Here is a 54,743-nt window from a genome sequence, read left to right as displayed (position 1 = left end):
GTCCGCGTACGGGGTCGGCGGGTCCGTGCTTGCGCGGCGGGGTGCCGGCCTTGCGGGCGGCCGGATCGGCGGGGGCAGGGGGCGGCGGGTCGCCCCAGGACGCGCCGGCCGCCGGGGCGGCGGGCCGGTCGTGCGACTGCTCCTGCGGCGCGCGGCTCATGCGTGGTCCTGCCTCTCCGGGCCGGCGAACGCGGGCTCGCGCCGGCGCGCCCAGGTGGGGGTGGCCGTCCAGCGGCCGGGGACGTGCGCCTCGGCGGGCCGGCCGAAGGGCACGGGCGCGCCGTCCTCGTCCCGCAGGGGCCCGTCGCGGCCGGGGGCGTGGGCGACGAGGTCGAGGTAGATCTCGCGGAAGGCGGCGATGTTCTGCTCGACGGTGAAGAGCTCCAGGGCGCGTTCGCGGGCCGCCGCGCCGAGCCGCCGGCGCCGTTCGGGGTCGCGGAGCAGGGCGACGCACGCCTCGGCGAGCGCGCGGGGGTTGCGGGGCGGGACGACCAGGCCGGTGCCGCCGATGACCTCGCGGACGGCGCCGACGTCGGTCGAGACGGTGGCCCGGCCGCAGAACATGGCCTCGACGAGGGAGAGCGGAAAGCCCTCCACGATGCTGGAGAGCACCACCACGTCGCCGGCCGCGTAGGCGTCCGCGAGTCCGGGGGTGCCCGGCGCGCCGAGTTCCTCGAAGGTCACCGGGCTCTCGCCGACGGTCACCGCGTTCGCGGCCTCGTCGGGGAAGAGCTGGGCCGCCAGGGCGCGGCAGTGGTGCAGGTAGCCGGGATCGGCGTCGGCGGCCCGGATGATGCGCAGCCGGGCGCCGGGTTCGGCGCGGCGGACCTCGCCGAAGGCGTGCAGCAGGGCGATCAGGTCCTTGCCGGGTTCGATCCGGCCCACCCACACCAGCGCGGGGTCGCCGCCGCCGGTGTCCACGGGGCCGGGCACGGTGCCCTGATAGCCGGGATGGACGGTGCGGACGCGTTCGCGGTCGGCACCGCAGTGCTCCTGCCAGCGCCGGGCGTGGGCGTTGCCGGGGGTGACGAGGGCGGCCTTGCGGTAGGCCTCGCCGGCCAGGCGGCGGTGGAAGGCGGCGAGCAGGGCCCTTACGGGGGCGGGGAGTCCGGCGGCGCGGTGGGCGAGCAGTGTCTCGCGCAGGCGGACGCCGTACTCGGTGATCAGCAGGGGCGTTCCGAAGAACCGTTTGGCCAGAAGGGCGGGCAGCAGCGCGGTACCGCCGGTCACGGCGTGGGCGAGGTCGGCTCCGGCCAGGGCGTCGCCGAACTCGTCGTACCAGGGGGCGCTCAGCGGGCGCAGCGCGCGCTCCAGCTGGTCGGCGACGGCCATCAGGTCGCCCACGCCCGCGTCGGCCACCAGGGGGCGTGCACCGGGTGCGCGGCAGGCGTCCTCCAGGACGCGCAGGGCGAGTTCGGAGCGGAGCAGCGCGGGGACGCCGCCGTCCTCCCGGGCGAGGTCGGCCAGTCCGTAGAGGGCGGAGGCGAAACGGTCCGCCACGCCGTTGGCGCCGACGTCGCCGGCGAGCGTCCCGGCCAGGTCGCGGTAGTGCTCCAGCACCAGGGAGCGGCGTCTGCGCGCCTTCGTCCCGGCCGCCGCCGGCCGGGGGGCGGGGCCCCACAGCGGCAGGGTGCGCACGGCGGTCACCTGCGGCGGCAGCTCCAGCAGCCCGGAGGCGTCGGCGCGTTCGCTGCGGCCGAGCGTGTACACCGCGAACTCGTGGGCGTCGAGCCCGCGCACGAGGCGGTCGACCCAGGCACTCCCCTCGCCCCGCGCATACGGATAACCACCCTCGGTGAGTAATGCGATCCGCACGTCTGCCCCCTCTCGGCACCGGTCTTCTCGGGCGCGATGACCGTATGCCGGTGACGTGCCGACACGACGGACGGTTGTCCGCCGTGCCACCGAAAGGGGTGAAGAGGCGTAACTTTCGCAAGCGTTACGCGTTTTTACCGAGTAGGCGTTCGCCGACGAAGCGGAGTGCGTCGGGCGCGACCCGGCGCCAGTAGCCGTCGTCGTGCGCGCCGTGGTCGAAGGCGGCCACCGCCGGGTGCACGGCGTCCGCGAACTCCCGCGCGGCGTCGTGGAACGGGTCCTCGCGGCCGCACCACACTCCGACGCGGTCGCCCTTGACCTTCAACTGCCCGGTGTGGCGCAGCGGTTCGTCCGCCTCCCAGTCGATCTGCCCGCCGAACACCCCGACCGCCCGGGCGTCGGTCCAGGTGCGGAACAGCGCCGGGCTCAGCACCGCCACGGCGTCGACGGCGCGGGAGCGGGCGTAGCGCAGCGCGCCGAAGCCGCCCATGGATATGCCGAGCACGGCGCGCGGGGCGCGGCCGCCGAGCCATCCGGGCAGTTCCCGCAGCAGCATGCGCTGCGGGTCCGAGCCGCCCGACGCCTGCCAGTACGAGGCCTGGCCCCCGTCGACCGCGACCAGGCGGCAGGGCGGGACGCCGCCCTGGACCGCCTGCGTCAGGAAGCGGGCCATCCCCAGCTCCACCAGGCCGTACGCCGACGAGCCCCGGCCGTGCAGCAGCAGGCAGACCGGCAGCCGGTCCGCCTGCGCGGCCGGGATGCCGTGCGGGTCGACGGTCACCAGCTCAGGGCGGCTGCGGGTGGCCCGCGAGGTCACCCGGCGCCGGGTGACCCGCCCTTCCGGCACGTCGGGGACGACGCCGTCCGGGCCGGTCCAGCCCAATTGCCTGCGGAACGCGGCGCTTTCGGGCAGCGCGTCCTCGGCCACCCCCACCATGCCCCCGCCCAGCGCGGCCGCGGTCGCGACCGCGCCCCCCATCATGAACGCCCGCCGCCGCACTTGTGCGCTCCCCTCGCCCCCGGCCCGCGCACGTCGCGCGGGCCGCGCCCATCCTGCCCCAGGGGCGTGCGGATCACGCCACGCGGGCGCGCTCCGTGCGACGCGCCGCCGCGGCGGCGGGGTCCAGCACCGGCACGGCCGCCAGCAGGCCCCGGGTGTAGTCGTGCTCCGGCGCCTCGTAGACCTGGTCGGCGGGCCCGTGCTCCACGATGCGTCCGGCGCGCATGACGGCGACGCGGTCGCTGACCTGGCGCACGACGGCGAGGTCGTGGGCGACGAAGACCAGCGCGATGCCGAGTTCGCGCTGCAACTCGCCGAGCAGGGCGACGACCTGGGCCTGCGTGGTGACGTCCAGCGCCGAGACGGGCTCGTCGCAGACGATCAGCCGGGGCTCGGGCGCCAGGGCCCGCGCGATGCCGACCCGCTGCCGCTGCCCGCCGCTGAACTCGTGCGGGTAGCGGTGGTACCAGGCGGGGTCGAGCCCGACCCGCTCCAGCAGTTCGCGCACCCGCGCCACCACGGCCGCGTCGTCGAGGACGCCGGCCGTGCGCAGCGGGTCGGCGATGGACTCGCCGATGCTGCGCCGCGGGTTGAGCGAGGAGACGGGGTCCTGGAAGACCATCTGCAGCCCGGTCCGGCCGCCCTCGTGCCGGATCCGGCCGCCGCTGGGCTCCAGCAGGCCGACGAGCATGCGTCCGAGGGTGGTCTTGCCGCTGCCGGACTCGCCGACGACACCGAGGGTCTCCCCCGCGCGCACCGTCAGCGAGACGTCGTCGACGGCCGCGAAGCGGGCGCCGCGCCGGCCGAACTCCCGGCGCAGACCGGTGGCCTCCAGCAGGATCTGCCCGCCGCCCGCGTCCGGCGCGGGCGTCCGGGCGTTCTCCACCCGCGGCACCGCCGCCACCAGGTCGCGGGTGTACGCCTGTTCCGGCGCGCCCAGCACCTCGCCGACCGGGCCGCGTTCCACGGCGCGTCCGTCCTTCATGACCAGCACCTGGTCGACGCTGCCCGCGACGACCCCCAGGTCGTGCGTGACGAGAAGCAGGCCCATGCCGGTCTCGCGGCGCAGTTCGTGCAGGAGGTCGAGGATCTGCGCCTGGACGGTGACGTCGAGGGCGGTCGTGGGCTCGTCGGCGATCAGCAGCCGGGGCTCGCAGGCCAGTGCCATGGCGATGAGCGCGCGCTGCCGCATGCCGCCGCTGAACTCGTGCGGGCGCGAGCGCGCGCGGCGCGGCGCGTCCGGGATGCCCACCCGGTCCAGCACCTCGACCGCGCGCTGCCGGGCCGCCCGGCGGGAGGCCTTGGGGTGGTGCACGCGGTACACCTCGGCGATCTGGTCTCCGATGGCGAAGTAGGGGTCCAGCGAGGACAGCGGGTCCTGGAAGACCATCGCGGCCAGTCCGCCGCGCAGCCGCCGCAACTCGCGTTCCTCCGCGGTCTGCACGTCGACCCCGGCGACCCGCACGGAGCCGCCGATCTCCGCGCCGCTGTCCCGGTGCAGTCCGAGCAGGGCGTAGGCGGTGGCGCTCTTGCCGCTGCCGGACTCGCCGACGACGCCGAGCGCGCCGCCCGCCTCCAGGGTGAAGGAGAGCCCGTCCACGGCGCGGACCGGGCCGGCCCCGGTCGGGAAGTCGATCGTGAGGTCGGCGACCTCGATCAGCGGTGACGTCATGCCAGCACCACCCGTCGGTCGGCCACCGCGTACAGCACGTCCGCGAGGGCGTTGGCGAGTACCACGAAGAAGCCGGTGACCAGCACGAGGCCGACCACCACCGGCAGGTCCTCGGTGCTGACCGAGTCCACCAGGCTCTTGCCGAGCCCCGGGATGCCGAAGAGCGACTCGGTGAGCACCGCGCCGCCGAACATCGTCCCCAGGTCCAGCGCGGACAGCGCGATGACCGAGGGAAGGGCGCCGCGCAGCGCGTGCCGCCCGATGACGGAACGCTCACGGACGCCGTAGGCGCGCAGTGTGCGCACATGGTCCTCGGCGAGCGTCTCCAGCATGGAACTGCGGGTCAGCCGTGCGTACTTGGCGCTCTCCAGGATGGCCAGGGAGAGCCAGGGCAGCAGCAGGTTCCACGCCCACTGCTCGGGGTCCTCGGTGAGCGGGACGTACGACGGGAAGGGCAGCCAGCCCAGCACCGAGACGAACAGCAGCATGAGCAGGATGCCGATGATGAAGACGGGCACGGCGTTGCCCGCCAGCGTCAGCGCGGTGAGCAGCCGCGCGCCGATCCCGCCGTGGCGCAGGGCGGAGAGCAGTCCGCTGCCGACGCCGATGACCAGCCACAGCACCATCGCGCCCAGCGAGAGCGAGGCGGTGGCCGGCAGGCGCTGGGCGAGCAGCGAGGTGACCTGCTCCCCGCTCTGGTAGGAGAAGCCCAGGCACGGAGCGCCGCAGTGCTCGGTCCCGACGCCGGTGCTGACGTCCGTGCCGGCCACCAGGCCGTGCAGGAAGTGCAGGTACTGCGCGTAGGCCGGGGAGTCCAGGCCGAGTTGCGTGCGGACCTGGTCGACCTGGTCGGCGGTGCACTTGGGCCCGCAGGCCAGCCGCGCCGGGTCGCCGGGCAGGAGGTAGAAGAGCGCGTAGACCGCGACGCTCAGGACGAGGAGGACCACCAGCGCCGAAAGCAGCCGCTGGAGCGCGAACCGGGTCATGGCCATCAGGAACCCGCCTTCTTCTTCCGCCGCCGCGACAGGACGCGGACCCGGCCGGCCGCCCGCGGGTCGAGCGCGGTGCGGACCCCGTCGCCGAGCGCGGTGAACGCCAGCACGGTGACGAAGATCAGCCCCGCGGGCAGCAGCACGTACGTCGGATCGGCCTGGTACCAGGTGGTGGCCGAGGAGAGCATCTGGCCCCAGGAGGGCGTGGGCGGCTTCACGCCGATGCCGAGGAAGGACAGGCCGGCCTCCGAGGCGATGTTGCTCGGCACCAGGAGCGCGGCGTACGTCACCACGGGCGCGGCCAGCGAGGGCAGCAGTTCGCGGCGGGCGACGCGCCAGCGGCCCGCCCCGCCGAGCCGAGCGGCGGCCACGTAGTCCAAGGACTTCAGGCTGAGGGTCTGGGCGCGGACGATGCGGGAGGTGCCGCCCCAGCCGAGCAGGCCGAGGACGAGGACGAGCAGCACCGGGCGCGGGAAGTCGGCGGGGACGATCGCCAGCAGCGCGATGGAGAAGACCAGGGTGGGCAGCGCGAGCATGACGTCGGTGGTCCGGCTGAGCAGTCCGTCCAGGAGGCGGTTGCCGAGTCCGGCGGCCAGGCCGACGCCGACGCCGATGACCACCTGCACGAGGGTCGCGCCGATGCCGATGCCGAGCGAGATCCGGGCGCCGTAGGCGAGCCGGGCGAACAGGTCGCGGCCGGTGCCGGGTTCGACACCGAGCCAGTGGTGGGCGTTCACGCCGCCGAAGGAGCCGAGCGGGACGCCGCCGAGGGCGGAGTCGACGGCCGAGGCGTGGTACGCGTCGGGGTCCTGCCCCTCCAGCGCGGCGAGCAGCGGCGCGGCGAGGGCCACCAGGACGAGCAGGGCGATGACGGCGGTACCGGCGAGGGCCGCGCGCTGGGCGCGCAGCCGCCGCCAGACCTGCCGGGCGCCCGGCGCCGCCCCGGATTCCTCCGGGGCGGCGCCGGGCGTCACCAGGACGTCGGTGGTGGTCACTTGACCGCGACCTGCGCCACGTCGAGGACACCGGTCCAGTCGCTGATGACGATGTTCTTGACGTCCTTGCCGTACAGGCGCTTGTACACGGGGTACGCCAGCGGCACGGTCAGCGCCTGCTCGCCGATCTTCTTGTCGAGCGCGCCCCAGCGGGTGGCGGCGGCCTGGAGGTCGGTGAGCTTGTTGATCTCGTCGATCTCCTTGTTCACGGCCGGGTCGTCGAGCTGCGAGGCGTTGTAGTTGTAGCCGTCCTTGACGATCTGCCGGCCGTCGAAGATCGGGGCCAGGAAGGGGCCGCCGGACGGCCAGTCGGCACCCCAGCCGGCGAGGAAGAAGCCCGGCTCGGTCTTCAGGGTGTGGATCTTCTCGCTGTAGGCGCTGGACTCCAGGCCCTGGAGCTCGACGGTGATGCCGGCCTTCTTCAGCGCGTCCTGGAGGGCGGTGGCGACCTCGGGACCCTGCTCGTCGCCGCCGGTGGAGTCGTGGGTGAGGGTGACCGTCAGGCCGCCCGGGTACCCGGCCTCCTTCAGGAGTTCCTTCGCCTTGGCGGCGTTGCCGTTCGCGCCCGCGGGGAACGGGTCGTACGGGGTGTAGCCGAAGGACTTCTGCGCCGGCAGGAAGGTGGTGGCGGGCTCGGCGAGGGAGGAACCGCCCAGGGCGTTGACGACCGTGGTGCGGTCGGTCGCGTAGGCGATGGCCTGGCGCACCTTCGGGTTGTCGAAGGGCTTCACCTTCGGGTTGAAGGCGATGTAGTCGGTGTAGCCGAAGTGGCCGGTGCCGACGCGGCTCGCCAGCTCCTTGTCGCCGGTGATCTTGGCGAGCTCGGCGGCGGTGAGGTTGGTGTCGGTGGTGACGGCGGCCGCGTCCTTGCCGGCGCCGGAGGACAGCCGCTGGTTGATCACGGCGGCGGCCAGGCCGGACGTGACGTCGATCGTGTCCGGGTAGGCCTTGCGCTCCTCGTCGGTCTTCGGGTCCCAGTGGGTGTTGCGCTCCAGGACCAGGTGCTCGCCGTCGTTCTGGTTCGACACGACCTTGTACGGGCCGGACGAGAAGGGGTGGTTCTCGTACTTGGTGCCGGTGTCCTTGGCCTGCGGCACCGGGGCGAAGGAGGTCTGGGTGGCCAGGAACGGGAAGTCGCCCTCGGGCTTGTCCAGGTGGAAGACGATGGTCTTCGCGTCCGGGGTCTCGATGGAGTCCAGGCCGCCCTTGTCCTTGTACGGGCCCTGGTAGTCCTTGCCGCCGGTCAGCCAGTCCCGCAGGTAGGGGGCGCCGCCGGACAGTTCGCCGGCGAAGGACCGCTCGATGCCGTACTTGATGTCGGCGGTGGTGATGGGCGAGCCGTCCTCGTACTTCAGGCCGTCCTTGAGGTGGTACGTCCAGACGGTGGCGTCCGCGTTGGGGGTGCCGGTGTCGGTGGCCAGGTCCGGGACGACCTTGGCGCCCGGGGCGCCGTTCTCGCGGTTGCGCGTGGTCAGCGTGCGGAAGACCAGGCCGGGTATGTTGCCGCCGCCGGAGGTGTAGAGCCGGGCGGGGTCGAAGTCCTCCTGGGGCGACTGGTTGAGGACGTAGAGCGTGCCGCCCTTGGCGGGCTTGCCGCCGCCGGTTGCCTTGGCCCCGTTCTCCTCCGGGCCGCACGCGGCGGCGCCACCGGTGATCGCCAGGACGACGGCGGCCGCGGCGAGGCGGCGGGGTGTGACGGACAACTTGGACATCGAGAAGACCTTTCGCGGCTGCGAGGCAAGGGGGCGGGACGGAAGAAGGCCCGCAGGCAGCGGCGAACGGTCCTGTCAGGAGGACCGATGAAATACGTGCGTCAAGCACTGCGCCCACGGGCGGATGGCTCCGGGGCGGTGAAGGGGAGGATTCCCGTTACGCGTCCGGCACCGTGGAAGGGCGACACGAGATATCGGCCACACTCTGCCCGTCCACGCCGATGAGCGCCAGCTCGATGCTGGCGTCGGCGTCTGTGGCAGGGCGGTGCTGCGGCATGCCAGAAACATTGAACGATGAATCGCCCGATGTCAAAAAACCTATCCCCGGGGGTAGGGCCAGGCGTTCGGCTTGCAGGTCACTCCGTCGGCGGTCAGGAACTTCGTCTGCTGCATCATCACCGGGGCCAGAGCCCCGTTCTTCGGGCACAGCACGTGGTTGTAGCCGAGCCGGTGCCCGACCTCGTGGTTGATCAGCATCTGGCGGTAGGCGAACATCCTCGCCGGGCCGTACGTCTCCGATCCCTGCGCCCACCGAAAAGCATTGATCATGGTGCGTGGAGTCGACGCCGCGTCACATGACACATTGTCAACTGTGGTGTCCAGACCGGATTCCGCGCACACCTTTGCCGTTGTCCCGGGACTTGCCAAAGTAATGACGATGTCCGCACGGCCCGTTGAAACGCGCTCGAAAGTGCGGGCGCCGTCGTGGGCCCAACTCCGTTTGTCGTTGAGCGTCGTGAAGACCGCGTCGGCAAAAAGCCGGCCGTCCAGCGGCAGGCCCTTCTCAACGTCGACCCGCACGCGCAGCAGCGTGCCCCTGCCCGGCGCCTTCTGGTGGCCGCCCACGGTCTGGAAAGCGCCGCCCAGGTGCAGGTCCTTGCCGAGCGGGTACTGCCGGGCCATCGCCTGGTCGTAGGTGAGCGGCGCGACGGCGGCGGACGGCGGGGCCGAGGGGGTGGCCCGGCCCTCGGAACGGGACGCGGAGTCCTCTGCGCCCCGGGAGGGGCCGGTGGCGCCGGCCGTCGCCGGACGCTTCGCGTCGTCGCCGCCGTACAGCTGCCCGGCCACCACGACGGCCAGGACGGTGACCACCGCGGCTGCGGCCGTTCCGGTGAACGCGCGCCCCTTGGCGCTCTTCTTCGGCGCCTCCTCGGCGGGCCCGTCCTCCTCCACCGTCCCGGGGGCCGGCGATGCGACGGCGTCGAAAGCGGCGACGAAGTCCTGCCGCGGGCCGGGTATTCGGCGGTCGGCCGGACGCGGCGCGGTGCGCTGGCGCGGCAGCAGCCCGGCCGCCCGGCGGCCGCCGGTATCGGCGGGGTCGTCGGTGTCGGCGGGATCGTCCGTGTCGGCGGGGCCTCGAAGGTCATCCGGGACCAGCCCCGAGTCGGCGAGATCCGCCGGCCGCGTGCCCCGCGGGGTGCGCGGCGAGGTCCAGGAGCCGGTCCGGCCCCAGGCGGAGTGCTCCCGGTGCTCCGGGTGCCCGTGCCCCGGGCCCTCCTGCCGGTCCCGGGCGGTGTCACCGGGCCGGAAGCCGTCCCAGCCGCCGGGGGCCGGGGTGTTCGGGCCCGCCGGACGCGGCGGGACCGTGGTGGCCGGGCCGCCGCGCCTGCGGCGCCCGTTGCCCGAGCCGCCGGATATGCCGCCGGAGGTGTCGTCGCGGCGGCCGTCGCGGCCGCCCGGTGCGCTGTGCCTGCCCATGCCGTCAGTGATCCGTCCGCGCGTCCGTGTCCGTGGCGTCCAGCAGCTCGCGGAAGGCCCGCGACACCGCGTCCGGGTGCTCCATCATCGCGACGTGCCCGCTGTCGGGGAGCAGCAGCAGCCTCGCGTCCCGGAAGGTACGCGCGGCACGGTACGCCATCCGGGGGGCGACGAGCCTGTCCCGGCCCCCGTACACCAGCAGGGTCGGCGCCAGCACGCGCTCGGCCTGCCGCCACAGATTGTGCTGGCCGCCCAGGGTGTAGGCGTCGATGATGCCGCGCGCGGAACGTGTCAGCGCGTCCCAGAAATAGGGGAGGGCCAGCCGGCGCGCGTACTCCTGCGCGTGCTCGGCGAAGGCCTCCTCGGTCACCTTGCCCGGGTCGCCGTAGCAGAGCGAGAGCAGCTGCTGGGTGCGCCGGTCCACCGTCCAGCCCCGGGTCGCCCGGGTGAAGAGCCCGGCCACGCCGGGCACCCCGAGGATGCCGGTCGGCCAGGCGCTGCGCTGCGGCGGCACCTCGGGCAGGGCGGGCGAGATCAGAGTGAGGGTGCGGACCAGGTCGGGCCGGGCCGCGGCCACCTTGGTGGCGACCGCCCCGCCCAGGGAGTTGCCGAAGAGGTGCACGGGACCGCGCCCGGAGGCCTCCATGAGGCGCACGACCGCGCGCGCGTGCCCCCCGATCGTGTAGTTGCCGTCGTCCGGCGGCGGCGAGTAGCCGAATCCGGGCAGGTCCAGGGCCTCGCCGCGGACCCGGTCGGACACCACGCCCATCAGCATCGACCAGTTGAGGGAGGAGCCGCCCAGGCCGTGCACGAAGAGCGCGGGGGGCAGCCGCTCGTCCTCGTCGGCGCGGGCTCGGACGGTCAGCGTCAGGCCCGGCAGGGACACGACGCGCACGCTCTCCCCGTCCCCTGCTCTGGGCCCCGCAGGCGGCAGAGGCACGGCGGCAAGTGCGGCTTCGCGGGACTCCGTCGAGGACATGGGGCAATGTTACGAGACGATCACGCGTACGCTTGTGTGTTCGCTCTCACACGCGCCGTCGGGTTTTTTTCGTCCCTCCCGTCACTCTGCAGGGGCGGATGACGTCTCCTACGCTCGCAAGAGGGGAACGAGGGAAACGAGGGGAACAAGGACAAACAGACGGACACAGCGCAAGCGGCCGGGCGGTCCCGTGCGAGACCGGGTCCGCCGGTTCCGGACAGGAAGGGAGGTGCCCGTGTCCGACGACATCGAGACATTCGACGGTGACCTCACCGACGTCACCGACCTCGCCGAGCTCACCGACGACCTGGAGGACACCGAGGCCGACATCGAGGCCCCCGAGAACGACATCGCCGAGCAGCACCTGGAGCTGCTCCAGCACCGCGACGTCCCGATCACCGAACGGCCCGACGACGCCGATCCGGCCGACGTCGCCGAGCAGCGACGGGTGGTGGAACTGGACGAGGACGACTACAGGTGAGTTCCACTTGGTGAGAATGTGCGTTCGCACAGCGCATGGCCCCACTACCGAAAAGTACGATGGCACCCGCAGCGCAGAACGACATCACTTGGGAGGCGGCGTGACAGCCATCGAGCAGACTGAGGCGCGCCCTCGCGGGACCCGCCTGCCGCGCCGGGCCCGGCGCAACCAGCTGCTGGGCGCGGCCCAGGAGGTGTTCGTCGCCCAGGGCTACCACGCCGCCGCGATGGACGACATCGCCGAGCGCGCGGGCGTCAGCAAGCCCGTGCTCTACCAGCACTTCCCCGGCAAGCTGGACCTCTATCTGGCCCTGCTGGACCAGCACTGCGAGGCCCTGCTGGACGCGGTCCGCACCGCCCTGGCCTCCACCTCGGACAACAAGCAGCGCGTGGCGGCCACCATGGACGCCTACTTCGCGTACGTGGAGGACGAGGGCGGCGCCTTCCGGCTGGTCTTCGAATCGGACCTGACCAACGAGCCCGCGGTGCGCGAGCGCGTCGACAAGGTCTCCCTCCAGTGCGCCGAGGCGATCAGCGAGGTGATCGCCGAGGACACCGGGCTGGCCACCGAGCAGTCCATGCTGCTGGCCGTCGGCCTCGGCGGCGTCTCCCAGGTCGTGGCCCGCTACTGGCTCTCCAGCGGCAGCTCCATGCCCCGGGACACCGCGGTCCAACTGCTGACCTCACTGGCCTGGCGCGGCATCGCCGGCTTCCCGCTGCACGGCACCGAACACTGACTGTTCGCTGTGGGCGTGCCCGTCGGCCGATCGGCGGGGCGCGGGCGCGGCTAATGTGTCCTGCGTACGGCGCGAATCACCGCGCACACCGCAGACCGTTCGGAGGGACGAAAGCCGTGGAGGTCAAGATCGGCGTGCAGCACGCGCCGCGTGAGATCAGCATCGAGAGCGGGCAGACGGCCGAGGAAGTCGAGAAGGCCGTCGCCGACGCCCTGACGGGCACCGGCAAGCTGCTCAGCCTCACCGACGAGCAGGGCAAGCGCGTGCTCGTCCCCGCCGACCGGCTGGCCTACGTGGAGATCGGCGAGCCCGCCCAGCGCCGCGTGGGCTTCGGCGCCCAGCTCTAGCCGCGACGCGGCTCCGGAACACGACGGCGGGTCACCCTCACGAGGGGGGTGGCCCGCCGTTTCGCGTTCCCCTGCGGAGGGGTAGGACCCCGAGCGACCGTCACCTCAGGGAGGGGCCGCCGCATGCTGTGGGAAACGATCGCGTTCGCCGCCGCCGGGCTCGTCGTCGCCTATGTGGCGACCAGGCTGCTCCCCCGGCGCCGGCTCCCCGCGACACCGCTCGCCCTGATCACCGGCCCCGTGGCCGCCCTCGTCGGCGGCTCCATCGCCCGCACGGTGCTCGGCTCCGCGCTCTTCCCGCTCAACCTCACCCTCTCCGTGGCCGTGGCGGCCGCCCTGCTCTCCGTCCTCGTCCGCCGCCCCCGCCCCGACCACCACCGCCCCGCCCCGCGCCCGGCGTAGGCCCGAAGCGCCCCACTCCCCGCAAGGGAGCGGGGCTCGGCCCATCTCACCGAAGGCGCAGCGCACCCTGAGCAATGGCCCCTGCGTCCGGCGAGTGAGCCGAAGGGGACGCCGACGCGGTCGGGGAACCCGGACTCGCCCCCATACCGCTGGAGGGGCCGAGCACCGCTTCACCGCGCCGAAGTCGCATCGCGCGCCCTGAACCACACGACCAACTGCCCCGGCGAGTGAGCTGAAGGGGAGCGGTCGGTGTCGAAAGAGAGTGGGGGCACCCCCAGCGGTAGCTGGGGGTGCCCCCAACAGCGACTGAGCGACCCGGAGGCGAACCGAGCCCCAAAATTAGGCAGACAGCCCCAGGGCCGCCATGCGCTTGGTGTGGGCCTCGGTGATCCGGGTGAACATGCGCCCGACCTCCGCGAGGTCGAAGCCGTCCGCGACGCCGCCCACGAGCATCGTGGAGAGCGCGTCCCGGTCCGCGACCACCCGCTGCGCCTGCGACAGCGCCTCGCCCATCAGCCGCCGGGCCCACAGCGCGAGCCGGCCGCCGAGGCGCGGGTCGGCCTCGATCGCCGAGCGCACCTTCTCCACGGCGAAGGAGGCGTGGCCGGTGTCGTCGAGCACGGCGAGGACGAGCTCGCGGGTGTCGGTGTCCAGCCGGGCCGCGACCTCGCGGTAGAAGTCGGAGGCGATCGAGTCGCCCACGTAGGCCTTGACCAGGCCCTCCAGCCAGTCCGAGGGTGCGGTCTGGCGGTGGAACTCGTCCAGCGCGGCCGCGAAGGGCTCCATGGCCTGGGTCGGGGCCGCCTCGATCGCCGAGAGCCGGTCGCGCAGCTGCGCGAAGTGGTGGAACTCGGCGGACGCCATCGCGGCGAGCTCCGCCTTGTCCTCCAGGGACGGCGCGAGCTTCGCGTCCTCCGCCAGTCGCTCGAACGCGGCCAGCTCCCCGTAGGCGAGCGCCCCCAGCAGATCCACGACCGCGGCGCGGTACTGCGGATCGGCGGACGCGGCGGCCCAGTCCTGGGCCGCGATGGTGGGAGCGTCGGGGGTCTCGGCGGGGGTCTCAGGCGTCTCCATGGTGCGCACAATAGCCAACCCCACCAGCCCGGCAACCATCCCGTACGACCCCGCCACGCGGAAGTCCCCGGGGGTGTGTCCCGCATCCCGGAAATCGGACCCCCTCGGCTGTGTGATTCCGGGGTACAGTGGTATGAGCCCGCCAGGTGAACCGGCGGGTAATGTGTGAACGAGCACCAATGGATGCCCGGTCGGTGGCCCGATCGGCTCCTACCGACCGCCCTCCCCGCGTCTGGGGAGGGGCCCGCTTCGCGGCGCACGCGAGGGCAGCGGTCCCGCGCACCTCGGCCGCCCATGGCCGTACGACACCCCGCGCGGTCAGCGCAGTTCCCTGCGCTCGACCCTCCCCGCTTCACAGCACGGCGCCGCGCCCAGAAACAGAAGAGGCAGCATCCTGACCACCATTACGACCTTCCGTGACCTGGGGATCCTCCCCGAAACCGCCGAGGCGCTCGAAGCCGTCGGCATCACCACCCCCTTCCCGATCCAGGAGATGACCCTGCCGGTCGCCCTGGCGGGGAACGACGTCATCGGCCAGGCCAAGACCGGCACGGGCAAGACCCTGGGCTTCGGCCTGCCGATCCTGGAGCGCGTCGTCGTCCCGGTCGACGTCGAGGCCGGGCGCGCCCGCCCCGAGGACGTCGTCGACGGCCCGCAGGCGCTGGTGATCGTCCCCACCCGTGAGCTGTGCCAGCAGGTGACCAACGACCTGCTGACCGCCGGCAAGGTGCGCAATGTGCGCGTGCTGGCGATCTACGGCGGCCGCGCGTACGAGCCGCAGGTCGAGGCCCTGAAGAAGGGCGTCGAGGTGGTCGTCGGCACTCCGGGCCGGCTGCTGGACCTGGCCGGGCAGAAGAAGCTCAGCCTCCGCAATGTGCGCGCACTGGTGCTCGACGAGGCCGACGAGATGCTCGACCTCGGCTTCCTGCCCGACGTCGAGAAGATCATCGACATGCTGCCGGTCAAGCGGCAGACCATGCTCTTCTCCGCGACGATGCCCGGAGCCGTGATCGGCCTGGCCCGCCGCTACATGTCGCAGCCCACGCACATCCGCGCCACGTCGCCGGACGACGAGGGCGCGACCGTCGCCAACATCACGCAGCACATCTTCCGCGCGCACTCCCTGGACAAGCCGGAGCTCGTCGCCCGCGTCCTCCAGGCGGACAGCCGCGGCCTGGCGATGATCTTCTGCCGCACCAAGCGCACCGCGGCCGATCTCGCGGAGCAGCTGGAGCAGCGCGGCTTCGCCTCGGGCGCGGTCCACGGCGACCTCGGCCAGGGCGCCCGCGAGCAGGCGCTGCGCGCCTTCCGCAACGGCAAGGTCGACGTCCTGGTCTGCACCGACGTCGCCGCCCGCGGCATCGACGTCGAGGGCGTCACGCACGTGATCAACTACCAGACGCCGGAGGACGAGAAGACCTACCTCCACCGCATCGGCCGCACCGGCCGCGCGGGCGCGTCCGGTACCGCGATCACCCTGGTCGACTGGGACGACATCCCGCGCTGGCAGCTGATCAACAAGGCGCTGGACCTGCCGTTCAACGACCCGGAGGAGACCTACTCCACCTCGTCCCACCTCTACGAGCTGCTGGGCATCCCGCAGGGCACCAAGGGCGTCCTGCCGCGCGCGGAGCGCACTCGCGCCGGGCTCGACGCGGAGGAGATCGAGGACCTGGGCGAGACCGGCGGCCGCGGCCGCGGTCGCGGCGGCCGCAAGGCTGCCGGTGCCGCGGTGGAGACCGAGGAGCGTCCGGCCCGCACCCGTGCCCCGCGCCAGCGCCGCCGCACCCGCGGCGGGAGCCCGGTGACGGAGGCGGCCGAGGGCGCCGAGCAGGCCGCCGAGGCCGCGCTCGACACCGCCGAGGGCGCACCGGCCGCGGAGCGCCCCGCACCGCGCCGCCGGCGCCGCACCCGTTCCGGCGCGGAGTCCGCGGCCGGAACGACGGGCACGGCCACGGCCACCGAGGAGACCGCCGCCGCGGAGGCGCCCGCCGCCCCGCGTCGCCGGCGCACGCGCGCCAGTGCGGCCTCCGCCACCACTCCCGCGCAGTCCGCGCCGACGGCCGGGACCGAGGCCCCGGCCGCGGCGGCTGCCGCCGAGGGCGACGGCGGCGAGGCCAAGGCCCCGCGCCGCCGGCGCCGTACCCGTACGGCCAAGCCCGCGGACACCGAGACGGCGGGCTGACACACCCCGCCCGGCGTATTGCCGGGACGGATACGACGGCGAACGGCCGGACACCCTCAGCGGTGTCCGGCCGTTCGCCGTCGCGCGCGACAGCCGTGGGGGGCGCGTAGCACGACGGAAACCCGCCGCGGATAGCCTCGCCGCATGAGCCGACCGCCGTTTGTGACCCTGCCCGAGAACGTCACCGCACACCCGCTGTCCACCGAACGCGGTCGCTTCGCCGTCCTGGAGGCGGTCCCGCCGGCGGGGACCGCGCGGCGCGGCACGGCACTGCTGGTGCCCGGCTTCACCGGCAGCAAGGAGGACTTCCTCGCGCTGCTGACGCCGCTGGCCGCGGCGGGCTTCCGCGCGGTCGCCGTGGACGGCCGGGGCCAGAACGAGTCGGTGGGCCCGCGGGACGAGTCGGCGTACGCGCAAGGGGAGCTGGCGGCCGACGTCCTCGCGCAGACCGCCGCGCTGGGCCCGGACGCGGGCCCGGTCCATCTGCTGGGGCACTCGATGGGCGGCCTCGTCGTGCGCGCCGCGGCGATCACGGCCGGGGCGGCGCCGGGCAGCGGTGTGCCGTGGGCGTCCCTGACGCTGATGAGCTCCGGGCCCGCCGCGATCGAGGCGGCCCAGCAGGCGCGGACGAAGCTGCTGCTGGAGGCGCTGTCCTCGATGGACATGGAGAGCGTGTGGCGGGCGATGCGCGAGCTGGACGCCCAGGATCTCGAGGGAACGGCGGGCGCGACCGGCGAGGTCGAGGAGTTCCTGCACCAGCGCTGGCTGCGCACCGTGCCCGAGCAGCTGATGGCGACGGGCGGGCAGCTGATCGCGGAGCCGGACCGGGTCGCGGAGCTGGCCGCGGTGCCGCTGCGCATGCTGGTGCTGTCCGGCGCGGTCGACCACGCGTGGCCGGTGCCGTGGATGGACGACATGGCGGAGCGGCTGGGTGCCCGCCGCGTGGTCGTCGAGGGCGCGGAGCACTCGCCCAACACTGAGCGCACCGCGGAGACGGCGGCGGCGCTCGTCGCGTTCTGGAACGGGAACGACGAGGCCTAGAGCCGGGCCTGCAGGTGCTCCCAGAAGCCGTCGCGCAGGACGCGGCGCAGGTCGGCGTGGCCGCGCAGCGAGATGTTGAGCATGCCCTCCGCCTCGACGAGCAGTTCCTGGTCGTAGGCGGGCGGCAGGTAGGGGTGGCCCGGCAGCAGCTCGGCCAGGGAGTCGCGGCCGCGGGTCGCCAGCCACTGGGAGGCGACGCGGGCACCGACGAAGTGCACGTCCTCGCGGGTGGGGATGGGGCCGGTGGGGATGGGCGCGTCGCCGTAGATGGGCGCGGTGCGCCGGGTGATGTACGGCTTGCAGAAGTCCAGGTCGAGCGTGCGCAGGCTGTCGACCTCCCACAGCAGGGGGTCGGCCTGGTTGCGTCCGTCGGCGGCCTCGATGCCCCACAGGTGGACGCGGGCGCCGTAGCCCTGGGCGGCCTCGACGGCCGAGACCAGGTCCTCGTCGCCGCCGATCAGCACGGCGTCGGAGATGGCCCGGTGCCGGGCCAGTGACTCCAGGTCGCTGCGGATCAGCGAGTCGACGCCCTTCTGCTGCCGGCTGGCGTTGAGGTTGCCGAGCCGCACCTTGACGTCGGGCAGCTCGGCGATGCGTTCCTGCTCGGCGCTGTGGATGCGGCGGCGGGCCCCGTCGTACCAGTAGACCCGCAGCAGCCGGCTGTCCGGGAAGAGCTTGCGGGCGCGGTCGATGAAGGCCTCGATGATCCCCTCGGCGTCGAGTTCGAAAGCCCTGCGGTCCTCGGTGCCCGCGACGAGCCGGCCGGCGGCGGCGTACACGTACCCGGCGTCCACGAACACGGCGTGGGTCGCCGGGGTCGTGGCGACCTCGGCGAGGACCCGCTGCAGGAGCTCGTTGGTGCGCTCGATGCCGGCGGCGATGGCGGAAAGGGCTTCGTCTTCCATAGAACTCACATTGTCCGGCGCCCCCGTCCGCACTCACAACCGGGACCTCGGCCGGGGGGCCGCTGCGGGCTGTTGTTACCTGCGGGTAGAAGGCGGCTCGAAAATTTTCCTTAGGACAGGGAAGGTTTTCGGCGCGGCAACAGTTGTCGATACATGAATGACCCACGCAGGTAACGGCTGCGACGCAGCCCCGTACTCCAATGGAGGAGTGCCCGGACGAAGGGAGAAGCCATGAAGACCATGCGCTTCGAGATCATGCGCCTCAACGACCAGGACGGCCGCGCCGTCGACTGCATGGTCGTGGACGCCGCCTCCGTCGATCAGATCGTCCAGCAGGCCGCCGCGATCGGCCAGCGCATCTACATCCGCCCGGTCGAAACGGCCTGACGGACACACAGCGGAAAGGGCCCCGTACGCCGCGGCTGCGGGGCCCTCGTCGTGCCCGCGTGCGGCGGGCGACGGACCGTCAGCCCTCGCCGCGGATGAAGCCGAAGACGCCGTTGGCGATCTGCTGCACGGCGATCGCCGAGAGCAGCATCCCGGACAGCCGGGTGACCAGGACCACACCGCCGTCCTTGATCAGACGGATGATCACCAATGAGTAACGCATCGTCAGCCAGAGCACCACGTGCATGGCGGCGATCGCGCACCACACCGACACCTGTTCCCCGAAGCCGTGTGCGCGCTGCACCGCGAGGATCACCGTCACGATCGCGCCCGGCCCGGCCAGCAGCGGCATGCCGAGCGGCACCAGCGCGACGTTGACGTCCTTGGTCTGCGTCGGCTCGTCCGCCTTGCCGGTGAGCAGGTCGAGCGCGATGAGCAGCAGGAGCAGTCCGCCGGCGATCATCAGGGCGGGCACCGAGACATGCAGGTAGTCCAGGATCTGCTGGCCGCAGATCCCGAAGACGGTGACGACGCCGAGCGCGACCGAGGCGGCCTGCCAGGCCATGCGGCGCTGGACCTTGGCCGCGCGGCCGGAGGTGAGGGCGAGGAAGATCGGCGTGATGCCGGGCGGGTCCATGATCACGAAGAGCGTGACGAAGACGGACCCGAACAGGGTCAGGGAGAAGAGATCCATGGGCCTAGCGGTGTACGGGAGGGGTGAGCGGGGCCGCGCCGGTCGCCCTGCGGACGATCTCGCGGTAGACATCGGGGTCGGTGGTGTACTCGCCGAGCCGGCAGGTCTTGCGCGTGCCGTGGTAGTCGCTGGAGCCCGTGGCGAGCAGCCCCAGTTCGGCGGCGAGGTGGCGAAGCCGGGCGCGGGTGGACTCGTCGTGGTCCATGTGGTCGACCTCGATGCCGTCCAGTCCGGCCGCGGCCAGCTCCTGGATCATGCTCTCCGGAACGACCGCCCCGCGTTTGACGGCGGCGGGGTGCGCGAAGACGACGACTCCGCCGGCGTTCTTGACCAGGCGGATCGCCGCGAAGGGGTCCAGCTCGTGCTTCTCGACGTAGGCGCGGCCACCGGGGCCGATCCACTCGGGGGTGAACGCCTCGGCGATGCTGTCCACCAGGCCCGCGTCGATGAGTGCCTGCGCGATGTGCGGGCGGCCCACGGCACCGTCGCCCGCGATGCGGGCGACCTGGTCCCACGTCACCGGCACGCCGTATTCGCGGAGTTTGGCCACCATGGCCTGCGCACGGGGCGTCCGGTCGTCGCGCACGAGTTCGCGCTCCCGGTGCAGCTCCGGCTCCAGCGGGTCGAAGAGGTAGGCGAGCATGTGCATGCTCACGCCGTCGTGCCGGCAGGAGAGCTCGGCGCCGGTGACCAGGGTCAGGCCGCTCTCACCGCGGGCGTGCAGCTCGTCGAGCGCCTTCCCGGCCTCGGCGTGCCCGCCCACCGTGTCGTGGTCGGTGAGGGCCACCACGTCCAGCCCCGCGGCGGCCGCGGCCCGGACCAGCCCGGCCGGGGTGTCGGTGCCGTCGGACGCCGTGGAGTGGGTGTGCAGGTCGATGCGCACGAACGTCACTCCAGGGCTCTCGGTGCTCGGGGCCGGCCACGGACGGCGGCCCTCCGATTACCAGGATAACTGCCCGGCGAGCCTGTGAATCTCAGGAGAGCAGGCGGGGGGAGAGCGCCCCGCACGGAACGAGGTCGATCTCGGCGCCCGCCTCGCGGAGATCGGTCAGTATCAGCTCGTCGTAGATGAGCAGTCCGGACTCCTCCGGCCAGACGATCGCCCACAGCCACAGGCCGAACGATTCGCCCGCGAAGACGGCCCGGTCCAGCGGGACGCCCGACACGTGCCACAGGGGGGTCGGCCGCCCCGCGGCGACCACCTTGGCGGCCGGCGGCTTGCCGACGCACATCTGCGGCCCCGGATCGGGCCCGGCGATGCCCGCGAACCGCGCGCCGAGGCCCACGCCCAGTTCCTCCGCGACCAGCACCATCTCCCCCGGGCCGCCGAGCGGCCCCGGGCCGGAGCAGGCGACCGCCGTCGCCCGGCCGCCGCTGCGGTCGTCGCCCGCCGAGGAGACACCGCTGAACAGCCAGCCGACCGGCAGCGGCCAGGGCATCCACACCGGGACGCGGGCACGGCTGACGACAACGCCGAGCGCCTCGACACTCGGCGGTACGACGGGCTGCATCGGGTACACGGCGCCGTGCTCGTCGCACTGCCAGGAGTCGGCGAAGAGGCCGGGCGCGCGGACCCGTCCACCGCACTTCGGGCAACTGGGTTCGCCCCTCATACCGCCCCACGGTCCTACCACGGCGTGCCCGCGTCAAGGACGATCACCCGTCCGGGTCGGAGCGGACGACGCGGGCCCCCGGTGCAACGCCCCGGCACGGTGCGGCCGTCAGCCGGAGAGCGGCACCGACGCGCGCAGCGGGTCGCGCAGGTCGGTGCCCGCCTCCAGCCACCGCTCCTGCAGCGGACCCGCACCCCGCACGCGCTTCCAGGCGGCCTCGTTGGCCGTCATGGGCAGCAGCGGGAAGAAGCGGACCGGGTCCATCGGCGGATCGAGGTCGAGGTCCTCGACGAGGCCGCCGGGCTCGGCGACCAGGACGGCGGAGAACGCGGCGCCGGGCCACAGGGGTTCGCCGACGTCCAGCGAGTTGCCGGGGGCCACGACCACCCCCTCGACCTGGGGCGAGGCGGCCAGCACGGCGAGCGGGCGCAGCACCTTGTCGATGTCGGCGCCGCTTCCGGAGCGCAGGGTGAGCACGAGTTCGGCCCGCGGGCCGCGCACGGGGTCGGCGACGGTGACCGACAGGGGCGCCGCGAAGGTCGACGGGGCCGTGCCGGCGGAGGGGCCGGCGGGGTCGTTCATGGGGGCGCGGGACATGCCGAGCGTCGCGTAGCGCACCAGTTCCCCGTGATGGGAGTCGCGGACGTCCCGGAAACGCAGCACCTCGATGCGCTCGGTCCCGAGGAAGGTGACCGCCGCACGCGCGTCCGGTTCCCCGAAGGACATGCGCAGACGCGCCTCGACGAGCCCCAGTACATCGACCATGAGCCGAGCATAGAGCGCGTATGAAATGGGCAAAGGAGCGCTGTGGGGCTTTGGGTGCCTGGTAGGGTGGGCCGTCGGCCACGCCGGTAGAGGCGTGCTCGACTTCCCCCAGCGGGGACAGGCCGGAGGAGGTGGGGCTGCGATGGATCCTAGTCGACCGTGCAGTACCGGCAGCTCTTCCGCCCGGCAACTCTCCTGATCCCCAGCGTTCCGTACCCGGCCACCAGGCCGTGAAACCAAGAAATTCACGGAACCTCAGGGGATTTTCGGAACCCCCCGCGAGCGCTCGCGTGCCCCGCCGCCGCCCCGCTCGCACTCCTGGTCTGCCCGGGCCGCCTGCCGCCTCCGGAAGAGCTCGCTGAACTGCGCAGTGATCAACGGTGATCACCCCTGCCCTGATCCGCATTTCAGTCCGGCCAGTCCGTGAAGGAGCTTGCCATGTCGATGATCCGCGACCTCCGCGCAGTCGTCCGTCCCGCCCTGCGCAAGAGCAGCACTTCGTACGACTACGGCCCGGACCGCTCCCGCACCGCAGGCGTGCCCAGCGCCGTCGTGGACTGCGCCGTCTACCGCGACGGCCGCCGCAGCAGCGACCACATCACCCCGCGCGAGGCGCTGGAGAAGGTGAGCGGCGGCGACGAGGGCTTTGTGTGGATCGGCCTGCACGAGCCGTCCGAGCGCGAGTTCTCCGAGATCGCGGACGTCTTCGGGCTGCACCCGCTGGCCGTGGAGGACGCCGTCCACGCCCACCAGCGGCCCAAACTGGAGCGGTACGACGACACGCTCTTCATGGTCTTCAAGACCATCCGCTACGTCGAGCACGCCGAACTCACCGCCACCAGCGAGGTCGTGGAGAGCGGCGAGGTCATGGTCTTCACCGGCCGGCAGTTCGTCATCACCGTCCGGCACGGCGGGCACGGCTCGCTGCGCGCGCTGCGCCACCGTCTCGAGGACGACCCCGAACTGCTGGCCAAGGGCCCCTCCGCGGTGCTGCACGCCATCGCCGACCAGGTCGTCGACGACTACCTGGCGGTCTCCGAGGCCGTCCAGGACGACATCGACGAGGTGGAGATCGACGTCTTCTCCGCGCAGGGCAAGTCCCCGCGCGCCACGGACGCCGGACGGATCTACCAACTCAAGCGCGAGGTACTGGAGTTCAAGCGCGCGGTCTCCCCGCTGCTGCGGCCGATGCAGATGCTCAGCGAGCGTCCGATGCGCGTGGTGGACCCGGAGATCCAGAAGTACTTCCGGGACGTCGCCGACCACGTCGCCCGTGTCCACGAAATGGTCGTCGGCTTCGACGACCTGCTCAACTCCATCCTCCAGGCCAACCTCGCCCAGGCGGCGGTCGCGCAGAACGAGGACATGCGCAAGATCACCTCCTGGGCGGCCATCATCGCCGTCCCGACCATGATCTGCGGTGTGTACGGCATGAACTTCGAGCACATGCCGGAACTGCACTGGCGCTACGGCTACCCGATGGTGCTGGTCGCCATCGGCGGCATCTGCCTCGCGATCCACCGCATCCTGCGCCGCAACGGCTGGCTGTAGGGCCGGAGCCGGGTCAGCCCTTCCTGCGGTCGGCGAGGACGACCAGGGCCAGCCCGGCCAGGATCACCACCAGCGCCGGGTAGGCGCCCACGGGCGGGGTCTGGCCCAGCCAGAGGGCCGCGACCAGCGCGGCACCCGGCGTCTCCAGCAGGATCGCCGTGGAGGTCGTCGAGGCGCCGAGGCCGCGCACCACGCGGTTGAGGATGGTGTGCCCCAGCAGCTGCGCGGCGACGGTCAGCGCGGCGAGCTTCAGCCAGGTCGTGCCCGAGTAGCCGGCGAGCGCGGAGCCGGAGACCAGGCAGGCCACGAGCAGCGCCACCGCGGTGGTGGTGTAGCAGACGAGGCTGTACGCGGTGGTGCTGACGGTCCGTCGGACCTCCGCGCCCAGCAGGACGTAGCCGGCGGCCGCGATGCCGCCGGCCAGCGCCAGCCCGTCCCCGGCCAGGGCGCGCGGCGACAGCGACAGGTCGACGCCGGTGAGGATCACCACGCCGAGGACGGCGAGGCCGGTGCCCGCCCACACCAGTGCGGGCTGCCGCTGACCGCGCAGCCGCAGCAGCAGCGTGGTCCACACCGGCGTCGTGGTGACCATGGCCGTCGATGACGCCACTGAGGTCATCGACAGGCTGGGCAGCCAGAGCCCGAAGTGCAGGGCCAGCACCACGCCCGCGGCGAGCGACAGCCACAGGGCCCGCCGGCCCATGCCGCGCAGCTCCGCGCGGTGCCGCAGCAGCGCGAACGGGCTGAGCACACCCACCGCCATGGCGTTGCGCCAGAACGCGATGGCGAGCGCGGGCGCGGCCGTGGCGGCGATGAGCGGGGCCGACAGCGACACCCCGGCGATGGCCACCGCCAGCAGCGCGAAGTCCAGCGGCGCCTTGGCGTGCGGGACGGCGTCCGGGGCCTCGGCAGCCTTCGTCAGAGCGGGGCTGCTGCTGGTGGGCGGCGCGGCGGACACGCGGGTTCTCCTCGGGGCGGCGGGACGACGACCCCCATAGCGTAAGGCCCGTACCCCACCCGCGCTCCTGTCGTCTCACGATGCGTGCGACCGACGGCCCCGGGAGGTCAGGCCATAGTCTTGGCGCATGACGGAAACCGTGGAGCAGCCCCTGCTGGACCAGGCACTCATCGAGGAGGCCGCGAAGAAGTCGGGGCTGCTGTGGGCCGACGGTCAGGCGCTGTGGCACGCGTGGGTGGACGGCGCGGTCGTGGTGGTCGGCGGCGGCCCCGGCGAGCAGCCGCTGCCCGGGCTCTCCCCCGGCGGCACGGCGCTGGTCACCCTCCGCAGCAAGGACAAGGGCGGCCGGCTGGTCGCCTTCCCGGCCCGGGTCACGGAACTGCCGCCGCACGAGGAGGCGTGGACCGCCGCCGTCGCGGAACTCAAGGGCAAGCGGCTCAACGCGCCGGACGCCGAGACGATGACCGAGCGCTGGGCGCGCGAATGCCGCGTCCTGCGCCTGGAGCCGGCGGGGGCGCCCACCGAGCGGCCCGGCCGGATGCCGGAGCACAGCGGCGCCGCGACTCCGGTGCCCACCACCGCCACCACCCGCCGCCCGGTCCCGGCCGGTCTGCCCAAGCTGCTGTTCCGGAGGCGCGGCCGCGGGTGAGGAAAGCCGCGGGGTCGCATCGTCCGCGCAGCCCGGGCACGACCCGGCCGGCCTCGGAACGACCGGCAAGCGCACCCGCGCGTACCGGCCGCAGTCCAACGGCGGTGCCGAACGCTTCCACCGCACCCTGCCCCAGGAACGGGCCTGCACCCGGCCCCACCGATGCCGCACCGCACGGCACCCGGAGGCAAGCCGGCCATCAACCATGGGGGCTAGGACGTCACGGACCGGCCGTAGTCGACGACCTCGTCCCTGTCGGGGGCGCGCAGCGCGAAGTCCTTGCCCCAGTCGGCCATGGTCAGCGTGCCCGCGCCGCCGGCCCGCTCGAAGCGCAGCGGGTAGGGCGTGCCCTCCAGGGAGACGTCGATCGTGCCGCCGCTGCCGCCGTCCGCGGTGACCGCGATCGTGCGGGCGGAGCCGACCTTGCGGTGGTCGCCGACCGCGAGGTCGCCGTGCAGCACGAAGAAGTCGTCCAGCAGCACCTTCTTGTCGGTGAAGCCGCTGAACTGGCCGTAGGCGGGATCACCGGTGGGCACCTTGACGTACTTGTCCTTGAGCTTGGCGCCGACCTCGTCGCCGTAGAAGCCCGCGCCCGCCTTCAGGTACAGGTCCTTGCCGACCCTCAGCAGCTCGAAGGTGCTGCCCCGGGTGCTGACCTCGCCGAAGCCGCCTCCCGCGCGCAGCCGCATGTCCAGGGTGTAGGTGCGGCCCTTGCTGACGACCGTGCCGGACAGCCGGACGGTGTCGGCGGCCTCCGCCGCGGCGCGGGCGCGCTGCTCGATGGTGGTGGGCGGCAGCTTGCCGACGCCGTTGGTCCCCGCGTCCGGATCACCCGCGCATCCCGTCAGGAGGGGGAGCGCGAGCAGTGCGCACACGAGTGCGGGGAGCGCGGCTGAACGGCGGCCGGGGATCACGGGGTTCTCTTCCTCCTGCGGTCGTCGCCACCGGACCGAGCGGCGGGGCGGAGCCGAAGCTACCGAAGCGTACCCCCGGCCGGGTGACCGCCTGTGAACACGATGCGAAGCCCCCGTGGAGCATCCCCGCGCGCCCGGCGCGACCTGCGGCGTTAGCCTGACCGCATGGCAGCCGGAACCTCCCGGGTCTTTCTCTCGCACCTGTCGGGAGTGCGGGTCTTCGACCCCAACGGGGACCAGGTCGGCCGGGTCCGGGACGTGATCGTGATGCTGCGGGTCGGCGGCCGCCCGCCGCGCGTGCCCGGCCTGGTGGTCGAGGTGGCGAGCCGGCGCCGGATCTTCCTGCCGATCACGCGGGTGACGGGCGTGGAGTCCGGCCAGGTCATCACGACCGGTGTGGTCAACATGCAGCGCTTCGAGCAGCGCCCCACCGAGACCCTGGTCATCGGCGAGCTGCTGGACCGGCGGGTCACCCTGGTCGAGACAGGCGAGGAGGTGACCGTGCTGGACGTGTCGATGGTGCGGCTGCCCGCCCGCCGCGACTGGGAGATCGACAAGGTCTTCGTCCGCCGCGGCAAGGGGCGCGTCGGGCTTCCGTGGCGGGGCGCCGGCGGACGGCGGGCGGGCGAGACCCTGACCGTGGAATGGTCGGCGGTCACCGGCTTCTCGCTGGACGAGCACGCGCAGGGCGCGGAGGCGCTGCTCGCCACCTTCGACCAGTTGCGCCCGGCGGACCTCGCCGGCGTGCTGCACCATCTGTCGCCCAAGCGCCGTGCCGAGGTGGCGGCCGCGCTCGACGACGACCGGCTGGCCGACGTCCTGGAGGAGCTGCCCGACGACGACCAGGTGGAGATCCTCGGCAAGCTGAAGGAGGAGCGGGCGGCCGACGTCCTGGAGGCGATGGACCCCGACGACGCCGCCGACCTGCTCGCCGAGCTGCCCGAGCGGGTGCAGGAGCGGCTGCTCGATCTGATGGAGCCCCACGAGGCCGCCGACATGCGGCGGTTGATGTCGTACGAGGAGCGCACGGCGGGCGGCCTGATGACGACCGAGCCGATCGTGCTGCGCCCGGACGCCACCGTCGCCGACGCGCTCGCGCGGGTCCGCAACCCCGATCTGTCCGCCGCGCTCGCCGCCCAGGTGTACGTGTGCCGGCCGCCGGACGAGACCCCCACCGGCAAGTACCTGGGCACCGTGCACTTCCAGCGGCTGCTGCGCGACCCGCCGTTCACGCTGGTCAGCTCGCTGCTCGACAGCGACCTGGAGCCGCTGCGCCCCGACACCCCGCTGCCGGCCGTCACCAGCTTCCTGGCGACCTACAACATGGTGGCCGTGCCGGTCGTGGACGAGGGCGGCTCGCTGCTCGGCGCGGTGACCGTCGACGACGTCCTGGACCACCTGCTGCCGGAGGACTGGCGGGAGACCGAACTGCACGGGGCGGCGGGCGATGAGTGACGAGCGCCCCCGCGTCCGGCTGGACCAGCCGCTCGCCCGCCGGATCAGCCTGCTGCCCGCCTACGACCCCGAGGCCTTCGGACGGCTGTCGGAGAAGATCGCCCGCTTCCTGGGGACGGGCCGCTTCATTGTCTGGATGACCGTGGTCATCGTGGCGTGGGTGGCGTGGAACGCGCTCGCGCCGCCCGGCATGCGGTGGGACCCGTACCCGTTCATCTTCCTCACCCTCATGCTGTCCCTCCAGGCCTCCTACGCCGCCCCGCTCATCCTCCTGGCCCAGAACCGGCAGGACGACCGGGACCGGGTCAATCTGGAGCAGGACCGCAAGGCCAACGAGCGGAGCATCGCCGACACCGAGTACCTCACCCGCGAGATCGCCGCGCTGCGCCTGGGACTCGGCGAGGTCGCCACCCGCGACTGGATCCGCTCGGAGCTCCAGGAACTGCTGAAGGAGATGCACGAGCCCAGGCGCGCCGACGCGGACTGAGGGCCCGCGGCCCCGTGTGAACCCGACCACCGCGGGTCATGGGCCGTTCACGGCGACGTACCATCGAGCCATGGCTGACGACACTCCCGCAGGCGCTGTCTCGCTCGACGCGGTGCGCGCCGCCCTCGCGACGGTGAACGATCCCGAGATCCACAAGCCGATCACCGACCTGGGCATGGTCAAGTCCGTCGACATCGCCGACGGCGGAGCGGTGCGGGTCGGCGTGTACCTGACGGTGTCGGGCTGCCCGATGCGGGACACCATCACCAGCCTGGTGACGGCGGCGGTCGCGAAGGTCGCGGGCGTCACCGGGGTCAGCGTCGAACTGGACGTCATGAGCGACGAGCAGCGCCGCGAGCTGGCCTCCTCGCTGCGCGGCGGGCAGGCCGAGCGCGAGATCCCCTTCGCCCAGCCGGGCTCGCTGACCCGTGTGTACGCGGTGGCCTCCGGCAAGGGCGGCGTCGGCAAGTCCTCGGTGACGGTGAACCTCGCCGCCTCGATGGCCGCCGACGGCCTCAAGGTCGGTGTGGTCGACGCCGACATCTACGGCCACAGCGTGCCCCGCATGCTGGGCGCCGACGGCCGCCCCACGCAGGTCGAGAACATGATCATGCCGCCCTCGGCGCACGGCGTGAAGGTCATCTCCATCGGCATGTTCACCCCGGGCAACGCCCCCGTGGTGTGGCGCGGCCCGATGCTGCACCGCGCGCTCCAGCAGTTCCTCGCCGATGTGTACTGGGGCGACCTGGACGTGCTGCTGCTCGACCTGCCGCCCGGCACCGGCGACATCGCCATCTCCGTCGCCCAGTTGGTCCCGAACGCCGAGATCCTCGTCGTGACGACGCCCCAGCAGGCGGCGGCCGAGGTCGCCGAGCGCGCCGGCACCATCGCCGTGCAGACCCACCAGAAGATCGTCGGCGTCATCGAGAACATGTCCGGGCTGCCCTGCCCGCACTGCGGCGAGATGGTCGACGTCTTCGGCAGCGGCGGCGGCGAGCGCGTGGCGGAGGGCCTGACCCGCACGACCGGCGCCAACGTGCCGGTGCTGGGCCAGATCCCGATCGACGTCCGGCTGCGCGAGGGCGGCGACGACGGCCGCCCGGTCGTGCTCACCGACCCGGAGTCCCCCGCGGGCTCCGCGCTCCGCGACATCGCCGGCAAGCTCGGCGGGCGGCAGCGCGGCCTGGCCGGGATGTCCCTGGGCATCACGCCGCGCAACAAGTTCTGAGCGGCACCTGCCGCCGTGTCAGGGGCGTCCTCCGCGCGAGGGCGCCCCTGCCGTGCGTCCGGGGGTCAGCGCCGGTAGGCGTGGATGTCCTTGACCCGTGACAGCCCGAGACCGTAGGCGCTCATGCCGCGCCCGAACGCGCCGAGATGCACCCCGCGCGCCGAACCGGCCATCACCCAGCCGTACTCGGACTCGCGGTAGTGGAAGGGCGTCGGCTCGCCGTCCACCGGCAGGGTCAGCGCCGACCAGCCGGCGCCGTCGAGGTTGTCGGCGAGATCCCAGGCGATGGCCGTCTGCTGGTCCAGCCAGTCCTCGCGCAGATGACGGTCCATCTGGGTGGGCCAGGTGCACGACAGCAGGCCGGAGCCGGCCAGCCACGCCGCGGAGGACACCGAGGTCTCCTCCAGGACGCCCGTGCCGTCCGCGCTGCGCCGTACCGGGCGCTCCGCGACCGTCACGACCACCACGAAACGGCGCTCGTCCGGGGTGGGTTCGACCTTGACGGAGGGCTCGTCGCCGTGGCCCGTCGAGCCGTGCTCCACGGTGCCGTCCGCGCTCCTGCCGACGGGTGCGAGCCAGCGGTGCCCGGTGAAGGCCTCGTCCAGCCCGTACCAGGCGAAGTCGGCCCTGAGATAGCCGTCGATCGTACGATCCGCTGGATCAGCTGTGGTCTCCATACGCGCGGCGCCTCCTCCATAAGGGCAAACAAAGGGAGAATAGCCACTCGCGCGACCTGAACGGGGCAGGGGCCCCGGTTCAGGTGGCGTCGGAGTCGAACGGCGGAGCCTCGCCCGGCTCCAGCCCGTCCCGCTTCTTCAGCCGGTCCGGCGTGCCGGAGGACCCGGAGGAACCGGCGGACGAACCGCTGTCCCGCCCGTGGACCGCGTCGGCGACCGCGGACATCTCCTCCTTGAAGTCGAATCCGTTGCGGATCTCCTTCAGGCCGAGTTCGTCGTTGTCCAGCAGCTGCTTGCGGACGAAGTTGCGCGGGTTGAGGTCCTCGAACTCGAAGTCCTTGAACTCCGGGCCCAGCTCCTTGCGGATGTCGGCCTTGGCGCTGTCGGAGAACTCACGCACCTTGCGGATGAACTGCGTGACGTCCCTGATGACCTTGGGCAGCTTGTCGGGCCCGAACACGAGCACGGCAAGGATCACGAGCGCGACGACCTCCAGCACGCCTATGTCTGAAAACACCGTGCAGCTCCTCGTGGTCCTCGGCCGGCGGACGAAATCCCGCGGATCTCACCGTACCTGCCCGAACCAGGAAGACGGGAGTGGGCCGGGGTCAACAGTAGACCGCGCCGGGGTAAACCCGGGCCCGGGGTCAGCCGGTGGCCGAGCCCAGGACCAGCTGGACGCTGCGCTCCTTGCCGCCCCGCTTCAGGGTGAGGGCCAGCTTGTCGCCGGGACGGTGGCTGCGGATGCGCACGATCAGTTCCTCGCCGCTGTGCACCCGTTTGCCGTCGATGGCGGTGATCACATCGCCGGGCTCGATGCCGGCCTTGGCGCCGGGACCGTTCGGGGTGATGGAGTCCCCGTCGCCCTCGCCCTCGGGGCTCACCTGGGCGCCGTCGCCGTCGTACTGCAGATTGATGCTGACACCGATCACCGGATGGGTGGCCTTGCCGTTGTTGATCAGCTGCTCGGCGACCCGCTTCGCCTGGTTGACGGGGATCGCGAAGCCCAGGCCGATGCTGCCGCCCTGGCTGCCGTTGCCGAAGGGGTCGGAACTGCTGTCGGCCGAGCGGATGGCACTGTTGATGCCGATGACCAGGCCCCGGGAGTCCACCAGCGGGCCGCCGGAGTTGCCCGGGTTGATCGGGGCGTCGGTCTGGATGGCGTCGACGTAGCTGACGTCGCTGCCCTCGGTCTCGCCGCCCGCGGTGATCGGGCGCTGGGTGGCGCTGATGATGCCGGAGGTCACGGTGCCCTCCAGGCCGTACGGGGCGCCGATGGCGACCACCGGGTCGCCCACCTGGGCGGCGTCGGAGTCGCCGAGGGTGACCGGGCGCAGGCCCTTGACGCCGGCGACCTTGATGACCGCCAGGTCGTAGCCGGTGTCGCGGCCGACGATCTTCGCGGTCCGGATCTGGCCGCCGTTGAAGGTCACCGAGATGGTGCCGCTCTTCGCGACGGTCTCCACGACGTGGTTGTTGGTGAGGATGTGGCCCTCGTCGTCCAGCACGAAGCCGGTGCCGGTGCCCTCCCCGCTGTCGCTCTTGACGTGGATGTAGACCACGCCCGGCAGGACCTTGGCGGCGATGCCCGCGACGCTGTCCGGGGCACGTTTCCCGGCCTCCCCGGGTGCGGAGGCCTGGGGCAGGGTCACCCGCTCCGATCCGCCGTCCCGCGCCGCATAGGCGCCCAGGACGCCGCCGAGGCCGCCCGCGGCCAGCGTGAGGGCGATCAGGACGGCCGCCAGCGGGCCGCGGCGGCGCGAGGTCCGGGGGGCGGCGGGCAGCGGCCCAGGGGCCGCCCAGGGGTCGTAGCGGTGCCACTGGCCTACCGGGAGCGGCGGCGGGACCGGTCCCGCGGCCGGGGCCGCGGTGTGCGGCGGCATGGGCGGCACAGGAGGCACGGCGGGCGGCGGGGTGTCCGCCGGACGGGTGACGGGAGGGGCGGGCGCCCAGGGTCCGGGCTCACCGTAGGGCGGGGTGTCGTACGGGTCGGAGCCGTGCCGCGGCACGGCGTCCTCCGGGGCCTGCGGGGAGGGCGTGGCAGGCGCGGCATGCGCCTCCGGCGGAGCCGGTGTCACCGGCTCCGGGCGGCTCCACCACTTCGGCCCGGCGGCCTTCCCCTGGTCCACAGTGCTCCCCTACGACGACCTGTCCTCCCTGGATTGAACCAGGAGTCGGCGCCGCCCGCAGCCGCCCGCTCAGCGGCTGACGGGGAAGGTGCCCAGGAGGGGGGTGACCGTGCCGGCGGGAACAGGCGCGACCGACACGTCCGGCGAGGCGGGCGTCCCGGTGGCGGACGCGGACGGCGGGGGTGCCGCCAGGGAACGCGCGACGGCAGCCGGGTCGACCCGGCCCATGGACGACGGCGAGGTCAGCGCGAAGGGCCGTGCGCCGTTGGTGGGGTGCAGGAGGTCGTCGGTGGGCCTGGCCCACACGTCGGCGGCCGGCCGGGCGGACTGCTGCGAGCTCAGCGGGGTCACCGCGGCGCCCGTCTCGTCCATGCCGGGATCCGGGGCGCCGTCCAGCGGGAGCGCGCCGCCGAGGGCGATGGCCGCCATGGAGAACGCGCCGGCCGCAGCAGCGAAGGCGAACCGCCGCCGGCCGCGGGCCGCGGAGCCCGTCGGGCCCGGCGCACCGGGGGTGGCGGGGCGCGCCGTCTCGTGGATCCGGAAGCCCCGGGACGCGGACGCCGACAGCGGCAGCGCGAACTCCTCGCGGGCCTGGCCGAACAGGTCGCCGTTCAGCCGCTCGCCGCCGAGGCTGGCGGCCTGCATCAAGCCGCCGTCGAAGGGTCCGCCCGTGCCGTCGCCGTCGCCCGCGGGCAGTTCCTGGAGGCGGGCCAGCAGGCCCGCCGAGAGGGCGGGCGGCGCGGAGGCGGCGATCGCGTCCTTCATACGGCGCTGCTCGTCCGCGGCGTCCTTGCACTCGGTGCAGGTCGCCAGGTGCGCCAGCACGCGGTCACGGGCGTCGTCCTGGAGCTCGCCGTCGACGAAGGCGGCGAGATGGTCCCCGAGGTGCTGCTCGGCGCAGTGCAGATGCCGGCTGCGGGTATTGCTCACGTGCCCCCGCCCTCCAGGGCCGCCCGGCCCGTGGTCAGGACGGGTGCCCGGCCCGGACGGGCGGCGGGCGCCCGGTGCTCCAGCGCCTTGCGCAGGTGGGAGCGGCCGCGGTGGATGCGGCTGCGCACGGTGCCGAGCTTGACGCCGAGCGTGGCCGCGATCTCCTCGTACGACAGGCCCTCGATGTCGCAGAGCACGACCGCGGCGCGGAACTCCGGCGCCAGGGTGTCCAGCGCCTGCTGGATGTCGGCGTCGAAGTGCGTGTCCGCGAAGTGCTGCGCGGGGGACGGCTCGCGGCTGGGCAGGCGCTCGGCCGCGTCGTCGCCCAGGGCGTCGAAGCGGATGCGCTGGCGGCGCCGGACCATGTCCAGGAAGAGGTTGGTGGTGATGCGGTGCAGCCAGCCCTCGAAGGTGCCGGGCGTGTACGTCGACAGCGAACGGAAGACCCGGACGAAGACCTCCTGCGTGAGGTCCTCGGCGTCGTGCTGGTTGCCCGTCAGGCGGTAGGCGAGACGGTAGACCCGGGCGCTGTGGGTACTGACGATCTCCTCCCATGAGGGAGGGGTCCACGTCTGAGCACCCCCGTCGGTGGCGAAGGTCGCGTTGGCGGCCACTGTCGAGGACTCGTCGGATCGCGGACGGTCGTCAGCTGTATCGGTCACGGATTTCGGCTCGCCGGCCGACCTGCGAAAGCGCGAAAGCACTCCCCGGTGACCCGCCGCAGCCGCACCTCCCCTGTCGGCTCTGGTGGTGTCCAGTAGAGCCCCTACCATATCCACCTCGCCCGTTAGCTCCGGATAAGTGCCGAGCTCATCGCCGCGGCCCTCGTTCCCCACCATCTGTCGAACCTCCCAACGACTGGTCCCATCTCCGGGTTCCCGACCGCAACGGATACAGTCGCCGGGCGGGCTGCAACCGTCACGCGGACAGGAGAGGGCAATTACCGGGAATCGGCAGGCGAGCTGGGCGTTCGCGGACGCCTTCGTCGCCGAGGACGACGCGCTGATACGGGCCCGCGCGCGAGCCCGCGAGGCAGGAGTGCGCCCGGTCTCCCCGGGCACCGGCGCGACGCTGCGCCTGCTCGCCGCGGCCACCGACGCCAAGGCGGTCGTGGAGATCGGCACCGGCACCGGTGTCTCCGGCATCCACCTGCTGCACGGCATGCGCGCCGACGGGGTGCTGACCACTGTCGACACCGAGCCGGACCGCCAGCAACTGGCCCGCGGCGCCTACCGCGAGGCCGGCTTCGCCACCAACCGCGCCCGCTGCATCTCCGGCCGGGCGCTGGACGTGCTCCCCCGCCTCGCCGACGGCGGCTACGACCTCGTCTTCTGCGACGGGGACCGGCTGGAGTACCCGGACTACCTCGCCGAATCGCTGCGGCTGCTCAGGCCCGGCGGCCTGGTCTGCTTCGAGGGCGCCTTCGCCCAGGGCCGCGCGATGGACGCCGCCCACCAGGAGGCCGAGGTGATCCGGCTGCGCGAGCTGATGCGGACGGTCCGCGACAACCCCGCGCTCGCCCCCGTCCTGCTGCCGACCGACGACGGCCTGCTCTGCGCGGTACGGCGCGGCTGACAATTCCGGCATCCGCCCCCGCCGGTCCGCGTCCGCATTCCCGGGCGCCGTGAAGCGTCCGGCCGTTCCGAAAAGAAAAGCAAGCGGCCCCCGGCGCATGCGTGCTGCCGGGGGCCCAAGGCTTGGATTGGCCGGTTCAGGCGATGGCCTTCTTCAATGCCTCGCCGAGTGCATCCGCCTCGTCCGGGGTCAGCTCGACGACAAGCCGTCCGCCGCCCTCGAGCGGAACGCGCATGATGATGCTCCGCCCCTCCTTGGTCACCTCGAGCGGGCCATCACCCGTCCGCGGCTTCATGGCCGCCATGCTCGTTCCCCTTCCTGAAACCAGCTCTTCGCACACGGTGGCCCAGGCGCCACCGGACTCGAACACATTGGTTCTCGGCCATTATCCCGCATCGGGTGACCCGATGACCAACATCGGTTCCCATCCGTTCGAGAACGCGGTCCCGCAAAACCGTCCATTTCGGTGATCGCCCACTCGCGTGCGTTTGATGGACGTCACATGTTCGTGTGCGGTGATCTCCGGCATGCTGACCCCGAACGCGAGCCGCGACGAAGGGGATCACATGACGGACACCGTGCTGTACGAGGTGAGCGACGGGCTCGCCACCATCACCTTGAACCGCCCCGAAGCGATGAACGCGCTGAACGTCGAGACCAAGGTCGCCCTGCGCGACGCCCTGCAGGCCGCGGGCGCCGACCGGGCCGTGCGGGCGGTGCTGCTGACGGCGACCGGCAAGGCGTTCTGCGTGGGCCAGGACCTCAAGGAGCACATCTCGATCATCGAGGCGGGCGGCGACGGCGGCTCCTCGATGTCCACGGTCCGTGAGCACTACAACCCGATCGTCACGGCCATCACGACGATGCCCAAGCCGGTCGTCGCCGGGATCAACGGCGTCGCGGCGGGCGCGGGGGCGGGCTTCGCCTTCGCCTGCGACTACCGCGTGGCCGCGGACACCGCGGGGTTCAACACCTCCTTCGTCGGCGTCGCGCTGACCGCCGACTCCGGCGCCTCCTGGACGCTGCCCCGGCTCATCGGCCGCAGCCGCGCCGCCGACCTGCTGCTCTTCCCGCGGACGGTGCCCGCGCAGGAGGCGTACCAGCTCGGCATCGTCAACCGGCTCGTCCCGGCGGCCGACCTGCCCGCCGTGGCCGCGGAGGTGGCCCGCGGCCTCGCCGAGGGGCCCACGGTCGCCTACGCCGCGGTCAAGGCGTCCCTGGCGTACGGCGAGGACCACTCGCTGATCGAGAGCCTGGCCAAGGAGGACGAACTGCAGACCCTCGCGGGTGCCTCCGAGGACCACCGGATCGCGGTCGAGGCCTTCCTCAAGAAGGACAAGCCCCACTACCTGGGCCGCTGACGGCCTCCGGCGGCCGGCTGCCGCGGGCCCTCAGCGGCGTGCGAAGCAGCCGGCCAGGTGGTCGTCCACCAGCCCGCAGGCCTGCATCAGCGCGTAGGCGGTGGTGGGGCCGACGAAGCGGAACCCGCGCTTCTTGAGGTCCTTGGCCAGGGCGGTGGACTCCGCCGTGACCGCCGGTACGTCCGCGGAGGTGCGGGGGGCGGGCCGCGCGGCGGGATCGGGGGCGTACGACCACACGAGGGCGTCCAGGCCGCCCTCGTACCCCGCGCGCAGTTCGAGCGTGGCCCGGGCGTTGGAGACGGCCGCGTCGATCTTGGCGCGGTTGCGGATGATGCCGGTGTCGGCCAGCAGCCGCTCGCGGTCCTCGTCGGTGAACACGGCCACGGCGTCGGGCGAGAAGCCCGCGAACGCCTTCCGGAAGCCCTCGCGGCGGCGCAGGATCGTGATCCACGACAGCCCCGACTGGAAGGCCTCCAGGCACACCCGCTCGAACAGCGGGGCCTCGCCGTGCACCGGACGGCCCCACTCGGTGTCGTGGTACTCCCGGTAGTCCGCGAAGGCCGCGGTCTCCAGTCCCCAGGGGCAGCGCGCCTTGCCGTCCGCCCCGACGACCGCACCGCTCATCGCTCGCCCCCGGGCCCGCTGGGCTCGTGGGCGGCGTCCTCCGCGTCCTGGGCGGCGTCCTTGACCAGCGAGGGGCCGCCGAACGCGGTGGCGTGCGCCCCGGCGAGGGCCGCCTCCAGGTCGGCGATGTGCGCGTCGCGCTGGGCGAGTTCCGCGGCCAGCCGGTCCAGCACGTCGTCGACGTCGAGCATGCGGTAGCCGCGCACGGCCACCGGCAGCCGCAGCTGCTCTATGTCGGCGCGCCCCACCGGGCGCTCCTGGGGCAGCCGGTCGTCCAACCGGTCCGGCTCCACGTCGCGAAGCCCCCCGCCGTCGCCGAGCACCGCGAGGGCCACCGCGGCGACCACCGCGACCAGCGCGATGAGCAAGAACCAGAACAAGACCTCTCCCGGAGTCGGCCCGACCTGTACGGCACGATCGTGCCACGCCGCGCCGTGCGCGCGGTGCGCGGTCGGCGACTATCTTCGGTCGGCGGATCACATTTCGAGGAGACGGGCACGACATGCTGAGGCTGGGCACACGGGAATTCGGCGAGCACGAGCCCGTGATCATGGCGATCGTGAACCGGACGCCGGACTCGTTCTACGACCAGGGCGCCACCTTCAGCGACGAGCCCGCCCTGGCGCGCGTGGCGCAGGCCGTGGCCGAGGGCGCCGCGATCATCGACATCGGCGGCGTCAAGGCGGGCCCGGGCGCGGAGGTGTCGGCGCAGGAGGAGATCCGGCGCACGGCCGACTTCGTCGCCGAGGTGCGGCGGCGCCACCCGGACATCGTCATCAGCGTGGACACCTGGCGGCACGAGGTCGGCGAGGCCGTCTGCGCCGCGGGCGCGGACCTGCTGAACGACGCGTGGGGCGGGGTCGACCCCCGGCTCGCCGAGGTCGCGGCCGCGCACGGCGTCGGCCTGGTGTGCACGCACGCGGGCGGCGCGCGGCCCCGCACCCGGCCGCACCGCGTGGGCTACGACGACGTGATGGCCGACATCCTCGAGGTCACCGTGGGGCTCGCGGAACGCGCGGTCGCCCTCGGGGTGCGGCGGGACGCCGTCCTCATCGACCCCGGGCACGACTTCGGCAAGAACACCCGGCACTCCCTGGAGGCGACCCGGCGCCTGCCGGAGATGACGGCGACGGGGTGGCCGGTGCTGGTCTCGCTGTCCAACAAGGACTTCGTCGGCGAGACGCTGGACCGGCCGGTCAAGGAACGGCTGCTGGGCACCCTGGCGACGACGGCGGTGTCGGCGTGGCTGGGCGCGCAGGTGTACCGCGTGCACGAGGTCGCCGAGACCCGGCAGGTGCTCGACATGGTCGCCTCCATCGCGGGCCGCCGCCCGCCGGCGGTCGCCCGGCGCGGACTGGCCTGACGGGGCCGCCCGCGCCGAGCCGTGCCGCGGTGGTCGCCGCACACGCAACGGCCCGCGGTGAGGCTGCTGCCGCGGCCGAGCGGCCGCGGCGGCGGCACCGCGGGGAGGGCCTCCCGCACCGCGGACTCCTCCCCCGGTCCCGGAACGCCGGGGCCGGAGGTCGACACCGGCGCGCGGCAGTCGGTGCGGGGCGTCCCGCTAGTCCCCGCTCTCCTTGGTCACCAGGGCGACGGCCTCGTCCACGTCGTCGGTGAGGTGCAGCAGCTCCAGGTCCACCGGGGACGCCTTGCCCTGGTGGACGACGGTCTCCCGGACCCAGTCGACCAGGCCCCGCCAGTACGCGGTGCCGAACAGGACGATGGGGAACTGCGTGACCTTGCGGGTCTGCACGAGGGTGAGGGCCTCGAAGAGCTCGTCGAGCGTGCCGAAGCCGCCGGGCAGCACGATGAAGCCGGAGGCGTACTTCACGAACATCGTCTTGCGGACGAAGAAGTAGCGGAAGTTCACGCCGATGTCGACGTAGGGGTTGAGCCCCTGCTCGAAGGGCAGCTCGATGCCGAGCCCCACCGAGACGCCGCCGGCCTCGCACGCGCCGCGGTTGGCCGCCTCCATGGCGCCCGGCCCGCCGCCGGTGATGACCGCGAAGCCGGCCTCCGCCAGGGCGCGGCCGATGCGGACGCCGGTCTCGTACTCCGGTGCGCCCTCGGGTGTGCGGGCGGAGCCGAAGACGCTGACGGCACGGCCGAGTTCGGCCAGGGCGCCGAAGCCCTCGACGAACTCGGACTGGATGCGCATCACGCGCCAGGGATCGCCGTGCACCCAGTCCGACGGGCCGCGGGTGTCCAGCAGCCGCTGGTCGGTGGTGGACTTCTGCACCTGGCCCCGGCGGCGCACCACCGGGCCGGTGTGGCGCTCGGGCCAGTCACGGCCCGTGGAGCTGCCCTCCGCCGCCGCCGTCTCGGCTGCCGCCGCCTCCTCCGCGTCACGGTCCATGTCGCGCTCCTTTCGCTGCGTCCCCCCGGTCCGGTCAGGGTACGCACGCGCCCACCGCAGGGATCAAGAACGCGCCGCTTAACAGCTCGTTACACCAGCCAGGCGCGCAGTTTCCGCTCCGCCTCCAGGACGGCGGCGACGGCGACGTGCTCCTCGCGGGTGTGGGCGAGCCGGGGGTCGCCGGGGCCGTAGTTCACGGCGGGGACGCCGAGCGCGGAGAAGCGGGCGACGTCGGTCCAGGCGTCCTTGGGGGCGGGTTCGGTGCCGATGGCCGCCACGAAGGCCGCCGCGGCGGGGTGGGACAGACCGGGCAGGGCGCCGGGGGCGCTGTCGGTGAGCAGCACGTCGAAGCCCTCGAAGACCTCGCGGACGTGGGCGAACGCCTCGGCCTCCGAACGGTCGGGGGCGAAGCGGAAGTTGACGATCACCGCGCAGAAGTCGGGGATGACGTTGCCGGCGTGACCGCCCTCGATCATGACGGCGTTGAGGCCCTCGTGGTACGTCAGTCCGTCGATGACGGCCTGCCGGGGCTCGTACGCGGCGAGCCGGGCCAGGATCGGTGCGGCCTTGTGGATGGCGTTCTCGCCGAGCCAGCTGCGGGCCGAGTGGGCGCGGCGGCCGGTGGTCTCGACGCGGACCCGCAGGGTGCCCTGGCAGCCGCCCTCGACCTTGGCGTCGGTGGGCTCCAGCAGGACCGCGAAGTCGCCCTCGAGCCAGTCGGGGTGATGCTCGGCCAGCCGCCGCAGCCCGTTGCGCTCGGCCTCGATCTCCTCGGCGTCGTAGAAGACGAAGGTGAGGTCGCGGTTGGGCTCGGGGAGGGTGGCGGCGAGGCGCAGCTGCACGGCGACGCCGGACTTCATGTCGGAGGTGCCGCAGCCCCACAGGATGCCGTCGTCGTCCAGCCGGGACGGCACGTTGTCGGCGATGGGCACGGTGTCCAGGTGCCCGGCGAGCACGACCCGCTCGGCGCGCCCCAGACGGGTGCGGGCGACCACGGCGTCGCCGTCGCGGTCGACGGTGAGGTGCGGCAGGGCGCGCAGTGCCGCCTCGACGGCGTCGGCCAGCGGCTTCTCGTGGAGGCTGACGGAGGGGATGTCGACGAGCTGCGCCGTCACCGCGGCGGCGTCCTGACTGAGATCGAGCACGGGCCGTTCCATGGCGCCGACCCTACCGGGGGACGAATACCGGGGGCGGCACAGCCGCCTTCGGTACGGTGTGCGCGTGCCGAAGCCGACGTCCTCGTCCCGTCCCGCCGCGCGCGCCCCCAGGGGGCGCCGGCGGGCCGCGCGCCTGGTCACCTCCTCGCTGGTGCTGCTGGGGGTCGCGGGCTACGCGGCCTACCACTTCGGTCTGATCGGCGGTCCCGGGGCCGTCGAGTGCACGGTGACCGCCGAGGGCGGCACGCTGCGGCTGGAGCCGCAGCAGGCCGCCAACGCCTCCACGATCGCCGCCGTGGCCAGTTCCCGCGGGCTGCCGGAGCGGGCCGTGGCGATAGCGCTGGCGACGTCGATGCAGGAGTCAGCGCTGCGCAACATCAACCACGGCGACCGCGACTCGATGGGCCTGTTCCAGCAGCGTCCCTCGCAGGGCTGGGGCACGGCGGCGCAGATCATGGACCCGGTCTACGCCTCGAACGAGTTCTTCGACGGCCTGGTGAAGATCCAGGGCTATTCGCGGCTGCCGCTCACCGTGGCCGCGCAGCGGGTGCAGAAGAGCGGCTACCCGCAGGCGTACGCCAAGCACGAGGCCGACGCGGCGCTGCTGGCCGCCGCCTTGACGGGCCGTCACGGTGCGGCGCTGACCTGCACGACGGCGGACGGCGGGCGGGCCGCCGCCGGCGGGGCCCCCGCGAAGGTACGGGCCCGCCTGGTGCGGGAGTTCGGCCCGGAGGTGGCGCCGCGGACGCTGGCGGCCCGCGGCGCCGGGGGCGACGCCAAGAACGCCGACACTCCCGAGCGCGCCGGGGCCGCCCCCCAACAGTCCCCGGACCGGCGGACGGTGGCGGTGCCGTCCGCACCGGCCGGCGGCGGGGCGCGGGGCGGCGATGCCCGGCGCGGCTGGGAACTGGCGCAGTGGGCGGTGGCACACGCGGACGAACTGAAGGTCGAGAAAGTGGCGTTCGCGCACCAGGAGTGGTCCGCGGCGGCCTCCCGCAAGGGCTGGACGAAATCGAATAGCGCCGATTCCGGTGCCGCGGCGGAAGACGTGCGCATCACCGTCGCGCAATAGTGCGGGCATTCACCCCCAGGCGGGTCGCTTGTACGCCAAACCCATCAGATGGGAAACCGTCTTGGCGAAGCGTCAAAACTCCTTCTGAGGACGGGCTGTGACGTTTCGTCGGTGCAGCTCACAACGCCCGAATTGCTCCGCTTTACCTGGCGCCGGAACGCGCCGCATTACCAACTCTTTACCTTGGGCGGCCGCAACCTTCGGGGCACCTCACGCGGTAGTCACGACGTCCGCCCCGCGGACATGTCACGCCGTAACTGTCGTCTCTCCGTAAGAGGAGCACCATGTCTCTCCCCCTCACGCGTCGGATCGCCCGGGCCGCCCTGCTGGTCGGCGCGGCCGCGGCTCCCCTCATCGGTGCCGGTGCCGCGTCCGCAGCCGAGCTGCCTCAGGTCGGCGACCTGGGTGGGCTGACCAACGTGGACAAGGCCCCGGAACTCGCCGGCACGGTCACCAACGCCGCCCAGGACTCCGGCGCGGTGAAGGCCGTCCAGCAGACCGTGCCCGCCGCGGCGCGCACCGTCGCCGGGCTCGGCAAGACGGCCCAGCCGGCCGTCAGCGGCGTCGCCACGAAGGCGGCGGGCACCATCGGCGGCGCCGCCGTCGAGGTCGGCAAGCGCGCCGGCAAGACCGGTCTGCCGCTGCAGAGCCTGCCCACCACCGACCAGCTTCCCCTCAAGGGGCTTCCCCTCGGCGGCTGACCCCCACAGCCGCACCGGAAGGGCCCGGAGAGCCCCGGCTCCCCGGGCCCTTCGGGCTGCTCCGGGACGGATCAGGCGGTCAGGCGGCGCACGGCGGCCGCGACCCGCTCGTCGGTGGCCGTGAAGGCGATCCGCACGAACCGCTCGCCGGCCTCACCGTAGAAGTCGCCCGGCGCCACGAGGATGCCGCGCTTGGACAGGTCGGCGACCGTGTCCCAGCCCGACTCGTCGCGCGTGGCCCACAGGTAGAGGCTGGCCTCGCTGTGCTCGATGCGGAAACCGGCCGCCTCGAACGCCGTGCGCAGCGCGGCCCGGCGCCGCGCGTAGCGCTCGCGCTGCCCGGCCACATGCGCGTCGTCGCCGAGGGCCGCGATGGTGGCGGCCTGCACCGGGGCGGACGTCATCATGCCGCCGTGCTTGCGGATCTGCAGCAGCTCACCGAGCACGGCCGGGTCGCCCAGCAGGAAGGCGGACCGGTACCCGGCCAGGTTGGAGCGCTTGGACAGCGAGTGGACGGCGACGATGCCCTCGTACGAGCCGCCGCAGACGTCCGGGTGCAGCACCGAGACCGGGTCGGCCTCCCAGCCCAGTTCGAGGTAGCACTCGTCGCTGAAGACCAGCACGCCGTGCTCGCGCGCCCAGGCCACCGCCCGGCGCAGCTCGTCCTTGCCGAGCACCCGCCCCGTGGGGTTGGAGGGGCTGTTGAGCCACAGCAGCCGCAGGCCCGCCGGGTCGAGCCCGGTCGGCTCGTCGTAGACGACCGGCTCGGCGCCCGCGAGGCGCGCGCCGACCTCGTAGGTCGGGTAGGCCAGCCGCGGGTACGCGACCTTGTCGCCGGCGCCCAGGCCCAACTGCGTCGGCAGCCAGGCGACCAGCTCCTTGGAGCCGACCACCGGCAGGACATGGGTGTCCCCCAGGTCCGCGGCGCCGAGCCGGCGCCCCGCCCAGCCGGTGATGGCGGCCCGCAGCTCGGGGGTGCCCCACACCGTGGGGTAGCCGGGGCTGTCGGAGGCCTCGCTCAGCGCACGGCGGACGATGTGCGGGACCGGGTCGACGGGGGTGCCCACCGACAGGTCGACGATGCCGCCGGCGTGTGCGGCGGCCGTGGCCTTGTACGGCTCCAGCCGGTCCCACGGGAAGACGGGGAGTCTGGACGAGACGGGCTGCGCCACGCTGGTGCTCACTTTCCGTTACCGAACGGCCGGGGGCCGCCAAACACGGCGGCCCCGCACGGCGGTGTGCCGTGCGGGACCGCCCACAACTGTCGGGGTCACTCGCCCTGCGGCGGCAGAGCGGCGATGAAGGGGTGGTCGCGCTCGATCAGCCCGAGCTTGGAGGCACCACCGGGCGAACCGAGCTCGTCGAAGAACTCGACGTTCGCCTTGTAGTAGTCCTTCCACTCCTCCGGGGTGTCATCCTCGTAGAAGATGGCCTCCACCGGGCAGACCGGCTCACAGGCTCCGCAGTCGACGCATTCGTCCGGGTGGATGTACAAGGACCGCTGGCCCTCGTAGATGCAGTCGACCGGGCACTCCTCGATGCACGCCTTGTCCTTGACGTCGACACAAGGCTGCGCGATGACGTAGGTCACGCTGTCGTTCCTCCTCGATAGGGCTGTCTCGCGCGGGAGCGCGGCGTCGTCGATGCCCGCACCTAGTATCTCCGTTCTTGGGCGGCAGACGAACAGGAGGGGCGGTCATGAGCATGGATTTCACCGCCGGAGCCCGGGCTGACGTACGGATAACCCCCTCTGACGTGGGCAAACGCGTGTCAACCCGCCGTATCGCAGAGATCGTCGGCGGACGCCCCGTGTTCACCGACGCGGTAGGGGTTCTCACATCGTGGGACGAGGGCGAACTGGTCGTCACCCGCAGGGACGGCGCGGCCGTCCGCATCGCGGAACGCCTGCTCGTGGCGGCCAAGATCGTGCCCGACACGCCCGCCCGGCGCGGCGCGCGGGCTCCCCGCGCGACGGCCCGCGAACTCCAGGAGAGCGCCGCGCGCTGCTGGCCCGCGCCCGAGACCGCACGGCTCGGCACCTGGACCCTGCGCGCCGCCGGCGGCTTCACCCGGCGGGCCAACTCCGCGCTGCCGCTCGGCGAACCGGGCATGCCCGCCCCGGCCGCCGCCGAGGCGGTGGCCCACTGGTACCGCGAACGCGGCCTGCCCGCGTACATCCAGGTCGGGGACGACGCCCTCGCGGACACCCTCGACGGCCTCGGCTGGACCGCCGAGGGCCACGCCCTGCTGCGCACCGCCCCGCTCGCGCCGCTCGCGGACCTGCCCGGCGCCGAACACGTAACGCTGACCCGCGAACCGGACACCGGATGGCTCGCCCGCTACCACCGCACCGGCGGACTCGGCGACGCGGCCCTCGCCGTGCTCACCGGCGGCCCCTCCGTGTGGCTCGCGAGCGTCCCGGGCACCGCGGGCGGCCCGCCCGCCGCCATCGGGCGGTGCGCGGTCGACGGACGCTGGGCGTCCTTCGCCGCCGTCGAGACCGACCCCGCCCTGCGCCGCACCGGGCTGGCCACGGCCGTCGTCGCGGCCCTGGCCCGCAAGGCGCTGGACGAGGGCGCCTCGGGCGCGTACCTCCAGGTCGAGGCCGACAACGACGGCGCCCGCGCACTCTGGGACCGGCTGGGCTTCGTCACCCACCACGCCTACCACTACCGGCGCGGACCGCGCCCGGCCGACGGTTAGGAGCGACGGCATGGACGACACGGTCAGGCCGCGCTTCACCGAGGCCGCCCGCGACCCGCGCCCGGACCTGGCGACGCTCTGCCTGCTCATCGGCGAGGAGGCCGACCCGGACCTCGGCGAGGCGGGAACGGACGCCGCGCAGATCGAACTCGACCGGCTCGCCGGGCTCCTGCCGTACGGGCTGACCCGCCCCGCCGACTGGGCCGCCGCCACCGCCGCCCTGCTCGGCGGCCGGCTCGGCTTCGGCGGCACGCCCGCGGACTACCAGCGGCTGGACTCCTCCCTGCTGCACGAAGTGCTGCGACGGCGGCGCGGACTGCCCATCCTGCTCTCCGTGGTGTGGATCGAGGTCGCCCGCCGGGCCGGCGCCCCGGTCTACGGTGTCGCCCTGCCCGGCCACTTCGTGGTCGGCTTCGGCGACCCGGCCGGCGCGTTCGTGCTCGCCGACCCCTTCAACGGCGGCCGCCCCCTCGGCGACGAGGACGTCCGCCTCCTCGTGGCCGGCGCCACCGGCTCGGGCCTGTCCCCCGCGATGCTCAGCCCGGCCGACCCGCTCGACATCGTGCTGCGCGTCCTGAACAACATCCGCGCCTGGGCCGACGCCCGCCCCGAGCACCTCGCGGTGCAGCTGTGGGCCGTGGAGCTCGCGCTGCTGCTGCCCCACCATCCGGCGCGGCTGCGCCAGGAGCATGCGCAACTGCTGGTGCGGGCGGGGGAGTTCGCGCGGGGCGCGGCGGAGATGGAGGCGTACGCGGACGCCCTCGACGCGGTGGAGCCTGGCGTGGCTGGGGCGTTGCGTCATCAGGCCCGGGCCGCCCGCGCACGCCTCAACTGAGGTTGTGTGCCTGGGCTTTTCCCCACCCTCCCGCCCGTGTACCCGGCGCGGTAAGTGCGGGCCCTGCGCTGCGTGCGTTGTGGGGTCGGCGCCGCTCCGGAGTCCGTCCTCGGGGCTCGCGGTCTACGCCAACGTGCTGCGCACCGCGGTCGCCGCTCGTCCCCTGCGGGCGGACCCCGGCGCACCCCCTCCCGGGCCGGTTGGGGCGACTGACGGCCGGTGGGGGTTCAGAGAGCACTTGCAGCAACCCCGGACCGCCTCTTCACCCACCCACCGGGGATCAGGCGCGATACGAGACGGAGGGGGCGGGGGAGTTGGGGGCACCTCCCAGCGGTAGCTGGGGGAGGGTGGCGTTCTGGACTGTGGAGCATATTTGGGTGCACAACCCGGAGCGATCAATCCGAGTGCCTGAGGCACCTAAATGTGCTGTCCAGAATGGCAGCCCCGGGGGCCCCGAACCCGGCCCCCCAACAACTTGCGTCGGGGCGCGTGACTTCACAGGGCTGGGGGCACCCCCGGCCGAAGGTTGGGGGAGGGAGGGCGGGCGGGGAGGGAAAGGGTCAGAGCCAGCCGCGCTCGAGGGCGACCCGGACCGCCTCCGCCCGATTCCGCGCCCCCGCCTTCTGCATCGCGGTCGACAAATAATTCCGCACCGTCCCCTCGGAGAGATGCAGCCGTCGCGCGATCTCCGCGTTGACCGAGCCGTCGGCCGCCGCCCGCAGGACGTCGCGCTCGCGGGCGGTGAGGGGGTCGGCGCCCTCGCTGAGGGCGGCCGCGGCGAGGGCGGGGTCGATGACCTTCTCGCCGCGCAGGACGGCGCGCACGGCGTCCGCGAGCCGCGCCGCGGGGGCGTCCTTGACCAGGAAGGCGTCGGCGCCGGCCTCCATGGCGCGCCGCAGGTAGCCGGGGCGGCCGAAGGTGGTGACGATGACGACGCGCACGTGCGGCAGTTCGGCCCGCAGCGCGGCAGCCGCGTCGAGGCCCGTCAGGGTGCCGGGCATCTCGATGTCGAGCAGCGCGACGTCCGGCCGGGCCTCCCGGGCGGCGGCCACGATCCCGTCGCCCGAGGCGACCTGCGCGACGACCTCGATGTCAGCCTCCAGCCCCAGCAGGGCGGCCAGCGCCTCGCGCACCATCGACTGGTCCTCCGCCAGCAGCACCCGGATCATGGGCGGCAGCGTAGCCCGCCGGGACGAAGGCGCGGAGGGTGAAGCCGCGTCCGCCCTCGGTCTCCAGGCGGCCGCCGGCGAGTGCGAGGCGCTCCTCCAGCCCTGTGAGGCCGTTGCCGGGCCCGGCGTCGCCGGGGCCGTGCCCGTCGTCGGAGACGGTCAGGCACACCGTTGCGCCGTCCTCGCCGACGGAGACGGCGCAGTTCCGGGCGCCGCTGTGCCGTACGACGTTGGTGACCGCCTCGCGCAGGGCCCAGGCCAGCGCGCCCTCCGTGTCGGACGTGAGGGAGGCGGTGACCTCGGCGGGCAGGTCGGCGTGGATGCCGGCGGTCCGCAGGGCGCCGCGGGCGGCGATCAGTTCGTCGGCGAGGCTGGGCCGCCGGTAGCCGGTGACGGCCTCGCGGACGTCGACGAGGGCCTGGCGGCTGACCCGCTCGATGTCGGCGACCTGCGCGGCGGCGTCGCCGGGCCGGTCGGGCAGCATCCGTCCGGCGAGTTCGCTCTTGAGGGTGATGAGGGACAGCGAGTGCCCCAGCAGGTCGTGCAGATCGCGGGCGAGCCGCAGCCGTTCCTCGGTGGCGGCCAGTTGCGCGACGGCCTCGCGGGCCTCGCGCAGTTCCCGGGTGGTGCGGACCAGTTGCCGTACGCCGGTCATGGCGAAGCCGCCGAGCATGCACGGCACGAGCAGGGAGACCAGCGTGATGCCGTTCACGCCGACGGGCGCGGCGCACAGGGCGAGCGCGGCGGTGGCCAGGGGGATCGCCCAGCGCGCCTGGCGGACGGGCAGGACGGCGCCGCAGGCCACCGACAGGTAGACGAAGAGCACGAGGAACGCGCTGCCGAGGGTCAGCCCCAGCACGAGGGCGAGCAGACCGAGCAGCCCCAGCACCCCGTACACCCAGCGCGGCTGCCGTTCGGCGTTGGTCCGCCGGAAGACCAGCCCGAGGTAGAGCGTGACGTAGGCGGCGAGCCCGGCCCACCCCAGCAGGGTGCCGGGCAGGGCGTGGCCGCCGTCGGCCAGGTCGCTGACGGGGGAGCCCAGGTAGAGCATCCACATCGCGATCCAGATCAGCTTCACGACCGCCTGCCGGCGGTTCTCCGGCGCCCGGCCGATCGCCGTGTTGTCGTGGTCCGCCACGGCGTCTTCCTCTCCGTCGTTCTTCCCGGTCCCGTCGCGGCGGTCAGGCCTTCGCGGTGTCCTTGCGGTACATCCAAGCGGCTGTGCCCGCGAAGAGCACCAGGTAGACCACGAGCACCGCCACGTCGCGCAGGTGCGGGGCGTGGCCGAGCTCGACGGCCTGGCCGAGCGCGGCGTACGGGCGTGCCGGGAGCACGTCCGCGATGCGCCGCAGCCAGCCCGGGAAGGAGCTGTACGGCATCCACAGGCCGCCGAGCAGTGCCATCCCGAAGTAGGCGATCATGGCGACCGGGCGCGCCACGTCGGCGGTGGCGACGTAGCCGATGGCCACGCCCAGCGCGGCGAAGACGAAGCTGCCGGCCCAGCTGGTCAGCAGCACGCCGCCCCACTGCCAGGCGTCCAGCCGCACGCCCTTGACGGCCGCGCCCGCGATCAGGACCAGGACGATGGAGGGCAGGCTGACGGTGGCGGCCGAGGCGATCTTCGCCAGGACGTAGCCGCGGCCGGGCAGGGCGGTCAGCCGCAGCTGCCGGACCCAGCCCTTGTCGCGTTCGCGGGCGATGCGCTCGGAGTTGCCCATGAGCACGGCGGTCATGGCCCCGAAGGCGCACATCGCGACCATGTAGTACGTCACCAGGGTGCTGTTCTGACCTGCCGTCAGGATCAGGAAGAGCAGCACCGGGTAGAGCACCGAGAAGAACATGAACTTGCGGTTGCGCAGCACGCGCAGGATCTCCAGCGTGACCAGCGTCCTCATCGGGCCGCCACCTCCTCGTCCTCGGACATGTCCGCTGTGGCGGCCGTGATCGCCAGGAAGGCCTGCTCCAGGCCGAGTCCGGCGACCTCCAGGTGCCGGGGGTAGAGCCCGGCGGCGTAGACGGCGTGCACGGTCGCGTCGGCGTCCGTGGAGCGCAGCCGCACGGTGCGGCCGGTCACCTCGGCCGCCGTGACGCCGGGCAGGGCGAGCAGCGCCGCCTCGTCCCACGCGTCGTCGAGGTCGAAGACGATCCGCCGGGCGCCGGCGCGGGCCTTGATCTCCGCGGCGGTGCCGTCGGCCAGCAGCCGGCCGCCCTGGAGGACGAGCACGCGGTCGGCGACCGCGTCGGCCTCCTCCAGGTAGTGGGTGGCGAAGAGCACGGTGCGGCCCTGCCGCACCTGGCCGCGCATGGCGTCCCAGAAGGCCTGGCGCGCGGAGACGTCCATGCCGGTGGTGGGCTCGTCCAGGACCAGCAGGTCGCTCGCCCCGGCGGTCGCCATGGCGAAGCGCACCCGCTGCTCCTGGCCGCCGGAGAGCTTGTTGACCTTGCGGTCGGTGATCGCGTCCAGGCCCGCGCCGGAGAGCACCTCGGCGACGGGACGCGGGCGGGGGTGCAGGTCGCAGGCGAGCCGCACGATCTCCCGGACGGTGACGTCCTCCATGAGGCCGCCGCTCTGCAGCATCGCGCCGACCAGCCCCTCGGAGATCGCCCGGCGCGGGGGGCGGCCGAAGAGCTCGACGGTGCCGGAGTCGGGGGTGCGCAGGCCCAGCAGCAGGTCCAGCGCGGTGGACTTGCCGGCGCCGTTGGGGCCGAGGAGGGCGACGGTCTCGCCCGGGTGGAGGGTCAGGGTCAGGTCGTCGACGGCCCGTACCGGGCCGAAGTTCTTCGTCACGTGCGTGAACGCGATGGCGGTCATGGCAGCAGATTCGCCGGTGCGGGGCCCCGCCCGGCAGTGCCGGGCGTCCCGTTCCGCGCATGACAGATGTCATGGGTGTGGCCCCGGTACGGGTACCGGGGCCACACCCATGGCCTTCGTGACGCGGAGCTCAGCCGGTCAGGAGGTGCCCTCCACGGTGACCGTCTTCTTCTGCGGGTCGTCCGTCCGCAGCGCGGGCAGCATGGCCGAGGCGACGTCCTGCGGGGTCACGGCGGTCTTGCTGCCGTCCCCGCGGGTGACCAGCACGCCGTCGAAGGCGCCGCCGTACAGCTCCTTGAGCACCTTGGTGTCGATGTACGGGCTCAGGTTGCCGTCCTTGTCCGGGACCATGGACAGGATCTCCGAGAGCGAGTGCTCCGGGCTGAACGGGACGGGGGAGCCGTTGCCGGCCTTCACGTACACGTAGCCCGACATGGCGGTCTTGCCGAAGCCGTTGACCGCGTCGTCGAGCGCGGCCTGGGTGACCTTGGGCTCGACGGTGGTGGCCGCCAGGGTGACCAGGCCGGGCTTGCCGCTGGCGAGCTGCGTGGCGTAGGCCGCGGTCAGCTTGTCCACCGAGCCGTCGACGTCGACGGCCTGGTGCGGCTTGCCGGCGACGGCCACGGCCTTGCCGGACACGAACGTCACCTTGCCCTCGGAGCCGGCGCCGCCGAGGCCGGCGGAGAGGTTCTCCAGCTGCGCGCGGAGCTTGTCCTTGTCGGTGTCCACGACCGGGTCGACCTCGCGGCTGCCGCCGAACAGCGAGCCGATCACCGTGACCGGGTTGTAGTCGCGGTGCGCCACGTTGCGGACGGTCGCGTCGGTGTCGAGGACGAGACCGGCGGCCGAGGGCTTGAGCTTCCTGGTCTGGTCGCCGACGGTGACGGTGATCGGCGCGTCCTTGCGGCTGCCGAGCGCCGCGTCGAGCGACGCCATGGCGTCGTCGCTGGACTTGCCGCCGATGTCCACGCCGTAGACGGTGGTGCCGGCCGGGACGTCGGAGTGGTCCATCAGCAGACCCGCCCCGTAGGCGATGCCGAGCAGGACCACCACGGCCGCGCCCGCCAGTATCAGCTTGGAGCGTCCCTTGGGCTTGGGGGCCGGCTCCTCGTCCTTCTGGAAGTGGTACGCGTCGCCCCCGGCCGCCGGGACCGGGCGGGTCACCGAGGGGCCCGCGGGGGGCACGGCCGGAATGCCGCTGACGACCGTGTCACCGGACAGCCGCTCACCCGCGGGCGCGAACGCGGCGGGGAAGGGCGCCGGGGACTGCGCGGCGTGCGGGGCACCGGCCGGGGGGATCCGCATGTCGCCGGTCACGGGGCCCGTGGTGGGGCCGGACGGGGGCTGGAAGCCGCGGAACGGGGTGCCGGGGCCACCGGCGCCGGGACCGGGCGCACCGGGCCCCGACGGCCCGCCGGGGCCCGCCTGGCCGGGGAACGGCCGGGGGCCGGGAGCACCCGGGCCGCCGGGCCCGCCCGGGCCCATGGGGCCGTCGGTGAGGTACGGGATGGGGCCGCCGCCGGACGCGGCGGGGCCGCCCGGACGGCCGGGACCGCGTCCCGGCCCGCCGTTGCGCATCGGCAGGTCGCCGAGCTGCATCGGCTGCGTGGTCTCCGGGGCGGTGAAGTCCTGCGCCGGGGCGAAGTCCTGGGCGGGAGCGAACTCCTGCGCCGGGGCGAAGTCCTGGGCGGGAGCGAAGTCCTGCGCCGGAGCGGGTGCCGGGGCCGGTGCGGGGGCGGGCAGTGCCGCCGCCTCGGGCGCCTGCGGGGCCGGGGTGGCCTTGCGCGGGGCGAACCAGTCGCTGGTCGGCTTGGAGCCGCCCTGCGCCGGGAGCTCCGGCTCGGCGGCCGGTGCCGGCGCGGGGGCGGGCTCGCCCTGCCCGGGGCCGGCGGCGCCGCCCCCGGTCCATCCCATGGGCTGCTGCGCCGCCTCGGCGGCGGGGCCGGCGGCCGGGGAGGCCGGGGCCTCGCCCTCGGCGCCGCCGTCGACGGTCGTACGGACCACGACGGGCGGAATCGGCCGGGACCCGGGGATGTTGATCCGGACCCGGGTGGTCAGCGTCGTCTCGGTCCTCGGCTCTCCCGCGGCTGCGGCGGCCGGGGTCTCCCCTTCGGCGGCCGCCTCGTCCCGCGGGCCCTCCTGCGGATGCAGCGACGGAAACGGGCGGGTCCCGTACGGCGGGGTGCCCGAGGGATACGCGGCTCCGCCCCGGCCCTGGTGGCCGGGGGACGGACGGTCAGTTTCACGACTCAATGCAGGCTCTCCCGGTTCGCTTCGCCACCCGTCACGGCCTTCCGCGGGCGGCCCGGCGGCGCGCACCACCATACTGGGCACCGCCGAGGAGTCGCCTGCCGCCGGGGGGAGACCGCCCGTACCAACGGGACTTATGCGACGTCATCCACCAAATCGGACGACGCGCAGTTCGTGAGCGGTCAACGCGCGCATCGTAACGGACGGAACGTGGCGCCTATCGTGCCTCAAGCGATCCGCCGCCGGGAGGCCCGGGTTGCGCAAGCGTGGCCGACATCACGCCGGCCATCGCACCGCCCAACAAGTAGATGTACGGGCTGAGTCCATTGGCGAACAGGAAGTCGCCCTCCGGACGCGCGGAGCTGAGGAAGATCACGGTGAGCAGCCAGACGGCCGCCGGCACCACCGCCCCCACCCGCCCGCCGGTCAGCCTGCCGCCGCCCCAGAACAGGGCCGCGCTCCCGGCAAGGGCCAGGATCAGCCCGCCGGGGAACCAGGCCGCCTGGACCAGCGCCCCGGCGACGGCGACGGCGGCGCCGAGCACCGCCAGTACGGGGTACGCGAGCCGCCTCATGCCCCCACCACCCCCGCGAACAGGTCGTCCTCACGGCCGTCGGCGACCCCGGGCTCGCCCTGGACCAGCCGGTAGTACTCGGCGCCGAAGAGCGGCTGCCCGAGGTCGTTGGAGAGGGCGAAGAACGGGCCGTCCACCGCGATCTGCGTGATGTGGGCGCGCATCGCCGCCGTCTTCTGCGCGGCATGCCGCCCCTCCAGGTCGACGACCGCGGTCGCCACGGAGTCGTCCACGACGCCCGGCAGGTCGTCGGGGCTCGCGACGCCCTCGAACAGCGCGGACCTGCCGGCCGCGTGCAGCCGCGCGAAGCCCTTCTCGACCTCGGAGCGCGGAATGCAGTTCCAGTAGACCTTGGCGACGGTGTACGGGTCGCCGAGGTCCGGTCTCCAGGACGCGTCCGCGGCCAGCTCCGCGGCACGCATGGCGACGCGGTGCGCCTGGATGTGGTCGGGGTGGCCGTAGCCGCCGTCGGGGTCGTACGTGACGAGCACCTGCGGCAGCGTCTCGCGGATCACCTCCACGAGGTACGAGGCCGCCTCGTCGAGGTCCGCCTGCCAGAAGCAGTCGGGCCGCTCGTTCTGCGGGACGCCCATCATCCCCGAGTCGCGGTACCGGCCGGGGCCGCCGAGGAACCGGTGGTCGGTGACGCCCAGCTCCTTCATGGCGTCGGCCAGTTCGCCGATCCGCTGCGTGCCGAGGGTGTCGTCCCGGTCGGCGGCCAGGTGGGCCAGTTCCGGCGGGATCACCTCGCCCTCCTCGCCCAGGGTGCACGTCACGAGCGTCACAAGGGCCCCCTCGGCGACGTACTTGGCCATGGTGGCGCCGTTGTTGATCGACTCGTCGTCGGGGTGTGCGTGGACGAGGAGCAGCCGGCGGGCGGGCGTAGCGGTCATGGGGAGAGCCTACGGCTCAGAACTTGAAGTCCCCGATCATGCCCGCGACGTTGTTGGTCAGGTCCCTGATCGTCGGGGCGATCGACGAGCTCGCCAGATAGAAGCCGAGCAGTACGCAGACCACCGCATGGCCCGCCTTCAGCCCGGACTTCCGGACGAGCAGGAACACGACGATCAGCAGCAGCAGCACCGCCGAAATCGAGAGTGCCACAGCGGCTCACCTCCAGGGCCTCAGGGTCGCGACAGCAGTTGCCAACCGGTTGTTACCCACTCTTGGCAATGGATCATAACTTTGTGGTGGACCGCACAGCTCGGTGCACGGGAGCACGCGGGGGCGCATGGCCGGTTCTCGCGGGTGCGCGCGCCGGGTCCGGCGACCGGCCCGGTGGGAGGATCGCGGCATGACGCAATCGCTCTCCTTCCCGCGGCAGTACGCCCGCACGCAGCGGTTCTCGCTCGGCGCCCCGCGTGCCTTCTCCGTCTCGCCGGACGGCGGGCGCATCGCCTTCCTGCGCTCCCGGTCCGGAACCGACCGCTCGCACCTGCTGTGGGTGCTGGACCTGCCCGCCGGCGGCGGCACGGCGGCCGAGCGGGTCGCGGCCGACCCCGCGGCGCTGCTCGCCGGCGCGGACGAGGAGCTGTCGCCGCAGGAGCGGGCGCGGCGCGAACGCAGCCGCGAGGGCTCGGCGGGCATCGTGGCGTACGCGACGGACGACGCGGTCGCCCTGGCCGCCTTCGCGCTGTCCGGGCGGCTGTTCGCGGCGGACCTGGCCGCGGGCACCGCCCGGGAGCTCCCGGTGCCGGGCCCGGTGGCGGACCCCCGGCCCTCGCCCGACGGGCGCCGGGTGGCCTATGTGGCGGACGGCGCGCTGCGCGTGGTGGACGCGGACGGCGGCGGTGACCGCGCGCTGGCCGTGCCGGAGGGCCCCGGCGTCACCTACGGATTGGCGGAATTCATCGCCGCCGAGGAGATGTCCCGCAGCCGCGGCCACTGGTGGGCCCCGGACGGCGGCGCGCTGCTCGCCGCGCGGGTGGACGACACCCCGGTGCGGCGCTGGTGGATCGCCGACCCCGCCAACCCCGGGCAGGAGCCCGTCGAGGTCGCCTACCCGGCGGCCGGCACGCCGAACGCCCAGGTCACGCTGGTGCTGCTGGCCCTGGACGGCGCGGCGACGCCCGTGGAGTGGGACCGGGAGCGCTATCCGTACCTGGCCCGGGTGCACTGGTCGGCGGCCGGCCCGCCGCTGCTGCTCGTACAGGCCAGGGACCAGCGCGAGCAGGTGTACCTGGCGGTCGACACGGCCACCGGCGGCACCCGCGAGGTGCACCGCGAGCGCGACGAAATCTGGCTCGATCTTTTCGCTGGAGTGCCGGCCTGGGCGAGCGGTGAGCGCCTGGTGCGGATCACCGACGAGAGCGGCGCGCGGTGCCTGGTCGTGGGTGAACGCGCCTTCACCGGGCCCGAGTTGCACGTGCGTTCGGTGCTCGGGAGCGACGGGGACGCCTTCCTGCTGACCGCCTCGGCGGGTGCCGGCGCCAAGGACCCGGAGACCGGCGAGATCCATGTGTACCGGGCGGACGGCGGGCCCGGCGGCCCGGTCCGGCTGTCCGGCACCCCGGGCGTCCACACCGCGGTGCGCTCCGGCGGCGTCACCGTGCTGACGTCCGCCTCGCTGGAGGAGCCGGCCGCGACCACGCGCGTGCTGCGCGACGGCGCGGAGGCGTCCGTGATCGCCTCGCACGCCGAGACCCCCGTGCTGACCGCCCGCCCCGCGCTCACCACCGCCGGCGGGCGGGACATCCCCGCGGCGGTCCTGCTGCCCTCCGGGTACCGGGACGGCGACGGGCCGCTGCCCGTGCTCATGGACCCCTACGGCGGCCCGCACGGCCAGATGGTGGTGCGCTCCCAGCGCGCCTACCTGCACGCGCAGTGGCTGGCCGACCAGGGCTTCGCGGTCGTCGTCGCGGACGGCCGCGGCACCCCCGGGCACTCCCCCGCGTGGGAGAAGGCGATCGCCGGCGACTTCGCCGGGGTCACCCTCGACGACCAGGTCGACGCGCTGCACGCGCTCGCCGCCCGCTACCCGCTGGACCTCGGCCGGGTCGCCATCCGCGGCTGGTCGTACGGCGGTTACCTCGCCGCACTGGCGGTGCTGCGCCGTCCGGACGTCTTCCACGCGGGCGTGGCCG

At 73.5% G+C, this 54,743-nt stretch carries 57 protein-coding genes and 1 pseudogene (2 of these 58 only partly in view); 21 read left to right on the top strand and 37 right to left on the bottom strand.

What is annotated here, in order from left to right:
• The 9 genes from ACIP9H_RS09970 to ACIP9H_RS09930 all read right to left on the bottom strand — a co-directional run.
• A protein-coding gene (locus ACIP9H_RS09970; protein ID WP_401580614.1) for a hypothetical protein crosses the window boundary here: on the bottom strand, positions 1-160 show its start. Its footprint begins 986 nt before the window's first position; 160 of the gene's 1,146 nt are visible here — the first part of the coding sequence; it begins with the start codon at positions 158-160; the stop codon falls past the left edge of the window.
• A complete protein-coding gene (pelF, locus tag ACIP9H_RS09965; RefSeq protein WP_401580616.1) occupies positions 157-1,815 on the bottom strand; it encodes a GT4 family glycosyltransferase PelF in 1,659 nt (552 codons plus the stop codon). Before pelF ends, ACIP9H_RS09970 begins: the two co-directional genes overlap by 4 nt.
• Positions 1,816-1,939: 124 nt before the next feature.
• Positions 1,940-2,815 (bottom strand): alpha/beta hydrolase, encoded by an 876-nt coding sequence (locus ACIP9H_RS09960; RefSeq protein ID WP_401580618.1) that lies wholly within the window; start codon positions 2,813-2,815, stop codon positions 1,940-1,942.
• 73 nt (positions 2,816-2,888) lie between these two features.
• Positions 2,889-4,487, bottom strand: coding sequence for a dipeptide ABC transporter ATP-binding protein (locus ACIP9H_RS09955; RefSeq protein ID WP_401580620.1), 1,599 nt, complete (start codon positions 4,485-4,487; stop codon positions 2,889-2,891).
• The gene (locus tag ACIP9H_RS09950) at positions 4,484-5,473 is read right to left on the bottom strand and encodes an ABC transporter permease (RefSeq protein ID WP_360907442.1); all 990 of its coding nucleotides are present in this window, start codon (positions 5,471-5,473) and stop codon (positions 4,484-4,486) included. The genes ACIP9H_RS09955 and ACIP9H_RS09950 overlap by 4 nt, the downstream gene beginning before the upstream one ends.
• Positions 5,474-5,478: 5 nt before the next feature.
• Entirely contained in the window at positions 5,479-6,474 is a 996-nt protein-coding gene (locus ACIP9H_RS09945) for an ABC transporter permease (protein ID WP_401580622.1), read from the bottom strand.
• A complete protein-coding gene (locus ACIP9H_RS09940) occupies positions 6,471-8,186 on the bottom strand; it encodes an ABC transporter substrate-binding protein (RefSeq protein ID WP_401580624.1) in 1,716 nt (571 codons plus the stop codon). Before ACIP9H_RS09940 ends, ACIP9H_RS09945 begins: the two co-directional genes overlap by 4 nt.
• A 318-nt stretch (positions 8,187-8,504) precedes the next feature.
• Positions 8,505-9,884, bottom strand: coding sequence for a DUF3152 domain-containing protein (locus ACIP9H_RS09935; RefSeq protein ID WP_401580626.1), 1,380 nt, complete (start codon positions 9,882-9,884; stop codon positions 8,505-8,507).
• Positions 9,885-9,888: 4 nt separating this feature from the next.
• Positions 9,889-10,863 (bottom strand): alpha/beta fold hydrolase, encoded by a 975-nt coding sequence (locus tag ACIP9H_RS09930; RefSeq protein ID WP_401580628.1) that lies wholly within the window; start codon positions 10,861-10,863, stop codon positions 9,889-9,891.
• 235 nt (positions 10,864-11,098) lie between these two features.
• Between ACIP9H_RS09930 and ACIP9H_RS09925 the strand changes: the two genes are divergently transcribed.
• The 4 genes from ACIP9H_RS09925 (at position 11,099) to ACIP9H_RS09910 (ending at position 12,829) form a co-directional block, all read left to right on the top strand.
• Positions 11,099-11,344 (top strand): hypothetical protein, encoded by a 246-nt coding sequence (locus ACIP9H_RS09925; RefSeq protein ID WP_360907328.1) that lies wholly within the window; start codon positions 11,099-11,101, stop codon positions 11,342-11,344.
• Positions 11,345-11,444: 100 nt separating this feature from the next.
• The gene (locus ACIP9H_RS09920; RefSeq protein ID WP_401580630.1) at positions 11,445-12,080 is read left to right on the top strand and encodes a TetR/AcrR family transcriptional regulator; all 636 of its coding nucleotides are present in this window, start codon (positions 11,445-11,447) and stop codon (positions 12,078-12,080) included.
• A 116-nt stretch (positions 12,081-12,196) separates the two neighbouring features.
• Entirely contained in the window at positions 12,197-12,427 is a 231-nt protein-coding gene (locus ACIP9H_RS09915; RefSeq protein WP_401580632.1) for a DUF3107 domain-containing protein, read from the top strand.
• A 123-nt stretch (positions 12,428-12,550) separates the two neighbouring features.
• The gene (locus ACIP9H_RS09910; protein WP_401580633.1) at positions 12,551-12,829 is read left to right on the top strand and encodes a hypothetical protein; all 279 of its coding nucleotides are present in this window, start codon (positions 12,551-12,553) and stop codon (positions 12,827-12,829) included.
• Between the two features lie 339 nt (positions 12,830-13,168).
• On the opposite strand, the gene ACIP9H_RS09905 is transcribed toward ACIP9H_RS09910, so the two are convergent.
• Positions 13,169-13,903 carry a ferritin-like fold-containing protein gene (locus ACIP9H_RS09905; protein WP_319665121.1) on the bottom strand — a complete coding sequence of 245 codons (735 nt, stop codon included), beginning with the start codon at positions 13,901-13,903 and terminating at the stop codon, positions 13,169-13,171.
• 493 nt (positions 13,904-14,396) lie between these two features.
• Here ACIP9H_RS09905 and ACIP9H_RS09900 point away from each other — a divergent pair, with 493 nt between their 5' ends.
• Together ACIP9H_RS09900 and ACIP9H_RS09895 are read left to right on the top strand one after the other, a co-directional pair.
• Positions 14,397-16,088, top strand: coding sequence for a DEAD/DEAH box helicase (locus ACIP9H_RS09900; RefSeq protein ID WP_401580637.1), 1,692 nt, complete (start codon positions 14,397-14,399; stop codon positions 16,086-16,088).
• 144 nt (positions 16,089-16,232) lie between these two features.
• Positions 16,233-17,129 carry an alpha/beta fold hydrolase gene (locus ACIP9H_RS09895; protein WP_401580639.1) on the top strand — a complete coding sequence of 299 codons (897 nt, stop codon included), beginning with the start codon at positions 16,233-16,235 and terminating at the stop codon, positions 17,127-17,129.
• Here ACIP9H_RS09895 and ACIP9H_RS09890 read toward each other — a convergent pair.
• Complete coding sequence (locus ACIP9H_RS09890; protein ID WP_319665574.1) at positions 17,126-18,034, bottom strand: NYN domain-containing protein; 909 nt, start codon at positions 18,032-18,034, stop codon at positions 17,126-17,128. The genes ACIP9H_RS09895 and ACIP9H_RS09890 overlap by 4 nt on opposite strands.
• A 231-nt stretch (positions 18,035-18,265) precedes the next feature.
• Here ACIP9H_RS09890 and ACIP9H_RS09885 point away from each other — a divergent pair, with 231 nt between their 5' ends.
• On the top strand, positions 18,266-18,421 hold the full coding sequence (locus tag ACIP9H_RS09885) for a hypothetical protein (protein WP_360907450.1): 156 nt from the start codon (positions 18,266-18,268) through the stop codon (positions 18,419-18,421).
• 79 nt (positions 18,422-18,500) lie between these two features.
• Here ACIP9H_RS09885 and ACIP9H_RS09880 read toward each other — a convergent pair whose 3' ends face one another.
• The 4 genes from ACIP9H_RS09880 to ACIP9H_RS09865 form a co-directional block, all read right to left on the bottom strand.
• Positions 18,501-19,115 (bottom strand): MarC family protein, encoded by a 615-nt coding sequence (locus ACIP9H_RS09880; RefSeq protein ID WP_401580642.1) that lies wholly within the window; start codon positions 19,113-19,115, stop codon positions 18,501-18,503.
• A gap of 4 nt (positions 19,116-19,119) precedes the next feature.
• A complete protein-coding gene (locus tag ACIP9H_RS09875; RefSeq protein ID WP_401580644.1) occupies positions 19,120-19,998 on the bottom strand; it encodes a PHP domain-containing protein in 879 nt (292 codons plus the stop codon).
• Positions 19,999-20,089: 91 nt separating this feature from the next.
• Entirely contained in the window at positions 20,090-20,728 is a 639-nt protein-coding gene (locus ACIP9H_RS09870; RefSeq protein WP_360907346.1) for a DUF6758 family protein, read from the bottom strand.
• 108 nt (positions 20,729-20,836) lie between these two features.
• Entirely contained in the window at positions 20,837-21,493 is a 657-nt protein-coding gene (locus tag ACIP9H_RS09865; protein WP_401580646.1) for a suppressor of fused domain protein, read from the bottom strand.
• A gap of 438 nt (positions 21,494-21,931) precedes the next feature.
• Here ACIP9H_RS09865 and ACIP9H_RS09860 point away from each other — a divergent pair, with 438 nt between their 5' ends.
• Positions 21,932-23,044 carry a magnesium and cobalt transport protein CorA gene (locus ACIP9H_RS09860; RefSeq protein ID WP_401580647.1) on the top strand — a complete coding sequence of 371 codons (1,113 nt, stop codon included), beginning with the start codon at positions 21,932-21,934 and terminating at the stop codon, positions 23,042-23,044.
• A gap of 13 nt (positions 23,045-23,057) precedes the next feature.
• Here the strand turns inward: ACIP9H_RS09860 and ACIP9H_RS09855 are convergent, their stop codons facing one another.
• A complete protein-coding gene (locus tag ACIP9H_RS09855) occupies positions 23,058-24,002 on the bottom strand; it encodes a DMT family transporter (RefSeq protein ID WP_401580649.1) in 945 nt (314 codons plus the stop codon).
• Positions 24,003-24,129: 127 nt separating this feature from the next.
• On the opposite strand from ACIP9H_RS09855, the gene ACIP9H_RS09850 reads away from it, so the two are divergent.
• Both ACIP9H_RS09850 and ACIP9H_RS09845 read left to right on the top strand, forming a co-directional pair.
• Positions 24,130-24,651 (top strand): hypothetical protein, encoded by a 522-nt coding sequence (locus tag ACIP9H_RS09850; protein WP_401580651.1) that lies wholly within the window; start codon positions 24,130-24,132, stop codon positions 24,649-24,651.
• 55 nt (positions 24,652-24,706) lie between these two features.
• Positions 24,707-24,805: pseudogene (locus ACIP9H_RS09845) on the top strand (IS481 family transposase); the annotation flags it as partial.
• Between the two features lie 58 nt (positions 24,806-24,863).
• Here ACIP9H_RS09845 and ACIP9H_RS09840 read toward each other — a convergent pair.
• Positions 24,864-25,565, bottom strand: a complete 702-nt coding sequence (locus ACIP9H_RS09840; protein WP_401580653.1) for a hypothetical protein — start codon at positions 25,563-25,565, stop codon at positions 24,864-24,866.
• A 165-nt stretch (positions 25,566-25,730) separates the two neighbouring features.
• Here ACIP9H_RS09840 and ACIP9H_RS09835 point away from each other — a divergent pair, with 165 nt between their 5' ends.
• The 3 genes from ACIP9H_RS09835 to ACIP9H_RS09825 all read left to right on the top strand — a co-directional run bounded on the left by ACIP9H_RS09835 (position 25,731) and on the right by ACIP9H_RS09825 (position 28,735).
• Positions 25,731-27,020, top strand: coding sequence for a magnesium transporter MgtE N-terminal domain-containing protein (locus ACIP9H_RS09835; RefSeq protein WP_401958553.1), 1,290 nt, complete (start codon positions 25,731-25,733; stop codon positions 27,018-27,020).
• On the top strand, positions 27,013-27,507 hold the full coding sequence (locus tag ACIP9H_RS09830) for a DUF1003 domain-containing protein (RefSeq protein ID WP_401580657.1): 495 nt from the start codon (positions 27,013-27,015) through the stop codon (positions 27,505-27,507). Before ACIP9H_RS09835 ends, ACIP9H_RS09830 begins: the two co-directional genes overlap by 8 nt.
• Before the next feature lie 70 nt (positions 27,508-27,577).
• Positions 27,578-28,735 carry an Mrp/NBP35 family ATP-binding protein gene (locus ACIP9H_RS09825; protein ID WP_401580659.1) on the top strand — a complete coding sequence of 386 codons (1,158 nt, stop codon included), beginning with the start codon at positions 27,578-27,580 and terminating at the stop codon, positions 28,733-28,735.
• A gap of 65 nt (positions 28,736-28,800) precedes the next feature.
• Here ACIP9H_RS09825 and ACIP9H_RS09820 read toward each other — a convergent pair whose 3' ends face one another.
• From ACIP9H_RS09820 to sigE, 5 genes are all read right to left on the bottom strand, one after another.
• On the bottom strand, positions 28,801-29,412 hold the full coding sequence (locus ACIP9H_RS09820; RefSeq protein WP_360907362.1) for a hypothetical protein: 612 nt from the start codon (positions 29,410-29,412) through the stop codon (positions 28,801-28,803).
• A 79-nt stretch (positions 29,413-29,491) separates the two neighbouring features.
• Positions 29,492-29,929, bottom strand: a complete 438-nt coding sequence (locus tag ACIP9H_RS09815) for a sec-independent translocase (RefSeq protein ID WP_401580660.1) — start codon at positions 29,927-29,929, stop codon at positions 29,492-29,494.
• Between the two features lie 130 nt (positions 29,930-30,059).
• Positions 30,060-31,541 carry a S1C family serine protease gene (locus ACIP9H_RS09810; protein WP_401958550.1) on the bottom strand — a complete coding sequence of 494 codons (1,482 nt, stop codon included), beginning with the start codon at positions 31,539-31,541 and terminating at the stop codon, positions 30,060-30,062.
• A 69-nt stretch (positions 31,542-31,610) separates the two neighbouring features.
• Positions 31,611-32,471 (bottom strand): zf-HC2 domain-containing protein, encoded by an 861-nt coding sequence (locus ACIP9H_RS09805; RefSeq protein ID WP_401580661.1) that lies wholly within the window; start codon positions 32,469-32,471, stop codon positions 31,611-31,613.
• Positions 32,468-33,244, bottom strand: coding sequence for an RNA polymerase sigma factor SigE (gene sigE, locus ACIP9H_RS09800; RefSeq protein WP_360907370.1), 777 nt, complete (start codon positions 33,242-33,244; stop codon positions 32,468-32,470). The genes ACIP9H_RS09805 and sigE overlap by 4 nt, the downstream gene beginning before the upstream one ends.
• A gap of 136 nt (positions 33,245-33,380) precedes the next feature.
• Between sigE and ACIP9H_RS09795 the strand changes: the two genes are divergently transcribed.
• Positions 33,381-34,046, top strand: a complete 666-nt coding sequence (locus ACIP9H_RS09795; RefSeq protein WP_401581138.1) for an O-methyltransferase — start codon at positions 33,381-33,383, stop codon at positions 34,044-34,046.
• 136 nt (positions 34,047-34,182) lie between these two features.
• Here the strand turns inward: ACIP9H_RS09795 and ACIP9H_RS09790 are convergent, their stop codons facing one another.
• Entirely contained in the window at positions 34,183-34,350 is a 168-nt protein-coding gene (locus tag ACIP9H_RS09790; RefSeq protein WP_018561471.1) for a DUF3117 domain-containing protein, read from the bottom strand.
• Between the two features lie 262 nt (positions 34,351-34,612).
• Between ACIP9H_RS09790 and ACIP9H_RS09785 the strand changes: the two genes are divergently transcribed.
• Positions 34,613-35,407 (top strand): enoyl-CoA hydratase/isomerase family protein, encoded by a 795-nt coding sequence (locus ACIP9H_RS09785; RefSeq protein WP_401580663.1) that lies wholly within the window; start codon positions 34,613-34,615, stop codon positions 35,405-35,407.
• Positions 35,408-35,437: 30 nt separating this feature from the next.
• Here ACIP9H_RS09785 and ACIP9H_RS09780 read toward each other — a convergent pair whose 3' ends face one another.
• Positions 35,438-36,031 carry a DNA-3-methyladenine glycosylase I gene (locus tag ACIP9H_RS09780; protein ID WP_401580665.1) on the bottom strand — a complete coding sequence of 198 codons (594 nt, stop codon included), beginning with the start codon at positions 36,029-36,031 and terminating at the stop codon, positions 35,438-35,440.
• Positions 36,028-36,411, bottom strand: coding sequence for a DivIVA domain-containing protein (locus tag ACIP9H_RS09775; protein ID WP_401580666.1), 384 nt, complete (start codon positions 36,409-36,411; stop codon positions 36,028-36,030). Before ACIP9H_RS09775 ends, ACIP9H_RS09780 begins: the two co-directional genes overlap by 4 nt.
• Before the next feature lie 122 nt (positions 36,412-36,533).
• On the opposite strand from ACIP9H_RS09775, the gene folP reads away from it, so the two are divergent.
• Complete coding sequence (gene folP, locus ACIP9H_RS09770; protein WP_401958546.1) at positions 36,534-37,394, top strand: dihydropteroate synthase; 861 nt, start codon at positions 36,534-36,536, stop codon at positions 37,392-37,394.
• Between the two features lie 198 nt (positions 37,395-37,592).
• Here the strand turns inward: folP and ACIP9H_RS09765 are convergent, their stop codons facing one another.
• Together ACIP9H_RS09765 and dapE are read right to left on the bottom strand one after the other, a co-directional pair.
• On the bottom strand, positions 37,593-38,387 hold the full coding sequence (locus ACIP9H_RS09765; protein WP_360907380.1) for a TIGR00730 family Rossman fold protein: 795 nt from the start codon (positions 38,385-38,387) through the stop codon (positions 37,593-37,595).
• 89 nt (positions 38,388-38,476) lie between these two features.
• Positions 38,477-39,544, bottom strand: a complete 1,068-nt coding sequence (gene dapE, locus ACIP9H_RS09760) for a succinyl-diaminopimelate desuccinylase (RefSeq protein WP_401580669.1) — start codon at positions 39,542-39,544, stop codon at positions 38,477-38,479.
• Between the two features lie 64 nt (positions 39,545-39,608).
• Between dapE and ACIP9H_RS09755 the strand changes: the two genes are divergently transcribed.
• Both ACIP9H_RS09755 and ACIP9H_RS09750 read left to right on the top strand, forming a co-directional pair.
• Positions 39,609-40,616, top strand: coding sequence for a heavy metal transporter (locus ACIP9H_RS09755; protein WP_401958543.1), 1,008 nt, complete (start codon positions 39,609-39,611; stop codon positions 40,614-40,616).
• A gap of 284 nt (positions 40,617-40,900) precedes the next feature.
• Positions 40,901-41,317, top strand: coding sequence for an ATP-binding protein (locus ACIP9H_RS09750; protein ID WP_360907385.1), 417 nt, complete (start codon positions 40,901-40,903; stop codon positions 41,315-41,317).
• Positions 41,318-41,388: 71 nt separating this feature from the next.
• Here the strand turns inward: ACIP9H_RS09750 and dapC are convergent, their stop codons facing one another.
• Positions 41,389-42,501, bottom strand: a complete 1,113-nt coding sequence (gene dapC, locus ACIP9H_RS09745; protein WP_401580673.1) for a succinyldiaminopimelate transaminase — start codon at positions 42,499-42,501, stop codon at positions 41,389-41,391.
• Between the two features lie 86 nt (positions 42,502-42,587).
• Positions 42,588-42,908, bottom strand: coding sequence for a ferredoxin (fdxA, locus tag ACIP9H_RS09740; RefSeq protein ID WP_018561461.1), 321 nt, complete (start codon positions 42,906-42,908; stop codon positions 42,588-42,590).
• Positions 42,909-43,021: 113 nt separating this feature from the next.
• Here fdxA and ACIP9H_RS09735 point away from each other — a divergent pair, with 113 nt between their 5' ends.
• Positions 43,022-44,020: a GNAT family N-acetyltransferase gene (locus ACIP9H_RS09735; protein WP_401958641.1), complete on the top strand. Its 999-nt coding sequence runs from the start codon at positions 43,022-43,024 to the stop codon at positions 44,018-44,020.
• A 10-nt stretch (positions 44,021-44,030) separates the two neighbouring features.
• Entirely contained in the window at positions 44,031-44,855 is an 825-nt protein-coding gene (locus ACIP9H_RS09730) for a transglutaminase-like domain-containing protein (RefSeq protein WP_401580674.1), read from the top strand.
• A 560-nt stretch (positions 44,856-45,415) separates the two neighbouring features.
• Here the strand turns inward: ACIP9H_RS09730 and ACIP9H_RS09725 are convergent.
• The 8 genes from ACIP9H_RS09725 to ACIP9H_RS09690 all read right to left on the bottom strand — a co-directional run bounded on the left by ACIP9H_RS09725 (position 45,416) and on the right by ACIP9H_RS09690 (position 52,764).
• Entirely contained in the window at positions 45,416-46,024 is a 609-nt protein-coding gene (locus ACIP9H_RS09725; RefSeq protein WP_401580676.1) for a response regulator, read from the bottom strand.
• Positions 45,948-47,162, bottom strand: a complete 1,215-nt coding sequence (locus tag ACIP9H_RS09720; RefSeq protein ID WP_401580678.1) for a sensor histidine kinase — start codon at positions 47,160-47,162, stop codon at positions 45,948-45,950. Before ACIP9H_RS09720 ends, ACIP9H_RS09725 begins: the two co-directional genes overlap by 77 nt.
• 43 nt (positions 47,163-47,205) lie before the next feature.
• The gene (locus ACIP9H_RS09715) at positions 47,206-47,919 is read right to left on the bottom strand and encodes an ABC transporter permease (protein WP_401580680.1); all 714 of its coding nucleotides are present in this window, start codon (positions 47,917-47,919) and stop codon (positions 47,206-47,208) included.
• Positions 47,916-48,836: an ABC transporter ATP-binding protein gene (locus tag ACIP9H_RS09710; protein ID WP_401580682.1), complete on the bottom strand. Its 921-nt coding sequence runs from the start codon at positions 48,834-48,836 to the stop codon at positions 47,916-47,918. Before ACIP9H_RS09710 ends, ACIP9H_RS09715 begins: the two co-directional genes overlap by 4 nt.
• A gap of 138 nt (positions 48,837-48,974) precedes the next feature.
• Positions 48,975-51,089 (bottom strand): hypothetical protein, encoded by a 2,115-nt coding sequence (locus tag ACIP9H_RS09705; protein WP_401580683.1) that lies wholly within the window; start codon positions 51,087-51,089, stop codon positions 48,975-48,977.
• Between the two features lie 214 nt (positions 51,090-51,303).
• The gene (locus ACIP9H_RS09700; RefSeq protein ID WP_360907401.1) at positions 51,304-51,660 is read right to left on the bottom strand and encodes a DUF6113 family protein; all 357 of its coding nucleotides are present in this window, start codon (positions 51,658-51,660) and stop codon (positions 51,304-51,306) included.
• On the bottom strand, positions 51,657-52,553 hold the full coding sequence (gene mshB / locus ACIP9H_RS09695; RefSeq protein WP_401580685.1) for an N-acetyl-1-D-myo-inositol-2-amino-2-deoxy-alpha-D-glucopyranoside deacetylase: 897 nt from the start codon (positions 52,551-52,553) through the stop codon (positions 51,657-51,659). Before mshB ends, ACIP9H_RS09700 begins: the two co-directional genes overlap by 4 nt.
• Positions 52,554-52,569: 16 nt before the next feature.
• Positions 52,570-52,764, bottom strand: coding sequence for a hypothetical protein (locus tag ACIP9H_RS09690; RefSeq protein WP_319665541.1), 195 nt, complete (start codon positions 52,762-52,764; stop codon positions 52,570-52,572).
• A 190-nt stretch (positions 52,765-52,954) separates the two neighbouring features.
• Between ACIP9H_RS09690 and ACIP9H_RS09685 the strand changes: the two genes are divergently transcribed.
• On the top strand, positions 52,955-54,743 hold the 5' portion of the coding sequence (locus tag ACIP9H_RS09685) for an alpha/beta fold hydrolase (protein ID WP_401580688.1). Its footprint extends 359 nt past the window's final position; the window shows 1,789 of its 2,148 coding nt (coding positions 1-1,789); the start codon lies at positions 52,955-52,957; the stop codon falls past the right edge of the window.

This window comes from Streptomyces sp. NPDC088732 (assembly GCF_044751205.1).
GTDB lineage: Bacteria > Actinomycetota > Actinomycetes > Streptomycetales > Streptomycetaceae > Actinacidiphila.
Note: the sequence above shows the minus strand (reverse complement) of the source record. Positions and strands in the feature narration are given on the sequence as shown.

Bases quoted from the DNA above. Each gene is read 5' to 3' on its own strand.
- ACIP9H_RS09955 (WP_401580620.1), bottom strand. From the start codon at position 4,487: ATGACGTCACCGCTGATCGAGGTCGCCGACCTCACGATCGACTTCCCG.
- ACIP9H_RS09950 (WP_360907442.1), bottom strand. From the start codon at position 5,473: ATGACCCGGTTCGCGCTCCAGCGGCTGCTTTCGGCGCTGGTGGTCCTC.
- ACIP9H_RS09940 (WP_401580624.1), bottom strand. From the start codon at position 8,186: ATGTCCAAGTTGTCCGTCACACCCCGCCGCCTCGCCGCGGCCGCCGTC.
- ACIP9H_RS09935 (WP_401580626.1), bottom strand. From the start codon at position 9,884: ATGGGCAGGCACAGCGCACCGGGCGGCCGCGACGGCCGCCGCGACGAC.
- ACIP9H_RS09930 (WP_401580628.1), bottom strand. From the start codon at position 10,863: ATGTCCTCGACGGAGTCCCGCGAAGCCGCACTTGCCGCCGTGCCTCTG.
- ACIP9H_RS09910 (WP_401580633.1), top strand. From the start codon at position 12,551: ATGCTGTGGGAAACGATCGCGTTCGCCGCCGCCGGGCTCGTCGTCGCC.
- ACIP9H_RS09905 (WP_319665121.1), bottom strand. From the start codon at position 13,903: ATGGAGACGCCTGAGACCCCCGCCGAGACCCCCGACGCTCCCACCATC.
- ACIP9H_RS09900 (WP_401580637.1), top strand. From the start codon at position 14,397: ATGACCCTGCCGGTCGCCCTGGCGGGGAACGACGTCATCGGCCAGGCC.
- ACIP9H_RS09895 (WP_401580639.1), top strand. From the start codon at position 16,233: ATGAGCCGACCGCCGTTTGTGACCCTGCCCGAGAACGTCACCGCACAC.
- ACIP9H_RS09890 (WP_319665574.1), bottom strand. From the start codon at position 18,034: ATGGAAGACGAAGCCCTTTCCGCCATCGCCGCCGGCATCGAGCGCACC.
- ACIP9H_RS09885 (WP_360907450.1), top strand. From the start codon at position 18,266: ATGAAGACCATGCGCTTCGAGATCATGCGCCTCAACGACCAGGACGGC.
- ACIP9H_RS09880 (WP_401580642.1), bottom strand. From the start codon at position 19,115: ATGGATCTCTTCTCCCTGACCCTGTTCGGGTCCGTCTTCGTCACGCTC.
- ACIP9H_RS09870 (WP_360907346.1), bottom strand. From the start codon at position 20,728: ATGAGGGGCGAACCCAGTTGCCCGAAGTGCGGTGGACGGGTCCGCGCG.
- ACIP9H_RS09865 (WP_401580646.1), bottom strand. From the start codon at position 21,493: ATGGTCGATGTACTGGGGCTCGTCGAGGCGCGTCTGCGCATGTCCTTC.
- ACIP9H_RS09860 (WP_401580647.1), top strand. From the start codon at position 21,932: ATGTCGATGATCCGCGACCTCCGCGCAGTCGTCCGTCCCGCCCTGCGC.
- ACIP9H_RS09850 (WP_401580651.1), top strand. From the start codon at position 24,130: ATGACGGAAACCGTGGAGCAGCCCCTGCTGGACCAGGCACTCATCGAG.
- ACIP9H_RS09835 (WP_401958553.1), top strand. From the start codon at position 25,731: ATGGCAGCCGGAACCTCCCGGGTCTTTCTCTCGCACCTGTCGGGAGTG.
- ACIP9H_RS09830 (WP_401580657.1), top strand. From the start codon at position 27,013: ATGAGTGACGAGCGCCCCCGCGTCCGGCTGGACCAGCCGCTCGCCCGC.
- ACIP9H_RS09825 (WP_401580659.1), top strand. From the start codon at position 27,578: ATGGCTGACGACACTCCCGCAGGCGCTGTCTCGCTCGACGCGGTGCGC.
- ACIP9H_RS09820 (WP_360907362.1), bottom strand. From the start codon at position 29,412: ATGGAGACCACAGCTGATCCAGCGGATCGTACGATCGACGGCTATCTC.
- sigE (WP_360907370.1), bottom strand. From the start codon at position 33,244: ATGGTAGGGGCTCTACTGGACACCACCAGAGCCGACAGGGGAGGTGCG.
- ACIP9H_RS09790 (WP_018561471.1), bottom strand. From the start codon at position 34,350: ATGGCGGCCATGAAGCCGCGGACGGGTGATGGCCCGCTCGAGGTGACC.
- ACIP9H_RS09785 (WP_401580663.1), top strand. From the start codon at position 34,613: ATGACGGACACCGTGCTGTACGAGGTGAGCGACGGGCTCGCCACCATC.
- ACIP9H_RS09780 (WP_401580665.1), bottom strand. From the start codon at position 36,031: ATGAGCGGTGCGGTCGTCGGGGCGGACGGCAAGGCGCGCTGCCCCTGG.
- folP (WP_401958546.1), top strand. From the start codon at position 36,534: ATGCTGAGGCTGGGCACACGGGAATTCGGCGAGCACGAGCCCGTGATC.
- ACIP9H_RS09765 (WP_360907380.1), bottom strand. From the start codon at position 38,387: ATGGACCGTGACGCGGAGGAGGCGGCGGCAGCCGAGACGGCGGCGGCG.
- dapE (WP_401580669.1), bottom strand. From the start codon at position 39,544: ATGGAACGGCCCGTGCTCGATCTCAGTCAGGACGCCGCCGCGGTGACG.
- ACIP9H_RS09750 (WP_360907385.1), top strand. From the start codon at position 40,901: ATGTCTCTCCCCCTCACGCGTCGGATCGCCCGGGCCGCCCTGCTGGTC.
- ACIP9H_RS09735 (WP_401958641.1), top strand. From the start codon at position 43,022: ATGGATTTCACCGCCGGAGCCCGGGCTGACGTACGGATAACCCCCTCT.
- ACIP9H_RS09730 (WP_401580674.1), top strand. From the start codon at position 44,031: ATGGACGACACGGTCAGGCCGCGCTTCACCGAGGCCGCCCGCGACCCG.
- ACIP9H_RS09725 (WP_401580676.1), bottom strand. From the start codon at position 46,024: ATGATCCGGGTGCTGCTGGCGGAGGACCAGTCGATGGTGCGCGAGGCG.
- ACIP9H_RS09715 (WP_401580680.1), bottom strand. From the start codon at position 47,919: ATGAGGACGCTGGTCACGCTGGAGATCCTGCGCGTGCTGCGCAACCGC.
- ACIP9H_RS09710 (WP_401580682.1), bottom strand. From the start codon at position 48,836: ATGACCGCCATCGCGTTCACGCACGTGACGAAGAACTTCGGCCCGGTA.
- ACIP9H_RS09700 (WP_360907401.1), bottom strand. From the start codon at position 51,660: ATGAGGCGGCTCGCGTACCCCGTACTGGCGGTGCTCGGCGCCGCCGTC.
- mshB (WP_401580685.1), bottom strand. From the start codon at position 52,553: ATGACCGCTACGCCCGCCCGCCGGCTGCTCCTCGTCCACGCACACCCC.